The following is a 57671-nucleotide window of genomic DNA, read 5'->3' as shown; positions in this document are numbered from 1 at the left end:
AGAAGCGCCGCACCGACATGGGCGAGCCCTACCGCACGCTGCTCGGCCATTTCCGGCACGAGATCGGCCATTACGTCTGGGACCGTCTGGTGCGCGACGACCCGGCCTTGCTGGAGCGCTTCCGCGCCCTGTTCGGCGACGAGCGCGAGGATTACGGCGAGGCGCTGAAACGCCACTACGCCAACGGTGCGCCGGCCGACTGGCAGGCGAACTTCGTCAGCTCCTACGCCACCGCCCATCCGTGGGAGGATTTCGCCGAGACCTGGGCGCATTATCTCCACATCGTCGACACGCTGGAGACCGCCCGTGCCTTCGGCCTGCGGATCCGCCCTCGCATCAGCGAAGGGGCGGAACTGGAATCAGAGATTGACTTCAACCCGCACAAGGCTCGGCACATCGAGGACCTGATCGAACCCTGGCTGCCCCTGACCTATGCGGTGAACAGCCTGAACCGCAGCATGGGCCAGCCGGACCTCTACCCCTTCATCCTGTCGGCCGCGGTGATCGAGAAGCTGGGGTTCATGAACGGGATGGTGCGGGGGTTGTAGCGTGATGCCCCCTTCCCAACCCTCCCCCACCTTCGGTGGGAGAGGGGGCAAGCGCAGGGCGGCGGCAGTCCCCTCTCCCGCGAAAGCGGGGGAGGGTTAGGGAGGGGGCATCGTCAGCCGAAATCTCCCAACTCTACCCCTCCGCCCCCACTTCGACCCTCGTCCAGCGCACCGCGCGGTTGCGCCCGTCGCGCTTGGCCTTGTAGAGCGCGGCGTCGGCATGGCGCATCACCGTCGCCATGTCGCCGTCATCCTCCGGCCAGGAGGCGATTCCGATGGAGCAGCCGACGCGCACCTTTTCGCCCTCGATCGAAACCGGTTCGTTCACCGCGGCGATGATGCGGGACGCCAGTTCCTCGGTATCGGGGGCGGAACGGCCGGCGCGGCGCGGCAGAACGGCGGCGAATTCGTCGCCGCCCAGCCGGGCGACCACGTCGTCGTCGCGGAAGATGTTGGCGAGCCGGCCGCCGACCTGCCGCAGCACGGCGTCGCCGGCATCGTGGCCCAGCCGGTCGTTCACCGGCTTGAAGCCGTCCAGGTCGATGTACATCACCGTCGTAGATCCGCCGCCGCTGCCAGTCGACGCCTCGACATACTGTTCGAAATAGCGGCGGTTCGGCAGTGCAGTCAGCCGGTCTTCGTAGGCGATGTCCTCCAGCCGCATCAGCGCGGCATCCTTGTTGGTCAGACCATCCACCATGTCCCGCAGCGAAACGGACAGCCGGCGGATCTCCGCGGCACCGCCGACGTCGGGAATGGTGACGCCGCGCTCGCCATCGCCGATCCGTTCGGCGGCGCCGGCGATGGAGCCCAGCGGACGGGCGATCCGCCCGGCGGCGAACCAGCCGATCACGCTGAACAGCAGGGCCAGCAGAATGCCGGATCCGATGATGGACAGCCGAAGCCGGTTGGTTTCGGCGAACACCAGATCGGCCGGCTGCCGGGCGATCACGGTCCAGCCGAGCCCGGCATAGTCATGCAGCCCACGGCCATAGGCCACGCCGGTCACATAAGTGATTCCGTCCGGCCAGCGGTCGGCGCTCCAGCCGTCGCGCAGCTTCGCGGTCAGCGTCGGAACCGGAAGAGGTTTTCCCACCGCCTGATCCGGACCGATCAGGACGCTGCCGTCGGCCGACAGGATATAGAGAGTCAATCCCCGGCGGTCGGACAGCGGCTCCGTCAACTGGCGGATCGAGGCGTAGGCCCACTCCCAGCTGTAATGGGCGGCCAGCACGCCCACCGGGGTGCCGTCGGCCTTCTGCAGCGGGGCGGAGACATCGACGAATTTCGGGGTTTCGCCCTCCAGATACGGCACCTTGCCGCGCAGGGCCACCGCATCGTGCACGTCGCCGACGAACAGGCCCTTCATGCCTTCTTGATGAACCGGCCGGCTGGAGATGTCCGCCCCCAGAAGCAGCCCGCCGGAGGCCGCCATCACCCGCCCGTTGGCATTGGTCATGCCGATCCAGGCGAGGGTCGGGTCGCGGCGCTTCAACTCGTCGATCGTCGATTGCGCCACGGCCGGGTCCTTCAGCGCTTCGATTCGCGACAGCGCGGCGATCTGGTTGGCGCGCGCCCACATGGTCAAATCGAGCTGCCGCGCCAGCGACTGCGCCAGACCGGTCATCGAATCGCCGATCTCGTGCTTCAGGGCGCCGGCGGCGCCGCTGCCGACGACCAGGCCGGTCACCACCGTCGACCCGAGCACGAGAATCGCCACGGTTACGGCGACCGTGGCACGCAAACCAAGCGCCCGGCTGCGGCGTTCGGTTTTGCCGCTTGGCTGTCCAAGGGGCGTCATCGCGGCATCGTCCTCTCGGGAATCACAAGGGGTGGGGCAGAGATCGACCAGTGGAGACACTGTATCATCCCAGCCCTTTATAAAGGGTCAACCAAAACAGTCGTGGAAATCTGCAATGTGAAGGAGTAGAGATTTTTGAGTTCGGCACGTACCGGTCGTGTACCCGCCAAAAAAGTTTGCAAAGCTGACTTTCAGCATATTGCGTAAAAAGAGAAAGGCCGCTAGCTATTGAGCCGCGGCCCGAGTTTAGGGAGGAAACGCCTGAAAGGCGATCGAAACAACAAATAATGCTGCGTCGCCGAAAATCCAGCCCAATGCGGCTGGATTTTTCGTTTCCGGCGCAAGGATCTTCCGCAAATTCCGTGTTGCCCCGGTGGAAGGGGGATTCCCCGAACGGTTGGTTACGCTATCATGTCGACCCAACGAACCATACAGTCGGGAAGATTCGTCATCATGAAACGGCGTGCGTTCCTTTCCAGCGCCGGTGTCGGCCTTGCCGCCGCCGGAACCGCCGGGACCATTGCGGCCCCTGCCATCGCCCAGGGCTCCCAGCCCGAGATCAAGTGGCGCATGGCGTCGAGCTATCCCAAGAGCCTCGACACCATCTATGGCGCGGCGGAGTTCATCGCCAGGCGCGTGTCCGACGCCACCGACGGCAAGTTCCAGATCCGCACCTTCGCCGCCGGCGAGATCGTTCCGGCGCTGCAGGTGCTGGACGCGGTGCAGAACGGCACCGTCGAGTGCGGGCAGTCGGCGGCCTATTTCTATGTCGGCAAGGATCCGACCTTCTGCTTCGACACCGCCATGCCCTTCGGCCTGAACACGCGCCAGCACATCGCCTGGATGATGCATGGCGGCGGGCTGGAGCTGATGCGGGAGGTGTTCAAGGATTACAACATTCACCACATCCCCGCCGGCAACACCAGTGCCCAGATGGGCGGCTGGTTCCGCAAGGAGATCAAGAGCCTGGAGGATCTGAAGGGCCTGAAGATGCGCATTGGCGGTCTGGTCGGCCAGATCCTGACGCCCTTCGGTCTGGTCCCGCAGCAGCTCGGCGGCGGCGACATCTATCCGGCGCTGGAACGCGGCACCATCGACGCGGCGGAGTTCGTCGGTCCCTACGACGACGAGAAGCTCGGCTTCCACAAGGTCGCCAAATACTACTACTACCCCGGCTGGTGGGAGGGCTCGGCCCAAATCCCGCTGATGTTCAACATGCAGGCCTGGGAATCGCTGCCGAAATCCTATCAGACCATCCTGGAACAGGCCTGCTGGGAGGCCAACACCTGGATGATCGCCAAATACGACACGCTGAACGCCGCCGCGCTGAAACGGCTGGTCGCCGGCGGCGCGATCCTGCGGCCCTTCCCGCGCGACATGATGCAGGCCTGCGAGAAGGCGTCGTTCGAGTTTTACGACAAGCTCGCCGCCGGCAATCCGCGCTTCAAGAAGGTCTATGACGGCTGGAAGCCCTTCCTGGAGCAGGAGCGGCTGTGGTTCCGCGTCGCCGAGAACGGCTTCGACAGCTTCGTCTACAGCCAGGCCGCCCAGCAGCGCTGAGCCGACACCGGGGGTGGAACCTGGGGGGCGGATCGCCTGCGGCGATTCGCCCCCTCTCTTCGCGGCCACAGCTGATTTTCATGCTTCCGTCTGTCCGCGATATCGATCATTGGTCTTCTCAATCGCATACGGATGGAGCACACTGCCGGTCGCAGCGTGGGCATTGCCTTCGCATTTGCACAAAAAATCGGCAGACTGTTGAATTGATCAAGTCATAGTCATTCCTCTTGTCTATTTTCTTAAACGCGTGTTACCGTCAGGGCCAGAAAGACGGACCGGGCCGGGGTGGCGTACCCGGTTCCAGGTCGCCTGTGACGGGAGCGGACGGATGGACGGCGGGATGATCGCGACGACAGATACCCTGGTGCGCTTCACCGGGGTGCAGAAGACCTACGATGGCGAGCATCTGGTGGTGAAAAGCCTCGATCTCGACATCCGCAAGGGCGAATTCCTGACGCTTCTCGGGCCTTCGGGGTCGGGCAAGACCACCACGCTGATGATGCTGGCCGGGTTCGAGGTGCCGACCCATGGCGAAATCTTCATCGGCGACCGGCCGATCAAGAACGTGCCGCCGCACAAGCGCGACATCGGCATGGTTTTCCAGAACTACGCCTTGTTTCCTCACCTGACGATCGAGGAAAACGTCGCCTTCCCGCTGTCGGTCCGCGGCGTTTCCAAGGCGGAAACCAAGGAGCGCGTGGCTGCCGCGCTCGACATGATCAAGCTCGGCAACCTGGCATCGCGCCGCCCCGGCCAGCTGTCCGGCGGCCAGCAGCAGCGCGTGGCGCTGGCCCGCGCCCTGGTGTTCAACCCCGCCCTGGTGCTGATGGACGAGCCGCTGGGCGCACTCGACAAGCGCCTGCGCGAGCATATGCAGCTGGAGATCAAGCACCTGCACGAGACGATGGGCCTGACCGTCGTCTACGTCACCCACGACCAGGGGGAGGCGCTGACGATGTCCGACCGCATCGCGGTGTTCAACGACGGCATCGTCCAGCAGATCGACCGCCCGGATGCGCTGTACGAGCGGCCGGTGAACAGCTTCGTCGCCAACTTCATCGGCGAGAACAATGTTCTGAGTGGGGTTGTTGAAAATATCGAACACGGCTGGGCGCGGGTCGCGCTGGATGCCGGCGGTTCGGTGGTGGCGCAGGCGGTCAATGTCGGCGGCGCCGGCAGCCGCACCTCGCTGTCCATCCGTCCGGAGCGCGTGGCGATCGAGACCGGCGACAGCGGCGATGCGACCACAAACCGCCTGCCGGCCACGCTGACCGACCTGATCTATGTCGGCGACCACACGCTGGCGATCCTGTCCACGCCTTCCAACCCGGAATTCATGGTCAAGCTGCCGGCCGGCTCCTATGCCGGTCTGGCGCCGGGCCAGGATGTCTACATCGCTTTCCGCCCGGAGGACTGCCGGGCGCTCGATCCGGTCTGAGGACGTGGTTCCTCAGCACCAGGGTGCCTTACCAGCAACAACAACCACGACGAATAAGGACGGGGATCATGTCGAAGATTAAGGTGGCTCTCGGTTTCGCTGCGACCTTCACCGCCCTCACGGCCCTGTCATCGGCCGCCAGCGCCCGCGACCTGACCGTTGTGTCGTGGGGTGGCGCCTATCAGGAAGTCCAGAAGAAGGTCTATTTCGAGCCGTTCAAGGCCACCGGCACGGCGATGAACGACGAATCCTGGGACGGCGGCGTCGGCGTCCTGCGCGCGAAGGTCCAGGGCGGCGCCTCCACCTGGGACGTGGTGCAGGTCGAAAGCGAGGAGCTGGCTCTGGGTTGCGACGAAGGCCTGTACGAGAAGCTGAACTATTCCAAGATCGGCGGCGAGGACGCCTACCTGCCGTCCACCGTCAACGCCTGCGGCGTCGGCGCCATCGTCTATGACTTCGTGCTGGGCTACGACAAGGACAAGCTGAAGGACGCTCCGAAGAGCTGGGCCGACTTCTTCGACACCAAGAAGTTCCCGGGCAAGCGCGGCCTGCGCCAGGGCGCCAAGACCACGCTGGAAATCGCGCTGATGGCCGACGGCGTGGCCCCGGCCGACGTCTACAAGGTGCTGGGCACCGATGCCGGCATCGAGCGCGCCTTCAAGAAGCTCGACACCATCAAGAACGACATCGTCTGGTGGAAGGCCGGCGCCCAGCCGCCGCAGCTGCTGGCGTCCGGCGAAGTTGCGATGACCTCGGTCTACAACGGCCGAATCGACGCCGCCAACAAGAACGAGAAGAAGAACTTCGGCATGGTGTGGAACGGCGCGCTCTACACCATCGACAGCTGGGTGATCCTGAAGGGCAGCCCCAACGTTGATGCCGCCTACAAGTTCCTGAGCTTCGTCGGCAAGGCGGAGAACCAGGCCAAGCTGTCCGAAGGCATCGCCTACGGCACGTCGAACAAGAAGGCCCCGTCGCTGCTGTCGAAGGCGGTCCTGACCGACCTGCCGACCGCGCCCGACAACATGAAGAACGCGATCGAGATCAACACCGACTTCTGGCTGGAGAATATCGACCGCCTGACCGAACGCTTCAACAAGTGGGCGGCGAAGTAAGCGTTAGCTTATCGTAACAGCACCTCCTCCCCCTCTCCCCCTCCTGGGGAGAGGGTCGGGGTGAGGGGGATGCGCAGCGGCACGCATCGGGCCGAACAGTGCTTCCCACTTCAGTTTTTGGCGGATCACTTCCCGCCCTTCGGTGACTGGACGCCGTGCGTCCCCCTCACCCTAACCCCAACCCTCTCCCCAGGGGGGAGAGGGGATGGTGCGCAAGTCCGCAAGCGCCTTCTGCGTCTTCTCTACAGGACAATGCCGATGACAGCCGCCTTCGTTGCCGGCGCCGACGTGCCGTTGAAGCGTCGATTGAAACGGGCCGAGCGGGCCCGGCAGTTCCGTGCGCTGGGTCTGGTGCTGCCGCTGCTGGCCTTCCTGCTGTTCACCTTCGTCGTGCCGCTCGCCGGCATGATCTGGAAGTCGGTGGACGACTGGGAAGTGCCGCAGGTGATGCCGCAGACCGTGGCCGCGCTGGAGCAGTGGAACGGCCAGGGCCTGCCCGACGAGGCCGCCTATGCCGCGCTCGCCGCCGACATCCGCACAGCGCGAGAGGCCGGAACGCTGGCCGTCGCCGCCAAGCGGCTGAACTATGTCGTCAACGGCTTCCGCACGACGCTGCTGTCGACCGGCCGCAAGCTGAAGGAGCAGCCCGCTCCCGGCACGGCGAAGGCGACGATGATCGAGATCGCCCCGGCCTGGGGCGAGCGCGAGAGCTGGGCGGCGATCAAGAGCGCCAGCGGCCCGGTTACCAGCTACTACCTGCTGGCCGCGGTCGACCTGACGCGCAACCCGGACGGCGATATCGTCCATGCCCCGGCGGACCAGTCGATCTATCGCGACGTCTTCCTGCGCACCTTCGAGATCGGCTTCGGCGTCACCGCGCTCTGCCTGATCCTGGGCTTCCCGGTCGCCTTCATGCTGGCGAACCTGCCGACCGGCCGGTCGAACCTGCTGATGATCTTCGTGCTTCTGCCCTTCTGGACCTCGCTTCTGGTGCGCACCTGCGCCTGGATCGTGATCCTGCAGAGCGAGGGCATCGTCAATGGCTCCCTGCAATGGCTCGGTATCATCGAGGAGCCGCTGCGGCTGATCTACAACCGCTTCGGCGTCTACATGGCGATGACCCATGTGCTGCTGCCCTTCATGATCCTGCCGCTCTACAGCGTGATGCGCGGCATCTCGCCGGCCTACATGCGGGCCGCCGCGTCGCTGGGCGCGCCGCCGGTCACCGCCTTCCTGCGCATCTACCTGCCGCAGACCATTCCGGGCATCGGCGCCGGCTGCCTTCTCGTCTTCATCCTGGCCATCGGCTACTACATCACGCCGGCGCTCGTCGGTGGGGCGGCCGACCAGATGATTTCGTCCTTCATCGCCTTCTACACCACGGAAACGGTCAACTGGGGCCTAGCCTCGGCGCTGGGCGCGGTGCTGCTGCTGTCCACGCTGGTGCTGGCGCTGCTCTACGGCAAGCTGGCGCTCGGCCGCCAGACGACGGGAGGTCTGAAGAATTGAGCGCCAACCACTCTCCCCAGACCGCCAGCCAGCGCATCGCCTGGATCACGACGGTCGTCGTCGGCACGCTGGTGCTGTTCTTCCTGATGGCGCCGATCCTGGCGATCGTGCCCTTGTCCTTCAGCTCCAGCACCTACCTGACCTATCCGCTGCCGGGCTTCTCGTTGCGCTGGTACGAGGATTTCCTCGGATCCGCGCGCTGGATGAACGCGCTGAAGAACAGCGTCATCATCGGCGTTGCCTCGGCCGTCCTGTCGATGGTGCTGGGCACGCTGGCCTCGCTGGGGTTGGCCCAGTGGAAGAGCAAGTGGAAGCCGCTGGTTCTGGCCCTCGTGCTGTCGCCGATGGTGGTCCCGGTCGTCATCACCGCGGTCGGCGTCTATTTCTTCTTCGCGCCGCTCGGCCTGACCGGCAACTATCTGGGCCTGATTCTGGTCCACACCGCGCTGGCGACCCCCTTCGTCGTCATCACCGTGTCGGCGACGCTGCAGAGCTTCGACATGACGCTGGCCCGCGCCGCCGCCTCGCTCGGGGCGCCGCCGCTGCTGACCTTCCGCAAGGTGATCCTGCCGCTGATCCTGCCGGGTCTGGCGTCGGGCGCGCTCTTCGCCTTCGCCACCAGTTTCGACGAGGTGGTGACGGTCCTGTTCCTCGCCGGACCGGAGCAGCGCACCCTGCCGCGTGAGATGTTCAGCGGCATTCGCGAGAACATCAGCCCCACCATCACCGCGGTGGCGGTGGTGCTGACGGTGATCTCGGTCTGCATGCTGTCGACGCTGGAATACCTGCGCCGGCGCAACGAGCGGCTGAAGGGGAATGCGGGGTAGGAGAGTTAGACCCCCACCTAACCTCCCCCGCTGGGCGGGGGAGGGACTACCGCCACTCTCCCGAACAAGCACTTGCCCCCTCCCCCGCCCAGCGGGGGAGGGTTGGGGTGAGGGTCTAGCTTTGCAGTCTAACTCACCCCACTCACAAATACGGCGGCGTGCAGGCGCTGATCAGCTCGCACTCCACCTCGCCGATGTTGCGGAACCGGTGCGGTACGCGGCTGTCGAAGAAATAGGCGTCGCCGGGGCCGAGCAGCTGTTTGCGGTCACCCACCGTCAGCTCGATCTGGCCCTTGATGACGATGCCGCCCTCTTCGGATTCATGCTGCAACATGGTGCGGCCGGTGTCGGCACCGGGGGCGTAACGTTCGTGGAGGATTTGCAGGTTGCGGCTGCGCAGGTCGCCCACCTGCCGGAAGGAGACCTGGCCGACGGTGCCCTTCAGCTCGCCGGCCAGTTCGATCAATTCGTCGCCCTTGAAGAAGATCTGCTCGGGTGGCGGCAAATCGTCGGAGGAGAAGAATTCGGCCAACGTCATCGGGATGCCCTGAAGCACCTTGCGCAGCGACGAAACGGACGGGCTGCTGCGGTTCTGCTCGATCAGGGAAATTGTACCGTTTGTCACTCCGGCTCGCTGGGCGAGCGCCCGCTGGGACAGCCCATGCTGTTCGCGGATCTGCTTCAACCTTGCGCCGACGTCGAATTCCATCACCGGACTCCTGCTCCACACCCGTCTAGGCAATAGCTCATCCGCGCAACCCCGTCATCAGAATATGAACAGTTAAACAGGGGTTGTTTAATTTATTAAACATGGTACGCTTCTTTCCATGGTCCAGGCCCCCGGCAGGAAGCCCTTGATAAACAAGGGGAATTCCGCCGGGCGCGGCCGGACGGTTCCACAATCCTTCATCCAGGGCGGATCGAACATGCTGTCGTTGAACGACCAGGGCCTTCTCCGAACCAAGGGCTACGTGAATGGTGCGTGGCGTGCGGCCGATTCCGGGAAGAGCTTCCCGGTCACCAACCCCGCCACCGGCGCCGTCATCGCCGAAGTGTCCGACATGGGTGCCGCCGAGACGCGGGAGGCGATCGACGCCGCCAACGCCGCCCTGCCGGGTTGGAAGGCCAAGACCGCCAAGGAGCGCGCGGCCATCCTGCGCCGCTGGTATGACCTGATCCTGGCGGCGCAGGAGGATCTGGCCCAGCTGATGACCGCCGAGCAGGGCAAGCCCCTGACCGAATCGCGCGGCGAGGTCGTCTACGGCGCCTCCTTCATCGAGTGGTTCGCGGAGGAGGGCAAGCGCGCCTATGGCGACGTCATCCCCAGCTTCGCCGCCAACAAGCGCATCGTCGTCCTGAAGGAGGCCATCGGCGTCGTCGCGGCGATCACGCCGTGGAACTTCCCGAACGCCATGATCACCCGCAAGGTCGCCCCGGCGCTGGCCGCCGGCTGCACCGTGGTGGTCAAGCCGGCCGAGGACACCCCGCTGTCCGCCCTGGCGCTGGCCGAGCTGGCGGAGCGTGCCGGTTTCCCCGCCGGTGTCTTCAACATCGTGATGGGCCGCGATCCGGTCGCCATCGGTCATGAGCTGACCCACAGCCCGATCGTCCGCAAGGTCAGCTTCACCGGCTCGACCGAGGTCGGCAAGCTGCTGATGCGGCAGGCCGCCAGCACGGTCAAGAAGGTGTCGCTGGAACTGGGCGGCAACGCCCCCTTCATCGTCTTCGACGACGCCGATCTGGACGAGGCGGTCAAGGGCGCCATGGCGTCGAAGTACCGCAATGCCGGCCAGACCTGCGTCTGCGCCAACCGCCTGCTGGTCCAGGCCGGCGTCTATGACGCCTTCGCCGCCAAGCTGGCCGAGTCCGTCAAGGCGCTGAAGGTCGGCAACGGTGCGGAGGCCGGCGTCACCCAGGGCCCGCTGATCAACGCCGACGCCGTCGCCAAGGTGGAAGAGCTGATGGGCGACGCGCTGGAGAAGGGCGCCAAGGTGGCACTCGGCGGCAAGCGCCACGCGCTGGGCGGCACCTTCTTCGAGCCGACGATCCTGACCGGCATCACCACCGAGATGCGCGTCGCCCGCGAGGAGATCTTCGGCCCGGTCGCCCCGCTCTTCAAGTTCGAGACGGAAGAGGACGCCATCCGCATGGCGAACGACACCGAATTCGGGCTTGCCGCCTATTTCTACAGCCGCGACATCGGCCGCGTCTGGCGCGTGGCGGAAAAGCTGGAATACGGCATCGTCGGCATCAACGAAGGCATCATCTCGACCGAGGTGGCTCCCTTCGGCGGCGTCAAGGAGTCCGGCATCGGCCGCGAAGGCTCCAAGTACGGCCTCGATGATTTCATGGAAGTCAAATATCTCTGCGTCGGCCTCGGCGCCTGACCCTTCCCACGGGAAAAGTCAAAGGAAAGAAGACCATGACCACCAACCAGTCCTTCGTCGCCCGTCGCGAGGCCGCCGTCTCCCGTGGCATTTCCGCCGGCATGCCCTTCTACATCGACCGCGCTGAAAACGCCGAGATGTGGGACATCGAAGGCAAGCGCTTCATCGACTTCGCCGGCGGCATCGCCGTGCTGAACACCGGCCACCGCCACCCGAAGGTGATGGAGGCGGTGAAGGGCCAGCTCGACCGCTTCACCCACACCTGCGCGATGGTCACGCCGTACGACAGCTTCGTCGAGCTGGCGGAGAAGCTGAACGCGCTGGTCCCCGGCCCGACCCCGAAGAAGACCGCCTTCTTCACCACCGGTGCCGAGGCTGTCGAGAACGCCGTCAAGATCGCCCGCGCCTCCACCGGCCGTCCCGGCGTCGTCGCCTTCTCCGGCGGCTTCCACGGCCGCACGCTGCTGACCATGGGCCTGACCGGCAAGGTCGTGCCCTACAAGGTCGGCTTCGGTCCCTTCCCGGCGGAAATCTTCCATGTGCCCTTCCCCAACGCCTATCGCGGCATCAGCGAGGCGGAGAGCCTGAAGGCGCTGGACAATCTGTTCAAGTCCGACGTCGACGCCAGCCGCGTCGCCGCCATCATCATCGAACCGGTGCAGGGCGAGGGCGGCTTCAACATCGCTTCTCCGTCCTTCCTGCAGGCGATCCGCGCCGTCTGCGACAAGCACGGCATCGTCATGATCGTCGACGAGATCCAGACCGGCTTCGCCCGCACCGGCAAGATGTTCGCCGTCGAGCATGCCGGGATCGAGCCGGACCTCGTCACCATGGCGAAGAGCTTGGCCGGCGGTTTCCCGCTGTCGGCGGTGACTGGCAAGGCCGCCCTGATGGACGCCCCGATCCCCGGCGGCCTCGGCGGCACCTATGCCGGCAGCCCGCTGGCGACCACCGCCGCGCTCGCCGTCATCAACGTCATCGAGGAGGAGAAGCTGATCGAGCGCGCCGAGAAGCTCGGTGAGCGCATCGCCGGCCGCTTCCGCACCATGGCCCAGCGCAACAGCCTGTCGGTGATCGGCGACGTGCGCAACCTGGGCGCCATGGTCGCCATGGAGCTGGTGACCGACCGCGAGACCAAGGAGCCGGCCGCCGACCTGACCAAGGCGCTGGTCGCCAAGGCTGCCGAGAAGGGCCTGATCCTGCTGTCCTGCGGGACCTACGCCAACGTCGTCCGCATCCTGGTCCCGTTGACCGCGTCGGATGCCCTGGTCGACGAAGGCCTGGACATCATCGAGCGTTCCCTGGAAGAACTGGTGTCGGCGTAAGACTTTCCCTCTCCCGCCTGGATCCCCTCTCCCCCCCGGGGAGAGGGTTAGGGTGAGGGGGACGCATGGCGAGGATCATCAAGAAGCGTGACGTTCCGGCTCTTCAATCGGCGTCACGTAACGCATCCCCCTCACCCCGACCCTCTCCCCAGGGGGAGAGGGGGCACTGCGGGAGAGGGCAATAAGATAGGAGGAAGTAACCTTGGCCGGACCCTTGTCGCACATCCGGGTGCTGGAACTGTCGCGCGTTCTCGCCGGGCCGTGGTCGGCGCAGACGCTGGCCGATCTCGGCGCCGACGTGATCAAGGTGGAACGGCCGGGCGCCGGCGACGACACCCGCGCCTGGGGTCCGCCCTGGGCCGGCGACCAGTCGGCCTATTTCCTGTCGACCAACCGGGGCAAGCGGTCCATCACCATCGACTTCGAGCGGCCGGAAGGCCAGGAGCTTGTCCGCAAGCTCGCCGCCCAGGCCGATGTCGTCATCGAGAATTTCAAAGTCGGCGGGCTGGTCAAATACGGCCTCGACTATGACAGCCTGAAGGCGGTCAACCCGCGGCTGGTCTATTGCTCGATCACCGGCTTCGGCCAGACCGGGCCGTACCGCAACCGTGCCGGCTACGATTTCATGATCCAGGGCATGGGCGGGCTGATGAGCATCACCGGCCAACCCGACGGAGAGCCGGGTGGCGGTCCGGTCAAGGTCGGCGTCGCCGTGACCGACATCTTCACCGGTCTCTACGCCACCATCGGCATCATGGGCGCGCTGGCCCACCGCGACCGCACCGGCGAGGGGCAGCAGGTGGACCTCGCGCTGCTCGACGTGCAGGTGGCGGTGCTGGCGAATCAGGCGATGAACTGTCTGGTCGGCGGCAAGGCGCCGCAGCGGCTCGGCAACGCCCACCCGAACATCGTGCCCTATCAGGCCTTCGCCACCCGCGACGGCTACATCATCCTGGCGGTCGGCAACGACGGCCAGTTCGCCAAGTTCTGCACGGTCGCCGGCCGTCCCGAACTGGCGAAGGACGAGCGCTACGCCACCAATCCGGCCCGCGTCGCTAACCGCAAGGAGCTGGTGGCCCTGCTGGAGGAGCTGATCCGCACCCGCGACAGTCACGACTGGCTGGACGCGCTGGAGCAGGTCGGCGTCCCCTGCGGCCCGATCAACGACCTGACCGCGGTCTTCGAGGATCCGCAAGTGAAGGCCCGCAACATCCATCAGGATCTGCCGCACCCGACCCAGGGCAGCGTGCCGACGGTGGCGAGCCCGATCCGCTACAGCGGCACCCCGTTGGTCCACGACACCGCGCCGCCGACGCTGGGCCAGCACACCGATGCGGTGCTGGCGGATCAGCTGGGCTTGAGCGAGGCCGATATCGCGTCCTTGCGGGACAGGGGTGTGATCTGAGGGTGTGAAAGCGGGGCGGCGCTTCGGCTATGGTGCCGTCCCATCATTTACACTCTCAATCATCTCCGGACCTTTCCATGACCGCGGCCCCCGCGACCGACACCCGCCTCGGCATCCTGATGATGCTGGGCGGGATGACGCTTTTCACGCTGAACGACGCGCTCGGCAAATGGCTGGTGGCCGACCATTCCGTCGCCATGCTGATCGCCGTGCGCAGCCTGTTCGGGCTGGCGGTGCTGGCGCCGATGATCCGGCGCGAGGGTGTGGCCCGGGTCTTCGCCGTCGACCGGCTGCCGCTGCATATCCTGCGCGTCTTCCTGATGACGGTGGACGTCGCCTGCTTCTACTGGGCGGTGGGCTATCTGCCGCTCGCCGACGTGATGACGATCTACATGTCGGCGCCGCTGATCGTCACCGCGCTGTCGGTGGTGATCCTGCGGGAAAGCGTGGGCTGGCGCCGCTGGGCGGCGGTGCTGGTGGGCTTCGTCGGCGTCGTCATCGTGCTGAATCCGACCGGCCGCTTCGATCTGTGGCCGTCGCTGGTGGCGCTGCTGGGCGCCGTCATCTTCTCCGGTGGCGTGATCTCCACCCGCGTCCTGCGCTCGGCGTCCAGCCTGACGCTGGTCGGCAACCAGATGGTCGGCGGCATCCTGATCGGCGGTGCGGCTCTGCCCTGGTCCTGGTCGGCGCCGGGCTGGCTCGGCTTCTTCCTGCTGGGGCTGCTGGGCATCACCGCGCTGGCCGGCCACGCCATGATGAACCGCTCCCTGCAGCTCAGCCCGGCCGCGGTGGTGGTGCCGTTCCAGTATGTGTCGATCCTGTGGGCGGTGATCCTCGACCTCGCCGTATGGGGCACCGCGCCGACCGCCCGCATGGGGGTGGGCGCCGCGCTGATCATCGGCAGCGGCCTGTTCATCGTCTACCGCGAACAACGCCTCAAGCGCGGCGTCGCGGCGGAAGGCGTGGCGGAGGTGCCGTGAGGGGCGCCTCTCCGCCTGAAAATCACTGCCCCCCTTACCCCCCAAAAAACCGCGGCACCAGCCTGATCGTCACCGGCTCCAGCGGGCGCCAGCCATAGTCGCGGATGACGTCGTTGGATTCCACCGCGCGGCGGTTGCGCTCCAGCGACCATGTGATGTGGTAGGTCGATCCGTCGGGCCGGTCGCTGGTGCCGTCGATGGCGACGATGAGCGCCTGCACCCCCTCGCCGTCGTCGGCGCAGCCGATCACCTCCGCTTCGGTGGCGGTCGGCAGCGGCTCATTCCGGCCGGCGCCGAACTTCTGCGTCACATGGTCGGCGACGAGCCGCTCGTAACGCTGCGGGATCAGGGCCAGCAGCCGGCCGCGCTCCTCCGCAGGCAGTTCCCAGCCGGTGTATCCCGCTCCCATCGCCCGATCCTCCAAACCGCCAGACGCCCGTACACTCAACGCCGGCCGCCGTTCATGATCCCGTCCATGATCTTATTCGCTTCGGCGGGGCCGGCAATCAGCTCGATCATGCGGATGGCGGTATAGCCGGTGCGCGCATTGCCGGCGGGGCCGCCCAGTGCCTGCTGCGCCTTTTCCGTCAGCGAGGCGGTGGTCTTCTGCGTCATCTCCCGCAGCTCGCCGCGCAGGCCAAGCGTATCGGCGATGGTCGCGCATTTGCGCAAGGCCCGCGCCTGGTTCTCCGCCTGGGCCAGCTGGGCCCGTCCCTCGCTGCCGCCGTCCAGCGCGCCGATGGCGGCGACGATGCCGGCGTCGGCGTCCTGCAGGACCTGGGTCTTCACCATGGCGTGGACGGAGTTGCGGACCTCCTTCAGCCGCTGGTCGAAGTCCTTGTTGCGGCTGTGCTCCATCGCCGCGCGGGTGGCATCCAGGCTGGCAACGAGGTCGAGCGCCAGGTCGGCCACCGCCATGCGGTCGGTGCCGGGCGCGCTCCGGAAGGCGCGGGAGCGGTCCTCCATCTGGGCGACGACCGTTCCGCTCAGCGCCATGAACAGGGCGGCGCGGTCGGCCGGCTTTTGCCCCAGATCCATGTCCCACAATCCGCTCAGCAGGACCGTCGGGTCGCTGAGGCGCGAGGTGGCGATGAGGACGAAGATCTTCAGCGCCTCCGGACGGGCGCGGGTGACGCGGCGGCCGACCGCCTGGATCGCCTCGACATGGTCGGCGTGCAGCTTCGGCACCGGCTTGGGCGATAGCGCCGCCTTCATCTCCGCCACCTCGGGCGCGATGGACAGGATGGTGGCGATGTCGGTCAGCGCCCGCATCCGCGCCGGATTCATCCGCAGCTCCAGCGCGTCGCTGTAATGGCCAGCCGTCGCACCCTCGGCGATTCGCGCCACCGCGGACCCGCACTCCGCCCAGAAGGCTTCGGTCAGCGCCTTGCGCTGCGGCCCGTCCTGCAGGGCGGGGCGGAAGCTGCGCAGCCGGTCCTTGCCGATCTCGGCCTCCACCAGCGGCCACAGGCTGTTCATCAGCGACCGCTCGATCACGCTCAGCGGCACCGGGTCGGCCTTGCCCAGGGCTTCGAACAGGTCCTCGAACGGGTCGCAGAACAGGCGCTTCAGCGTCGGCCGGCGGTGCAGCCGCAACTCGACCAGCCGGGGACGGATGACGGCGATGGTGCGCTGGATGTCGGGATGCTCGTTCATCTGCTCCAGCAGCTCGACCACCTGACGGAACTTGGCCTCGTCGATGTCCAGAAGCTTGTCGCCCAGCGCGACCAGATCCCTCATCTCCATGGTCAGGCCGCCTTCCCTTTGAGCGTCTCGATCCGCATGACGAGATCGACGTCCAGCTGTCCGCTGCGCCAGTCGACATAGGCGCGCACCGACCGCTTCTGGCTGGTGATCAGCTTGTCGGCCATCAGCGACTGGTCGATCCGCCCCTCGTCCCGGGGCAGCAGCGGAATGACACGGAAGATGTCGTGGACGGCCATGTCCTGGGAGTACCGGTCCTGGGTCAGCGCGTCGCTCCACAGCAGGATCAGGTATTCCCAGCCGTCCAGCAGCCAGGACAGCCGGCTGCACGCCTTGCGGATCTGCGGCCGCTTGGTCTCCCACTGGCGCAGCAGCGTCTCGAAGGAGGCCATCGCCTGATCCAGCTGGCCGATGACGTTGCGGGCGTGGTTCACCGTGTGCTCCGCCACCTCGGCGCAGAATCCGCCGATGGGGGCGGCTTCCGACACGTTGTCGGTCGCCCAGTCGGTCATGCTGTCGCGGAAGCCCTGCAGGTCGCGCATCAGCCGCCGCAGCCGCGCCGGCTTGGGCGAGGTGGCGATCCCGATCGACTCCATCATCACAGCCAGTTCGGCGATGCGGCCATAGAGTTCGGTCGGCTCCAGGGCCAGGCGCTGCGCCGCCTTCATCATCAGGTCGCGGGTCAGCTTCTGCCCCTCGGCGGAGGTCAGGCCGACCCGCAGGATCTCGGTCGATTCCAGGCCGACCGCCTTCAGCGCCTCCACGATCAGCTGGTAGTTGATCAGAAGCCGCTGTTCGTCGTCGTCGTTCAGCGCCGCTTCCGCCGCCGCCACGGCGCCGCCGCCGGCAAGGCCGCAGCGCGCCGCCTCCAGCACCGCCTTGCGGATGTCGTCGGGAGAGCAGCCGTCCGCCTTGGCGATCAGGTCGTGCAGCATGCGGTCGTGCACGGTCATCGGGAAGGCCAGCGGCAGCGACTTCCACGGCACCACATAGACGCCGCGCCCTTCCGACAGGTTGGGCACCAGAACCTCCAGCTGGTCGCGGCTGTCCTTGCGCACCCGCGTCTGCGCCAGGACCGGCGTGGTGAAGGCCACCGCGGCACCGCGTTCCTCGAAAGTGGACGGGGCGAAGTTGGTAAGGGAGCGCATCGTGTCTGCGGCCGTGGCTGTCAGGGAGTGTCGAACCGGATCATTGGATTACGGACCGGGGAAGCTGAATTTTGCGTTAAATCCAATATAAGCGACAACGGAAATATATCACCTTCGAGCTAGAGCCTGGGATCTCTTGCGGTACTCCCGTCCCCGGACCTTCGCCGTTCCGCCCCGCCGGCCGTTGAAAGGAAAGGACCGTTTGCGGAGGGGAGGGGCGGAGTAATGGCAGCGGGAGCGGGATCGGTGTTCAAGTGGATCGGCTACGGCCTGCTGGGGCTGGTCGGCCTAGCCGTGGTCGGCGTCGGCGCGGTGCTGCTGCTGTTCGACTGGAACGACGCCCGCGGCTTCGTCGCCCGCCGCGCCTCGGCCGCGCTGAACCGCGAAGTCGCGATCGACGGCGACCTGCGCGTCCATCTCGGCAACCCGATCCGCATCCATGTCGAAGGCCTCCGCGTCGCCAACGCCCAATGGGCGCAGGAGCAGGGTGGGGACAAGGACATGGTGGCGATCCAGGCGCTGGACGCCACGCTGCGGCTCTGGCCCCTGCTGCGCGGCGACTGGGAATTGCCGGAGCTGAAGTTCCAGGGCCCCAAGCTGATCCTGGAGAAGAACGACAAGGGCGAGGCCAACTGGAATTTCGGCCCGCCCAACGCGGAGAAGGCGGTGGCGAAGGAGGCCGCGACCCCCGACGACCGCGGCGACATCCCGGTGATCGAACGGCTGGTGATCGCCGACGGCCGGATTCGCTACCGCGATCCCACCAGCGACATCGACATCGACAACACCATCAACACCGCCACCGGCGGCAACGACGACGACACGGTGCAGCTGAACGGCAAGGGCAACTTCGCCGGAAAGCCCTTCACCCTGGCGGCGGAAGGCGGATCACTGCTCTACCTGCGCGACGACCCCAAGCCCTATCCGATGAAGATCGAGGCCGCCGTCGGCAAGACCAAGGGCCGCATCGAGGGCTCGATGGCGGAGCCGGTGAAGATGGAAGGCATCGACCTGTCGGTGGCGCTCAGCGGCAACGATCTGGCGGAGATCTTCCCGATCCTCGGCATCCCGACGCCGAAGACGCGCCCCTATTCCATTTCCGGCCACCTGTCTCGCGAAGGGGGGCTATGGGCCTTCCACGGCATGAACGGCAAGGTCGGCGAGAGCGACCTGTCGGGCGACCTGTCGGTCGACACCAACGGCGAGAGGCCGATGGTGAAGGCCGACCTGATCTCCAACCGGCTGGCGGCGCAGGATCTGGCCGGCCTCGTCGGCGCCTCGCCGCGCGGCAGCGACGATTACCCGACTCGCGGCAACAACCGGGTCATCCCCGCCACCCCGATCAACGTGGAGAAGCTGCGCAACACCGACATGGACGTCCGCCTGCGCGGCAAGAGGGTGGAGGCGCCCTTCGCGCCGCTCCAGGACCTGGACATGCGCGTCAAGCTGACCAACGGCGACCTTCATTTCGACCCGCTGTCGCTGGGCATCGGCGGCGGGCGGATTGCCGGCACGGTGCAGGTGGACGGCAGCCGCAAGGTTCCGGCCCTGCGCACCAACCTGGACATCCGCTCCATGAAGCTGTCGTCCTTCTTCAGCGAGACCTCCTTCGCCGGCCAGGTCGGCGGCACGGTGGCCGGCCGCATCCAGCTGGCAGGGACAGGGAAGACGGTGGCCGACCTGCTGGCGACCTCCGACGGCAAGGTCGGCGTTTCGGTCGATGGCGGGCGAATCACCAGCCTCGCGGTCAAGGGGCTGAAGACCAACATCCTGGAGACGCTGGGCGTCGTGCTCTCCGGGTCGGAGCCGCTGCCCTTCAACTGTCTGGTCGGCAACCTGTCGGTGGAGAACGGCATCGCCCGCGCCGAGGCGCTGGTGCTGGACACGCCCGAAACGCTGGTCACCGGCAAGGGGACGATCAGCCTGCGCAACGAGGCGCTCGACCTGCGGATCGTCGGCGATTCCAAGTCGCCGCAGGTGTTCGCCACCCATGTGCCGGTGCTGGTCGGCGGCACGCTGGGCAACCCCGACATCGGCGTGGATCCCACCGAGTCGGCCGCGCGCGGCGCCGCGGCGGTGGCGCTGGGCGTGCTGCTGACCCCGCTGGCCGGCGTGCTGCCCTTCCTTGACCCAGGCAGTGATGAGCAGCCACAGTGTGGCCGGCTGGTGCAGGACGCCCGTTCCCCCAACAAGGGAGCGCCGGCGTCCGGCAAGTCGGGCAACGGCCGCGGGGAGGGGAAGGCGTCGGGTTCGGCGCGCTGACCGACTGTTCCGCGATCTTCCTGTCCGGCCCCCTTTCCACGGGGCAGCCTTGGAAACCGGACAGGAAGGACGCCGCCTTTCCCAATGACCTTCGACCAGATGTTATCGTTCGGCATCATCGGCGCGGTGATCGCGCTGCTGATCTGGGACCGGCTGCGCTACGACCTCGTCGGCATGATTGCCCTGCTCGCCTCGGTGGCGGTCGGGATCGTCCCGACGAAGGAGGCCTTCCAGGGCTTCTCCGACGACATCGTGATCATCGTCGGCTCCGCCCTGGTGATCAGTGCCGCCATCGGCCGGTCCGGCGTGGTCGAGGCGGCGATGCGGCCGCTGGCCGCCCGCATGACGACGGTGTGGATGCAGGTCGCCGTCCTGGCCGGGGCGGTCACATTGCTGTCGGCCATCGTCAAGAACATCGGCGCGCTCGCCATCTTCATGCCCATCGCCCTGCAGGTTGCGCGGCGGACCGGCACGCCGGTGTCGATGCTGCTGATGCCGATGGCCTTCGGCTCGCTGATGGGCGGGCTGATGACCCTGGTCGGCACCTCTCCGAACGTCATCGTGTCGCGCCTGCGCGCCGAGATGACGGGCGAGCCCTTCCATATGTTCGATTTCACGCCGGTCGGGCTGGTGATCGCGGTGTTCGGCGTCGCCTTCCTGACGGTCGGCTACCGGTTGCTGCCCAAGGGGCGGACGGCGTCGGCGGGTCCGGCCTTCAACATCGACGATTACACGGCGGAGGCGCGGCTGCCCGCCGGTTCCCAGTTCGTCGGCCGCACGGTCGCGGAGTTGGAGGCCGTCAGCGAGGGAGAGGTGACGCTCGCCGCCATCGTGCGCGAGAATTACCGCCGCTATGTGCCATCGGGCCATTGGGTGCTGTTCGCCGACGACATCCTGGTGCTGGAGGGCGACACCACGGCGCTGGCGGATCTGGTCAAGCGCGCCGGATTGAAGATGGTGCACGACAAGGATCTGGAGGGGGTCGAGAAGGAGGACGACATCGTCCTGGTCGAGGCGGTGGTCGAGCAGCGCTCCACCATGATCGGCCACAGCATCGAGGAGGTGAACCTGCGCGAGCGCTTCGGCGCCAACCTGCTGGCGATCAGCCGGCGCGGGCGGCCGATTCGCCAGCGGCTGCGCCGCGTCCGCCTGCAATCGGGCGATCTGGTGGTCCTGCAGGGGCGGGAGGCGGCCATGGCGGACACGTTGGCCGAACTGGGCTGCCTGCCGCTGGCCGAGCGCGATCTCGCCATCGGCCGCACGCCCAAGCGCGCAGCAGCGGTCGCGGTACTGGGGCTGACCGTGGTGCTGGTCGCCACCGGGCTGGTTCCGGTCGCCATCGCCTTCTTCGGGGCGGCGGTGGCGATGATGGCGCTGAAGGTGGTCAGCCTGCGCGAGGCCTACGAGTCGGTGGAATGGCCGATCCTGGTCCTGCTCGGCTCCCTGATCCCGGTCAGCGAGACCCTGCGCACCACCGGCGGCAGCGAGCTGATCGCCAGTTTCCTGTCGGACATTTCTCAGGGACTGCCGCCCGTCGGTGCGCTCGCCATGATCATGGTGGCGGCGATGGCGGTGACGCCCTTCCTGAACAATGCCGCCACCGTGCTGGTGATGGCGCCGATCGGCGCCAGCCTCGCCACCCATCTCGGGCTGCGGCCGGACGCTTTCCTGATGGCGGTGGCGATTGGGGCGGGCTGCGACTTCCTCACCCCCATCGGCCACCAGTGCAACACGCTGGTGATGGGGCCGGGCGGCTACCGCTTCGGCGACTACTGGCGGCTGGGGCTGCCGCTGTCGATCATGGTCGTGATCCTGGGCACGACGGCCATCGCGGTGTTCTGGCCGCTGGCACCGCGCTGAGAAACGCGTCCGTTCACGGATTCGTGTCTCGCGGACCGGTTCCGTTCTCCTTCCGTCTGGTGTAGGCTTCTCCCTGGGGCTGAAGCCTGACGGGAGGCCGATATGTCGGTGTGGCGCCGCTATCTGGTGAAGGACGTGACCGGCCGGCTGGTCGACCTGCCGAGCAGCCTGCTCGACCGGGCCGACGACGGCACGGCCCCGCTGCCGCATTTCGCCGGGCGCTGCGTGGAACTCGTGGCCGCGGTGATCGTCGGCGACCGCAAGACCCACGCCCGCGTCACCGAACTGGCCTTCACCAAGCTGTATTTCGACCAGATGGGCTATGTCGACGCCGCCAAGCGTGAGCGGATGATCCGCCTGATGCTGGAAAGCTGCGCCGACCGCCGCGTCGCGTTGCCCCGGCGGGACGCCCGTCACGAGGAGTCCGTCCGCCTGTCCCGCCGCGCGGATGCCGCCCGCGACCAGCTGATCCGCGAATTCGGCTGGGAACCCAAGCCCGCCGAGCGCGACGCCGCCCTCAGCCGCCTCGACCCCGCCCGCCTGCGCGGCGCCCGTCCGGAGCCGGCACGGACGCTGCATTGAGGGGGTGAGCCGCAAAATCCCCCTCTCCCCCCCGGGGAGAGGGTCGGGGTGAGGGGGATGCACAGCGTGACGCAAATTGAAGTGCCGGTACGTCACGTTTCTTGAACATCCTCGCCTCGCGTCCCCCTCACCCTAACCCTCTCCCCGGGGGGGAGAGGGGATCCTTTCGAGGTCGAGGACCTTTGCATCCCGTAGCCCGCAAGGGGAGGGGGGCTTTTCGCCTGCCACCGTCCGGCCCATATGCAGGGCAACGGAAGCATGGAGCCTAGCGAACCACAGATGAGTCCTCCCGATACCGCCCAGACGCTGTCTTTCGCGCGTGTGCGCCAGCTGGCACTGATCGGCGCCGGATGCACCATCATCCTGTTCGGCCTGCTGCTGGCGCCTCTGCCCGGTCCCGGCGGGCTGCCGGTGATGCTGCTCGGCGGCATTCTCGTGCTGCGCAACTCCGCCGACGCCCGCCGCCTTTTCGTGCGCAGCAAGCGCCGCTATCCCCGCGTGTTCAGCCCAGTGGAACGCATCCGTGTGAAGCTTCGCGAGCGCCGCCTGCGCAAGATGGCCCGCGGCTGAACGGCCGGTTGAACAGTGGAACACCGGCGGAAAACCGTTCCACACCGTTTCAAACGTTCCATTCGCCCCATTGGCCGCCCGCGGTCTGCCCTGCGGAAGCGGGCACTGGACAGCCGCGCCCCGCAGCCTCCATCTTGTGCGTCCGTTCGCATCAGGAGGGTTTGCGGTGAAGTCGGGCAACGCGCTGCTGTCCAGCTATGGCACCACCATTTTCGAGGTCATGTCCCGCCTGTCGGAAGAGCATGGCGCGATGAACCTGGGCCAGGGATTCCCCGACGACCGTGGGCCGGCCGACGTGCTGCAGACCGCGGCCGACGCGCTGCTCCAGGGCTGGAACCAATATCCGTCGATGATGGGCACGCCCGACCTGCGGCAGGCGCTTGCCGCCCATGCCCAGCGCTTCTACGGCCTGGACGTCGATTGGAAGACCGAGACGATGGTCACCTCCGGCGCCACCGAGGCGCTGACCGCCTGCCTGCTCGGCCTGATCAATCCGGGCGATGAGGTGGTGCTGTTCCAGCCGATGTACGACAGCTATCTGCCCATTGTCCGGCTGGCCGGCGGCGTGCCGCGCTTCGTCTCGCTGAAGGCGCCGGACTGGAGCTTCAGCCGCGCCGACCTGGAGGCCGCCTTCTCGCCGCGGACCAAGCTGGTGCTGATCAACGACCCGCTGAACCCGGCGGCCAAGGTCTTCGACCGGGCGGAGCTGGAGCTGATCGCCGAGTTCGTCCAGCGCCATGACGCCTTCGCCGTCTGCGACGAGGTGTACGAGCACATCGTCTTCGACGGACGCCGCCATATCCCGCTGATGACCCTGCCGGGCATGCGCGACCGCTGCCTGAAGATCGGCTCGGCCGGCAAGACCTTCTCGCTGACCGGATGGAAGGTCGGCTACGTCACCGCCGCCCCGCATCTGCTGCAGCCGGTGGCGAAGGCCCACCAGTTCCTGACCTTCACCACCCCGCCGAACCTCCAGGCCGCCGTCGCCTATGGGCTGGGCAAGGAGGAGGGCTATTTCACCGGGCTGGCCGCCGGGCTGCAGGCCAAGCGCGACCGGCTGGCCGCCGGGCTCGCCTCCGTCGGATTCGAGGTGCTGCCCAGCGCCGGCACCTATTTCGTCGCCGCCGACATCGGCCGCTTCGGCTTCGACGGCGACGATCAGGCCTTCTGCCGCTGGCTGGTGGCGGAGGCGAAGGTCGCCGCCATCCCGGTCAGCGCCTTCTTCGTGGAGAATGCGCCGACCAGCGTCGTGCGCTTCTGCTTCTCCAAGCGGGACGAGGTGCTGGACGAGGCCATCGCCCGCCTGCGGAACCGCTTCGCGGGCAGCTAGGCGTTGCCGCGGCGGGAGCGATCTGCACGCCCCTGCCGCAAAGCCATGGCGAAACCCCAGCCGCTTGGGCATACTCCCGCCGGTTTTGTCCAGGTCCGAGCCGACGCCAGGGCTGTCCCCGGTCTTGCGGTTTCGGACCCACCCGCGGAATTGGGGCCTGTCTCGAATGTTGCGTGCGCTGGCGCGTGTCTGTGCCGTCCTCGTCGCGTGCTCCGGCACGTACACCGTTTCCCGGACCTTCGCCGCCGATCCTCCGGCCGAGCCGGTGCCCTTCGGCGTGTCGGGCGTGGAGGTGGTGGCGGAGCGTGATACGCCCCAGGCCTGCTTCACCTTCACCGACCGGCTGGAGCGCTCGCGCGCCGTCAACTACCGCGACTATGTGGCGGTGGAGCCGGCGGTCGACGGTGCCGCCATCGCCCGCGACCGCACCCTGTGCGTGGAGGGGTTGCGCCATGGCGAGGCCTACCGCGTCACGCTGAAGGACGGGCTGCCGGGCATCGACGGCAAGCGGCTGCCGGCCGCCGACACCCGCGAGGTGCAGGTGCCCAACCGCAAGCCCTCGCTGGCTTTCCGCGGAGCCGGCTACATCCTGCCGCGCGTCGGGTCGGACGGGCTGCCGCTGCGCTCGATCAACCTGGACCGGGCGAAGCTGCAGGTGCTGCGCATCGCCGACCGGGCGCTGGTCGAGAAGATCTATTTCGGCCGCATCACCCAGCAGATGACCGACTACGACATCGGCGAGATTCTCGACAAGTCGGGGCAGGAGGTCTGGCGCGGCGAGATGGGCATCGGCAACCAGCCGAACCGCAGCGTCACCACCGCCTTCCCGATCGACGCCGTGCTGGGCAAGCTGGAGCCCGGCGTCTATGTCGCCGTCGCCGGCGCCGACGAGATCAAGCCGGGCGGCTGGGACCGCAAGGCGACCCAGTGGTTCGTGGTGTCCGACCTCGGCCTCAATACCATCCTCGGCGACGATTCGCTGGTGGTCTTCGCCCGCTCCGTCCAGAGCGCCAGCCCCGCCGCGGGTGTGGAGCTGCGTCTGGTCGCCCGCAATGGGTCCGAACTGGGCCGCGTCCAGACCGGGGAGGACGGGCTCGGCCGCTTCGACCTCGCCGCCTTGCGCGCCGCCGGGACAGAGCCGGTGCAGGCCCTGTTCGCAGCGCGCGGCGACGGCGACTTCGCCGTTCTGGACCTGACCGCCGGCGGCGCTCCTTCGGCCGAGACGCCGGACAAGCCGGCCCCAATCGCCCGTCCGATGACCGGCGGGTTCGACGCCTATCTCTATACCGAGCGCGGAATCTACCGGCCGGGCGAGACGGTGCAATTGACCGCCCTGCTGCGCGACACCGACCTGAATCCGCCCGCCGGCAAGGCGTTGACCATCCGGGTCCTGCGCCCCGACGGGTTCGAGGTTGAACGGCGCACCCTGACCGACAGCGGAGCCGGCGGCTACGCCACCCGCATCGACCTGCCGATGAACGCCTTCCCCGGCAGCTGGATGGTCACCGCCCATGCCGAGCCCGACGGTCCGGCCATCGGCAGGGCCGAGTTCCTGCTGGAGGATTTCGTGCCCCCGCGGCTGGACCTGTCGCTGTCCTCCCGGACGACGGAACTGGCGGCCGATGGCGAGGCCGATGTCGCTCTCGACAGCCACTATCTGTACGGCGCGCCGGCCTCGGGCCTGCCGGGAGAGCTGACGGTCGCCCTGCGCGCCGCGGTCAACCCCTATCCCAACCTGCCGGGCTACCATTTCGGTCTGGCGCAGGAGGACGTGAAGCCGGCCCGCGCCGATCTGCCGGGCTTCATCACCGACTCCAACGGCTCGGCCCGCCTGAAGGTCAAGCTGCCGCGTCCGCCCGAAAGCACCCGCCCGCTGGAAGCGGTGGTGCGCGCCACCCTGTTCGACATCGGCGGCCGTCCGGTCGGACGCGACTTCGTCCTGCCGGTGCGCCATCAGCCCTTCGCCATCGGCATCAAGCCGCGCTTCGAGGGCGACGGCGTGCCGGAAGGCGCCACCGCCGGGTTCGAGGTGATCGCCGTCGGCCCGGACGGCAAGCCGACCGACCATGCCGACCTCTCCTACGAGCTCTTCGAGGAGGAGTACGACTACGCCTGGTACGAGGCCAACGGCCGCTGGGACTACAAGGTCACGGTGAAGGACCAGCGCGTGACCGGCGGCACCCTGTCGGCCCAGACCGGCAGCCCGACCGCGGTGGAGGCTCCGGTCGCCGCCGGACGCTACCGGTTGGAGGTGTTCGATCCCAAGACCGGCGTCGCCACCAGCGTGCGCTTTGCCGCCGGCTGGTGGATGACCCCGACAGCCGGGGAGCGGCCGGACGCCGTCGACGTCTCGGTGATGATGCCGGGCTACCGCGCCGGGGAAAGCGCCTGGGTCTTCGTCAAGCCGCCCTATGACAGCCAAGTCCTGGTGGCGGTGGCCGACCGCGGCGTGACCTATGCCGTCACCCGCGCCATCGGCACGCAGGGCGCCTTCCTGGAAATCCCGGTCGGGCAGGGCTGGACCAGCGGCGCCCATGTGCTGGCGACCGCCTTCGCCACCTCCGATCCCCAATCGAAGAAGCCGCCGCGCCGCGCGGTCGGCCTCGCCTGGCTGGCGATGGACAAGGCGCCGCGCACGCTGGACATCCGCCTGTCCGCCCCGGCGGAGATGGAGCCGCGCCGCGCCCTGACTGCCGACATCACGGTGGACGGCATCGCCGAGGGCAAGCAGGCCTTCGTGACGCTGGCCGCCGTCGACGAATCGGTGATGCAGCTGACCGACCAGCCGTCTCCCGATCCGGCCCGCCACTATCTGGGCAAGCGGCCGCTGACCGTGGAGATGCGCGATTCCTATGGCCGCCTGATCGATCCGGCCAGCCTGGATGCCACCCGGCCGCCGGCCGCGCCGGCTCCGCGCCTGCGTCAGGTCGCCGGGCTGGTGCCGCCCAAGTCGGAACGGGTGGTCTCGCTCTATTCCGGCATCCTGACCGTGGGAGCCGACGGCAAGGTCTCGGTTCCCTTCGATCTGCCCGATTTCCAGGGCCGCCTGCGCCTGATGGCCGTCGCCTGGAGCGAGGGCCGGATCGGCCATGCCGAAAGCCAGATGCTGGTCCGCGATCCGGTCGTCGCCGACGCAGTGCTGCCGCGCTTCCTCGCCCCGGGCGACACGGCGCAGGTGATGCTGTCGCTCGACAACCTGAACGGCCCGTCCGGCGATTACCGCATGACCCTGACCGCCGAGGGTGCCGTCTCCATCCTCCAGGGTGAGGGCGGCACCGAGCTGGAGGTTCCGAAGCTGGCGCGCGGCAAGCGGGCGACCGCTGGCCGGGTGCTGACCGCCACCGCCGTGGGCGCCGGCCATGTCACCCTGGACGTCACCGGTCCGGACGGCGTCCGCGTCACCCGGCGCTGGGACGTCACCGTGCGCCCGGCCTCGCCGCTGGTGTCGCGCCGCACCGTCGCCGCCCTGCCCACCGACAAGAGCCTGACCCTCCCGCCCGATTTCACCGCCGGATTGCGGCCGGAAACCCTGTCCGTCGGTGCCGTGGTGGCTCCGCTGCCGGATCTCGACGTGCCGGGCCTGCTCTTCGCGCTCGACCGGGCGGCACCGGGCGGGGCGGAGCAGACCGCCAGCCGCATCCTGCCGCTGCTGTCGATGCCCGATGTCGCCGCCGGCCTGGGCATCGCGCCGGAGGACCGGATCAAGGCACGTGTCCAGCGCGGTATCGACCGTCTGCTGACCTTCCAGCGTGCGGACGGCGCCTTCGCAGCATGGTCGCCGAAGGGCGATCTCGACCCGTGGCTGACCGCCTACGCGGTCGACGTGCTGGGCCGCGCCAAGGCTGCGGGCTATCGCATCCCCGACCAGCCCTACCGCAAGGGGCTGGACTGGATGAAGCAGGCGGTCGACAACGCCTGGGTCGAGACCGCCGACCTGCCGGGCCGCGCCTATGCCCTGTATGTGCTGGCGCGGGCGAAGCTGATCGATGCCGGCGCGCTACGTTATTTCCGTGAGAACTACTGGGACCGGCTGCCGACCGACTTCGGCCGGGCGCAGATCGCCGCCGCCGCCGCCGTGCTGGGCGATCAGCCGGCTGCCGCCGACGCCTTCGCCAAGCTGACCGGTGCCCGGATGGTGTCGGCCAGCCTGCGCGACCATGGTTCCTCCCTGCGGGACGAGGCCGGCGTGGTCGCGCTGCTGGCGGAAAGCGGGGCGGTCGACCGCGACCGCATCTTCCAGGCGGCCGAGCGCGTGGCGAAGACTTTTGCCGCGGTCCGCACCACCAACCCGCAGGAACAGGCTTGGCTGCTGCTGGCGTCCAAGGCTCTGATCGACCGTGCCGCCCCGATGAAGCTCGCCATCGGCGACCAGACGGTGGAGAACGCCAAGCCCCAGATCCTGCGGATCGACCCGGCCGCACCGCCGGCGATCCGCAACCTGGGCGGCGAAGTCCGGCAGACCGTCTCGGTGGCCGGCGTACCCGACCAGCCGGCCGGAGCGGAAGAACAGGGGATGACCATCCGCCGCCGCCTGTTCGACATGGCAGGCCGTCCGGTCGACCCGGCCGGCGTCCGCCACAACGACCTGCTGGTGGTGATCCTGGAGGGTGAGGTCGGTGACCCGCTCGATCATTCGGTGCTGGTCAGCGACCCGCTGCCTGCCGGCTTCGAGATCGAGAATGTCCGGCTCGCCAACAGCGGCCAGCTCGGCAAGCTGTCCTGGCTCGGCGAGTTGTCGTCGGTCCGCAATGTGGAGTTCCGCGACGACCGTTTCCTGGCCGCCGTCGATTTGCCGAAGGCGGCCCCCCGCTTCCGGCTGGTCTATCTGGTCCGCGCCGTCACCCCTGGCGACTTCGCGGTCCCTGGCGCGCAGGTTCAGGACCTGCAGCGGCCCCACCTGTCCGCCCGCACCGCGGTGTCCCGCCTGCGCGTGCTGCCGGAGTGAAGTGAACAAAGCTCAAGGGGCGCCGACCGGCGCCCCTTGATTGCAATACCGTGCCTAAAGATAGCTCTGCTCGCCCCGATGGCTTTCCCGCCGCCGGACGAGCAGGGTCAGGCCTGCGACCACCACTGCGAAGCACAGGGTCAGCAGCACGTAGAAGGCCAGCGCAAGGCCGACCGTCATGGTGCCGAGCAGCACCATGGCCAATATCCAGACGCCTAGCGATACGATGGCGCGCGCCGACATGGGTTGTCTCCTATCCCCTGTCCTGATCCGCCGAAAACCGTCGACCCACCCTGAACCCGCCGCGGCCTTCTGACCGTCTGTCCGGCGCCGTATCCGCTTCCCATATGAAATCGGGGAACCGGCGGGGCTCGTCGTGTCCTGGGCAAAGCCTGCCACAGCCGCAATGCTGAACGGGGCGTGGCATCCTGTCACTGCGCGGGGGCGCCGCACCCGTCAGTGGCTGAACAGTTGCCTGCCCAAGGGTATGGAAGGGTGGCTCGCCAAACTGGTTGGCTTGGTCAACAAGTCTGTTGACAGCATGCGGCATCGACCTTACCTTTACGTAAACGTCAAGGAAGGGAGCGAACGGAGTGGATCGGCTTTCGGTCGGCTACGGTATGGCGGAGACCGGGGAGGGCGCGGAGAACAGCCGCATGTCCAGCCCTCGGCTTGCCATCGGCGAATTGGCCGGGGAGTTCGGTCTGACCCACCGCACCATCCGCCATTACGAGGACGAAGGGCTGCTGACGCCGGAGCGGGTCGGCAGCGCCCCCGGAGGCGCCCGTGTCTACGGCCACCGCGACCGCGCCCGGCTGGCGCTGATCTGCCGGGGCAAGCGGCTGGGCTTCAGCCTGGCCGAAATCAAGGATTTCCTGAACCTCTACGACACCGACGACGCTCAGATCGAACAGATGCGCTACATGCGCAACATCGCGCGCCGCCGGATTTCCGCGCTTGAACAGCAGCTCGCCGACGTCCAGCAGACGCTGGCGGAGCTTTGCACCATCGACACCCAGATCTCCGAGCATCTTCGCCGCAACGGCATCACGGAGACGCAGGACATGGAGGAGAAGCACTCATGAAGTCGGTCGTCATCGCCGGTTATGCCCGTTCGCCCTTCGCCTTCGCCCACAAGGGCGAGTTGACCAAGGTCCGCCCCGACGAACTGCTGGCCCGCGTCATCGCGGCGCTGGTGGAGCGCACCGGCCTGAAGACCGAGGATGTCGAGGACGTCATCGTCGGCTGCTCCTTCCCCGAGGGCGAGCAGGGGCTGAACGTCGCCCGCACCATCTCCTTCCTGGCCAAGCTGCCGCAGACGGCGGCGGCCACCACGGTGAACCGCTATTGCGGCTCGTCGATGCAGTCGATCCATCAGGCGGCTGGCGCCATCCAGATGGGTGCCGGCGAGGTGTTCGTCTGCGGCGGCGTCGAATCGATGACCCGCGTGCCGATCATGGGCTTCAACCCGATGCCGAACCCGGCGCTGAAGGCCTCCTATCCGGAAGCCTACTGCTCGATGGGCATCACCGCGGAGAACGTCGCCCGCCAATACGCCATCTCCCGCGCCGAGCAGGAGGCGCTGGCCGTCGCCTCCCACGCCAAGGCCGCCGCGGCGCAGGCTTCCGGCCGCATGGCCGATGAGATCGTCGGCATCCAGACCCCAAGTGGGCTGGTCGACAAGGACGGCTGCATCCGTCCCGGCACCAACGCCGACAGCCTGTCGGGCCTGAAGCCGGCCTTCACCGCCGACGGCACCGTGACCGCCGGCACCTCCTCGCCGCTGACCGACGGCGCCGCCGCCGTGCTGGTGACGACGGAGGAGTATGCCAAGGCCAACGGCCTGCCGATCCTGGCGAAGATCCGCTCGGTCGCCGTCGCCGGCTGCGCGCCGGAACTGATGGGGCTGGGTCCGGTCCCGGCAACCCGCAAGGCGCTGGCCCGCGCCGGCCTGTCGATCAACGACATCGACATCATCGAGATCAACGAGGCTTTCTCGTCCCAGGCCATCGCCTGCATGCGCGATCTCGACATCGACCCGTCCCGCATCAACCCGGACGGCGGCGCGCTGGCGCTCGGCCATCCGCTGGGAGCCACCGGCGCCCGCATCACCGGCAAGGCCGCGGCCCTGCTGAAGCGCGAAGGCAAGCAGTTCGCGCTGGCCACCCAGTGCATCGGCGGCGGCCAGGGCATCGCCACCATCCTGGAAGCGGTCTGACGAACGGGATCGGGGAGGAAAAACCATGAAGATCGAACGCGCCGCCGTGATCGGTGCGGGCGTGATGGGCGCCGGCATCGCCGCCCATTTCGCCAACGCCGGCATCCCCTGCGTCCTGCTCGACATCCCGGCGAAGGAAGGTGCGGACCGCAGCGCCATCGCCAAGGGTGCCGTGGCCAAGATGCTGAAGACCGATCCGGCCCCCTTCATGCATTCCAAGAATGCCAAGCTGATCACTCCCGGCAATTTTGAGGATGACCTGAACCTGCTGGCCGACGTCGACTGGATCGTCGAGGCCATCGTCGAGAACCCGGCGATCAAGGCCGACCTCTACAAGCGCATCGACCCGGTGCGCAAGGCGGGGTCGGTGGTGTCGTCCAACACCTCCACCATCCCGCTGGCGGTGTTGACGGAGGGGCAGAGCGAACAGTTCCGTAAGGACTTCCTGATCACCCACTTCTTCAACCCGCCGCGCTACATGCGGCTGCTGGAGATCGTCGGCGGCGCCGATACGCGGGCCGATGCGCTGGCGGCCATCGCCGACGTCTGCGACCGCCGCCTGGGCAAGGGCGTCGTCCACTGCAAGGACACGCCGGGCTTCATCGCCAACCGCATCGGCGTCTTCTGGATCCAGGCGGCGGTCAACGCCGCAGTGGACCTGGGCCTGACGGTGGAGGAGGCGGACGCCGTCGGCGGCCGGCCGATGGGCATCCCCAAGACCGGCGTGTTCGGCCTGATGGACCTCGTCGGGCTGGACCTGATGCCGCACATCGCCAAGAGCATGTCGGCCACCCTGCCGGCCAATGACGCCTATCGCGGCCAGATGCGCGACCACCCGGTCATCACCCGGATGATTGCCGAGGGCTATACCGGCCGCAAGGGCAAGGGCGGCTTCTACCGCATCAACAAGGCCGGCGGCGGCAAGGTGAAGGAGTCGGTCGATCTCCAGACCGGCGAGTATGCCCCGTCGGAAAAGGCCCGGTTGGACAGCGTCTCCGCCGCCGGCCGCGACCTGCGCAAGCTGTGCGAGCACCCGGACAAGGGGGGCCGCTTCGCCCGCCGCGTGCTGGCGCAGACGCTCGCCTACGCCGCAAGCCTGGTGCCGGAGATCGCCGATAGCATCGTCGCCGTCGATGAGGGCATGCGCCTCGGCTACAACTGGAAGCAGGGGCCGTTCGAGCTGATCGACCGGCTGGGCACCGAGTGGTTCGCCGAGCTGTGCCGCTCCGAAGGCATCCCGGTTCCGGCGCTGGTTGAGACCGCCGCCGGGCGTCCCTTCTACCGGGTGGAGGGCGGCAAGCTCCAGCACCTGACCACGGCCGGCGTCTATGACACGGTGGTGCGTCCGGACGGTGTGCTGCTGCTGTCGGACATCAAGCGCGCCGCCGGCAAGCCGGTGTGGAAGAACGCCTCCGCCAGCCTGTGGGACATCGGCGACGGCGTGCTGTGCGTCGAGTTCACCAGCAAGATGAACGCCGTCGACGCCGATTTCATGGCCGCCTACGAGAAGGCGATGCGCCTGATCGGCGATGGGAAAGGCGACTGGAAGGCGCTGGTCATCCACAACGAGGCCGACAATTTCTCGGTCGGCGCCAATCTGGGCCTCGCCCTGTTCGCGCTGAACATCGGCCTGTGGCCGCAGATCGAGGAAATGGTGGAGGGCGGTCAGCGCACCTACCGCGCGCTGAAATACGCGCCCTTTCCGGTGGTGGCGGCGCCCAGCGGCATGGCGCTCGGCGGCGGCTGCGAGATCCTGCTGCATTCCGACCATGTCCAGGCCCATGCCGAGACCTATGTCGGTCTGGTCGAGGTCGGCGTCGGGCTGATCCCGGCCTGGGGCGGCTGCACCGAGATGCTGGCCCGCCATCAGGCCAACCCGAAGGCGCCGCGCGGTCCGATGCCCGGCATCGCCAAGGCCTTCGAGATCATCAGCACCGCCACCGTCGCCAAGTCGGCGGCCGAGGCCAAGGAGCTGCTGTATCTCCGCGCCACCGACGGCATCACCATGAACCGCGACCGCCTGCTGGCCGACGCCAAGGCCAAGGCGCTGGAACTGGCGGCGGACTACACCCCGCCGGAGAAGACCACCAGCTACATCCTGCCCGGCCCCAGCGCCAAGGCGGCGATGGAGCTCGCGGTGGAAGGCTTCGCCCTGCAGGGTAAGGTCACGCCGCACGACAAGGTAGTCTGCGCCGCGCTGGCCGAGGTGCTGAGCGGCGGCGAGGAGGCCGACGTCTCCAAGCCGGTCGGCGAGGACCATGTCCTGCGGCTGGAGCGCGAGGCGTTCATGGATCTGGTGCGCACCGGCGGCACCATCGACCGGATCGAGCACATGCTGCTCACCGGCAAGCCGCTGCGGAACTGAGGGGGAGGAACGAGAGATGCCGATCTACAAGGCTCCGCTTGAGGATGTGCGCTTCGTCCTGGACGAGATCGTCGGTCTGGACAAGCTGTCGGCCCTGCCGGGTTACGAGGACGCCACGCCGGAACTCGTCGGCCAGGTGCTGGAGGAAGGCGCCAAGCTGTGCGAGGAGGTGCTGTTCCCGCTGAACCAGTCGGGCGACGGCGAGGGCTGCCATTTCGAGAATGGCGAGGTCCGCACGCCGAAGGGCTTCAAGGAGGCTTACGACACCTACATCGCCGCCGGCTGGCAGGGGCTGGCCTGCGACCCGGCCTATGGCGGGCAGGGGCTGCCGAAGCTGGTCAACATCATGCTGGAGGAGTTCATCTGCTCCGCCAACCTCAGCTTCGGCATGTATCCCGGCTTGTCGCTCGGCGCCTACAACGCGCTGGCGATGTACGGCTCGGACGAGCTGAAGCAGCGCTTCCTGCCCAAGCTGGTCGATGGCACCTGGTCCGGCACCATGTGCCTGACCGAGCCGCATTGCGGCACCGACCTCGGCATCATCCGCACCAAGGCGGTTCCCGACGAGCAGGGCGCCTACAAGATCACCGGCACCAAGATCTTCATCTCGGCCGGCGAGCATGACCTGACCGAGAACATCCTGCATCTGGTGCTGGCCCGCCTGCCGGACGCGCCGGCCGGGACCCGCGGCATCAGCCTGTTCCTGGTGCCGAAGTTCATGCCGAACGCCGACGGCACGCCGGGTGCGCGCAACGGCGTCGCCTGCGGCTCCATCGAGCACAAGATGGGCATCAAGGCGTCGTCGACCTGCGTCATGAACTTCGAGGACGCCACCGGCTGGCTGGTGGGCGAGCCGCACAAGGGCATGCGCGCCATGTTCGTGATGATGAACGCGGCACGTCTGGCCGTGGGCATCCAGGGGCTGGGGCTGGCCGAGGTGTCGTACCAGAACGCCGTCAATTACGCCCGCGAACGGCTCCAGGGCCGGTCGCTGTCGGGGGTGAAGGCGCCGGACAAGCCTGCCGACCCGATCATCGTCCACCCGGACGTGCGCCGGAACCTGCTGACCGCCCGCGCCTTTGCCGAAGGGGCGCGTGCGCTCGGCGCACTGACAGCCTACAAGCTCGACGTGGCGGAAAAGCACCCGGACCCCCGCACCCGCCGCGATGCCGACGAGTTCGTCCAGCTGATGACGCCGATCATCAAGGCGCTGTTCACCGACATCGGCTTCGACGCGGCGAACATCGCCGTGCAGGTCCATGGCGGCCATGGCTTCATCTGGGAGACCGGCGTCGAGCAGTATGTCCGCGACGCCCGCATCTGCCAGATCTATGAGGGTACCAACGGCATCCAGGCGCTCGACCTCGTCGGCCGCAAGCTGCCGCAGGACATCGGCCGCCTGCTCCGTCACTTCTTCCACCCCGTCGGCCGCGACATCGAGGCGGCGATGGAGAAGGACGAGCTGGGTGAGTTCGTGATGCCGCTGGCCAAGGCCTTCGCCAAGCTGCAGCAGGCCACCGCCCTGATCGCCCAGAAGGGCCTGAAGGATCCGGAGGAGGCCGGCGCCGCCGCCAGCGACTATCTGCGCCTGTTCGGTCTGGTGGCGCTGGGCTGGAGCTGGCTGACGATGGTGGAGAGGGCGCAGGCCAAGCTCGAAGCCGGGGAGGGCAATGCCGCCTTCTATGAAGCCAAGATCAAGACCGCCCGCTTCTACATGACCAAACTGCTGCCGCAGACAAACAGCCTGTTCATCACCATAGCCGCCGGCGCCAAGCCGCTGATGGAACTGGAAGAGGCCGCTTTCTGACACGCGCCGGCCCGCCCACAGGGCGCACGACTTCAGGCCGGATCGGCGCCCGCATGGCGCCGGTCCGGCCTTTTCTTTCGCCCATCGGGAGGGCCGCGAAATGCGCTTCGGAGTAATGACCTAAAATTGTCATACACCCTTGGCAATATCACTCTTGGGGAGCATCTGCCTCAGACGATCGGCATTCGCAGCCGTGACAAAAGTTAATTTCAGGTTGTTCCCTCTCGTCCCTGCGTGTTACATCTCAATTGAGATTACGTTCGGCCGGTGCCTGCTATATCCTTTGGATTTTAGGGAATATGCGGGTGGCGACAGCCCCCTCCTTTTCTCAAGCCTCTGGGGCGACTTTCGGAGGGGCAGGCATGGTTCGGGAGTTTGAGCGATGAAGATCCTGATCGGTGATGATCACGTCCTGTTCCGGGAAGGTCTTCGCCGTCTGCTTGAGCAGCTGCGCGAAAATGCTACCTTCGCGGAGGCCAGCAATTTCGACGAGCTTCTGGACATGGCGGCTGTCAAGGATGAGGCTTATGACCTGATCCTGACCGACCTGCGCATGCCGGGCTGGCCCGGCTTTTCCGGAATCGGCATGCTGCGCGACCGGCAGCCGAATTCGAAGGTCGTTGTCGTGTCCGCGTCCGAGGCGCATTCCGACGTGCGGGAGGCGCTGGAGAACGGCGCCGCCGGCTATATCCCGAAATCGTCCAGCGTGAAGATCATGTTGAGCGCGCTCGATCTGATCTTCTCCGGCGGCGTCTATGTGCCGGCGACGGTTCTGCGCGAGGGGATCGAACCCGACCAGCGCGGCGGTTCGGTGATGCCGCCGAGCGACCCGCAGCTGGAGCAGCTGCTGACCCAACGTCAGCGCGAGGTGCTCGACCGCCTGCGCGAAGGCAAGTCGAACAAGCAGATCGCCCATGAGCTGGGCCTGTCCGAAGGCACGGTGAAGATCCACATGACCGCGATCTTCAAGTCTCTGGGAGTGCGCAACCGTACCCAGGCGGCCATGGCCTTCCCGCAGTCGCATTCGGCGTAAAGCCGCATTCCGGACATCGATGCGAAAAGACCCGCCGGGCTGCCCCGGCGGGTCTTTTCGCATTTGGGATGGATTGTTTGCCTCAGCCCATTCCGGCCACATAGCCGCGCAGCGATTCGACCTCCAACTCGGCATCGTCGATGCGGGCCTTCACCACGTCGCCGATGCTGATGACACCGACGACGCGGCCGGCGTCGACGATCGGCACATGGCGGATGCGCCGTTCGGTCATCACCGCCATCATGTCGGCGACGGTGTCGGTCGGGGTGGCGGTGATCAGGTCACGCGTCATCAGGTCCGCCGCCGGGCGGTCGAGTGCCGCGGCGCTGTCGCGGGCGATGGCCCGCACGATGTCGCGTTCCGACAGGATGCCGACCGGCTGGCCATCGTCGTCCATCACCAGCACGGCGCCGATCCGGTGCTCGGTCAGCAGGCGGGTGACGGCGGCCACGGAATCGTCCGGTGCGGCGGAAACGATCCGGTTGCCCTTGCGCTTCAAGACGGCTGCAACATGCATGGCTGTACGGCCTCCCTTCCGATGACCCTGATACTGGAATCATGGGGATGCGCGTACAATCTGCAAGACAGATTGTTCAAAGAAAAAGGCGGCCTCTCCGGATGGGAGAGGCCGCCTTCCGGATGTCCGGGACTGGTCCCGAAACCCGTTCTTAGAAGCGGTAGCCGATGCCGACGCCGACCAGCCACGGGTCCAGCGTGACCTTCGAGGTGACCGGCAGCGCGCCGTTAACGGTCGCGGTGACGTCGGTCTTCAGGAAGATCTTCTTGACGTCGACGTTCAGCGACCAGTTGCCGGTCAGGGCGACGTCGACACCGGCCTGCAGGGCCCAGCCGAAGCGGTTCTTGTACTCGACGTCGGTGACGCGCAGGCCGCCGGCATTCGGGTTGTTGGCCGCATCCTCGTTGTAGAACAGGGTGTAGTTGATGCCGGCGCCGACGTAGGGGCTGATGCGCTCCTTCGGCATGAAGTGGTACTGCACCGTCAGGGTCGGCGGCAGCAGGGAGACCTTGCCGACATCGATGCCGTTGCCCAGCGCCGGCAGCAGGTTGCCGCGGACCTTGTGGCGGCTGGTGCCGGCGATCAGCTCGGCGGCGATGTTGTCGGTGAAGAAGTAGGAGAAGTCGACTTCGGGGATGTAGTCGTTGCCGACCTTGGCCGACCCGATGTCGCCCAGCGGGCTGTTCAGCGTGCCCTTTTCCTGCGGCAGCACGGCCAGGCCGCGCGCACGGACGACGATGTCGCCGGCCGACTTGCCCTTGAAGTCCTGAGCGAGCGACGGGGAAGCGATGGCGACAAGGGCCGAGGTCGCCAGCAGGGCGGCGGCGGCGCGCGACAGGATGGTCATGGGGTCTGCTCCAGGCAATGCGTTGTTGCTGTTCTGTGGCATCAGCCGATGGAGCTATTACCAGACACTGTGTACGGGTACTAGGGGGCTACAACCCTTCCTCTCCTTGTGCAGCAGCTATGCAACAGTGACGAGTTGTCGCATGGACAGGGAAATCAAGGGCTTGGTTTGATCGTTCGCTGCGGAACCAGCGCCATGCAGTTCTGGACGATGGCATAGCATTGGCCAAGTCGTGCCGATCCGCCCGATGCGCCACCATACACCACGCGCTCGACGACACCGTTTCTCAAACTGAAGGTTGCTTCACAGTCGAAGCTGTTGACTTCATAACCATATGCCGGCCAGCCATAGCCGTAACCGTAATGGGGCCATCCCCAGCCGCCGTAATAACCCAGCGGCGGCGGGCTGGGGTAGGACACCAGGCGGGAACTGCGGTAGGTGAAGAAGTCGCGATTGTCGACCGTGGCTTGACGTTCCGGCACGCCGGCGCAGGACAGCAAGGTTTCCTTCGGCAGGCCGATCAGCGCGGTCTGCGCCACCAGCGCCTCGTCCGCTGCCGGGTTGGCGCAGCCGGCCAAAGCCCCGGCGACGGCGAGCGACGCCACCGTCAGAAGCGGGTGGGCCGGCCCGCTCTCCGCCATCCGACGCCCCATCATCCGACGCACAGCCATCGCACGCCTCCCCATATCCCGCAGTCGTTTACCGCAGCCGGGCCGGCGACAGGTCGGACTCGGCGACACCGAGCGCCCGGACATCCTCCGGCAGGCCTCGTCCGGTGGCGAGCCCGGCCGCCACCCGTCCCATGGCCGGCGCGGTCTGGATGCCGTAGCCGCCCTGGCCGGCCAGCCAGAAGAACCCTTCCGCATCGGACGCGAACCCCACAACCGGCACCTTGTCCGCCACGAAGCTGCGCAGCCCGGCCCAGCGGTGGGCCAATCTCCGAACGGAGAATCGCGACGCTTGTTCCAGCCGGTCCACCGTCAGGGCGACGTCCATGTCCTCGGGCTGCACGTCGCAGGGCTCGACCGGCGTCTGGTCGGCCGGGGAGGCCAGCAGGCGGCCGGCATCAGGCTTGACGTAGAAGGTTTCAGCCACGTCTGACACCATCGGCCAGCCGTCCAGCCCCGCCTTGTCGGCCGGGTGCTCGAAAACGGGGTCGAAGGTGATGGCCGTGCGCCGCTTCGGCACCAGCCCGACCGTGGCGACTCCGGCCAGCTTCGCCAACTCGTCGGCCCAGGCCCCGGCGGCGTTCACCACCACCGGTGCCGCGAAGCTGCCGGCGCTGGTCTCCACCACCCAAAGGCCGTCTCGGCGAGCGAGCGCTCGCACTTCGGCATCGGTCACCACCCGGCCGCCGCGCGCCTTCAGTCCGCGCAGATAACCCTGATGCAGGGCATGGACGTCGATGTCGCGGGCATCCGGTTCCCACACGCCGCCGGCCACATAATCCGGACGCAGAAAGGGTGCCCGGGCCAGGACCTGTTCGCGGTCGTAACGCTCGACCGACGGCGTCAGGCGGCGGCCCTGCTCATATTCTGCATCCAACCGGTCGATCTCGTGGTCGCGGCCGATGATCAGCACGCCACGGGGCGTCAGCAGTTCGTGTTCGGCGAAGCCGGCGGGCGGGTTGGTGTAGAAATCCCAGCTCGCCACAGTCAGGGCGCGGATCGGCGCCGGGCCGTAGGTCTGGGTGTAGAGCGCCGCGGACCGGCCGGTGGAGTGATAGCCCGGCTGCGATTCGCGCTCCAACACCAGCACTCGGCCTTGCGCGGCCAGCTCATAGGCCGCCGACGCGCCGGCGATGCCGGCCCCGACCACCAGGAAATCGACGCTTTCCAACTGTCCCGCTCCTCAGAGTCTTATCGGCCGCCTATGGGATGGCGGCGCTTTGGCTTGGCATGTGATCGGGCAGGGCGACCATTTCAAGGATCAGCTTCTGCCGCAGGGCTGCGACGAAACTGTCCTTGTCCATGGCGCTTTTCACGAAGCTTCCCGGACCGCCGATCACGCTCTCCTCGAAATACTCCTCCAGCCAGGAGAATTCGTCGAGGATGGCGAGGCCGTTGACGATGATTCCGCGCTTCGTCACCCGGTCGCGGGCCTCGGCCGGGTCGATCCCGCCGTTGGAAAACCCGTTGGAGACCAGATCGATCACCTGCCGTGGCGCCTTGCCGCCGCGGTCGAACAGCTTCGCCGCCTCCAGAATGGCGCTGCCGATGGCCGTCGAGTCGCCCTGGAAGCCGCGGGGCAGGGCGTCGATACGGTCGGCGAAGCGCCCGGCATCCTCCGGCTTGGCCAGAGCCGTCCAGGGGATCAGAACCTTCAGGCTGTTCGGCCCCGAATAGGCGGCCAGCGTCACCCGCGTCCGTGCCGAAGCGAGCGCTTCGGCCACCGCCGGATCGCGGAAGGCGGCGGCATGTCCCTGCAGCTGAAATTCCAGATCACCGGTCGTGATGGAGGCCGATCCGTCGAGCGCCAGAACCAGCGCCACTCCCGCCTGTCCCTCCTTCTCGGGCGGGTCCGCCTGCGCAAACCCGGTCAAGGCCAGGAGGACGAACAGGACGGTCGTCACGGCACGCGGCATTCCCATCGGCACTCCATCACTCATCCGGCCGGTTACGCATTGGCGAGTGCGTGGCGCACCACCTTCACCATCACCGACGGCAACGCCTGATCGCCCAGTCGGTCCACCGGCACCCAGTTTCCAGCGGCCCGCTGCCAGTCCGGACCGGCCTGGGCGGCGACCACCTCAAGCTCAAGGTGAAAATGGGTGAATGTATGGCGGACCAGTCCCGGCAGCCGGCGCCAGCGCGCGGGCAGGGGTTGTTGGGCCGCGACCGCCGCCTCGTCGGGCAGTTCCGGTCCCCAGGCGGTCGACGGCACCTCCGCCATGCCGCCCAGCAGACCTTCCTCCGCCCGGCGGCGCAGCAGGACGGAGCCCTCCGGGTTCAGCAGCCAATAGGCGACGCCGCGCCGGGTCGGCTTTTCGGCCTTGGCCGCCTTGCGCGGCAGGCTTTCGGCGATGCCGGAGGCGCGCGCCTCGCAATACTCCGCCCAGGGGCACAGCATGCATTTCGGCTTGCGCGGGGTGCAGATGGTGGCGCCCAGATCCATCATCGCCTGGGCATAGTCGCCGGGGCGGAAATCCGGCGTCAGCGTGGCGGCCAGCCGCCGCAGAGTCGGCTTGGCGTTGGGCAGCGGGTCCTCCACCGCGAAGATGCGGGCGATCACCCGCTCCACATTGCCGTCCACCACGGTGGCCTTGCGGTCGAACGCAATGGAGGTGATGGCGGCAGCCGTGTAGGCGCCGATGCCCGGCAATTCCAGCAATGCCGCCTCGTCGCCCGGAAACCGCCCGCCATGCTCAATCGCCACCACGCGGGCGCATTTGTGCAGGTTGCGGGCGCGCGCGTAGTAGCCGAGCCCGGCCCAGGCCACCAGCACGTCGTCCAGCGGCGCGTCGGCCAGATCGCGCACGGTCGGCCAGCGTTCGGTGAAGCTGCGGAAATAAGGGGCGGCGGCGGGCACGGTGGTCTGCTGCAGCATGATCTCGGACAGCCAGACCCGGTAGGGATCGGCGGTCTCCCCCGGTTTGGCGCGCCAGGGCAGGTCGCGGCGGTGGCGGTCGTACCAGGACAACAGCCGCCGGGCGGCCTCGATCGAATTTGAAATCATGATGGGAAGAAATAGAGGGCCGGGAGCGTCTGGGGAAGGGAGCTGGCGATATCCCCGGCCGGAAGCTGGGCATCGGCCCACGCTTGCGCTAGGGTGCCGCCATCCCACATGACCCGGAACCGGTTCCCGGACCGGAGCCGCACAGGAGTGATCGCAGAGCATGAGCGGACCGCGTCGCATCGGCCAATCCGTTCCGGAGGTCGCCGGCAAGGTGCTGGGCAAGCGCGGACTTGCCTTCGGCGCGCTGATCACCGACTGGCCGTCCATCGTCGGCCATCAGCTTTCGCTGCGCACCGCACCCGACAAGCTCAGCTTTCCCCGCGGCAAGCGGGAGGAGGCGACGCTGCACATCCGCGCCATGGGCGCCATCGCGCTGGAACTGCAGCATCTGGAACCGCAGATCATCGAGCGCATCAACAGTTTCTTCGGCTATCGCGCCGTGGCGAAGATCAAGCTGATCCATGCGGCGCTGCCCTCCACGCCATCGCCGGTGGTGCGCCCCCGCGCCCTGACCATGGACGAGGAGATCGGCATCACCACCACCACCGCCGCGATCGAGGACGAGGAACTGCGCGCCACGCTGGAACGCTTCGGCCGCTCGCTGATGGCCCGGCCGAAACGCGCCGCGCGATAGCCGGCTTGCTGGACGCAACGGTGCGTCATTGTCTATACGTCAACATCTGGTAGGAACGAGGGCAAAGTGAACCGCAAAATTTTGGGAATCGCCGGTCTTCTGGCCATCGGCTTCACCGCCGCGTTCGGCACCGCCATGACCGCGGCGTCCACGGCCGCACAGGCCGCGGCCACCCTGCCGCCGGTTTCGGAGATGATGGCCGAGCGCGTGATGGGCGACCCGAAGGCGCCGGTGACGATCCTCGACTATTCGTCGATGACCTGCTCGCACTGCGCCAATTTCCACGTCAACGTGCTGCCGAAGATCAAGGAAGCCTACATCGACACCGGCAAGGCCAAGCTGGTCTTCCGCGACTTCCCCTTCGATCAGGCCGCGCTCAGCGCCAGCATGCTGGCCCACTGCGCCCCGCCCGAGCGGTATTTCCCGCTGACCGACGTCCTGTTCAAAAGCCAGCCGAACTGGAGCCGTTCCTCCGATCCGGCCAAGGCGCTGGCGCAGTACGGCAAGCTGGCCGGCATGACCCAGGAGACCATTGACGCCTGCCTCGCCAACAAGGAGCTGGCCGACGCCATCCTGAACACCCGCCTGACCGGCCAGAACCAATATAAGATCGAAGCCACCCCCACCTTCATCCTCAACGACGGCAAGGCCCGCATCGAAGGCGCCCAGTCGTTCGAGGAGTTCTCGAAGGAAATCGACAAGCTGCTGAAGTAAGCGCTTCATTGAAGCTCCAACGGTTGCAAGAGGGGTGATGCCCCCTCCCTAACCCTCCCCCGCTTTCGCGGGAGAGGGGACTGCCGCCGCTCTAGCACTCAACTCCCTCTCCCGCGAAGCGGGGGAGGGTCGGGGAGGGGGCAACAGTTTTCCAATGCCCATGCTGTCTTAAGCCCGGTACACCAAAGGTTCGTCCCCAGTGCAGTTCACGCGTCTCCGCCTGTCAGGTTTCAAGTCTTTCGTCGATGCCACGGAACTGGTCATCGAACCCGGCATGACCGGGATCGTCGGCCCCAACGGCTGCGGCAAGTCCAATCTGGTGGAGGCGCTGCGCTGGGTGATGGGCGAGACCTCGGCCAAGCGCATGCGCGGCGGCGACATGGACGACGTCATCTTCGGCGGCACCTCCAGCCGTCCGGCGCGGAATCTCGGAGAGGTCACGCTGGCGGTGGACAACCGGTCGCGCACCGCGCCCGCCGGCTTCAACGAGCATGACGAACTGGAGATCACCCGCCGGATCGAGCGCGGCTCCGGCTCCGACTACCGCATCAACGGCAAGCTGGTGCGGGCGCGCGATGTCCAGCTGCTGTTCGCCGACAACGCGTCGGGTGCCGCTTCGCCGGCCCTGGTCAGCCAGGGCAAGGTCGCGCAGATCATCTCCGCCAAGCCGCAGGACCGCCGCGCCCTGCTGGAGGAGGCCGCCGGCATCACCGGCCTGCATTCCCGCCGGCACGAGGCAGAGTTGCGGCTGAAGGCGGCGGAGGGCAACCTGACCCGCCTCGACGATGTCATCGGAGCGATGGACACCCAGCTGCAAAGCCTGAAGAAGCAGGCGCGGCAGGCATCCCGCTACCGCAACCTGTCCGACCAGATCCGCAAGGCGGAAGCCGTGCTGTGGCACCTGCGCTGGATCGCCGCCCAGGAGGAGCGCGCCCGCGCCCATGCCGCCTTCGCAGCAGCCGAGGCCGCGGTGCGCGACCGGATGCTCTCCGTCAACCAGCTGACCGCCCGCCGGACGGAAGCCGCCGCCGGCCTGCCGGAGAAGCGCCAGGACGAGGCGCGCGCGGCATCCGCCCTGCAACGGCTGGTGATCGCCCGCGAGCAGCTGGACGCCGAGGAGAAGCGCGTCGCCGACCAGCAGCGCGCCTTGGAGGCCCGGCTGCGCCAGATCGCCGGCGACCTCGGCCGTGAGGAAGCGCTGGCCGCCGATGCCGGGGAGGCGCTGGCCCGGCTGATGGCCGAGCGCGACCGCCTGATCGCCGCACAGGCCGACGAGGAGATGCTTGAGGAAGCCGCGTCGGAGGCGCTGGCCGAGGCGCGCGAGCAGGTCGATGCCCTTGACCGCGAACTGACCCGCCTGACCGAAGCGGTTGCCACCGACGAGGCCCGCCGCGCCGCCACCCAGCGTCAGGCCGCCGAACTGGAATCCCGCGCCGCCGGCCTCGCCAAGCGGCTGGCGGAGCAGCAGGCCCAGCGCGCTGCCCTGGAGGCGGAAATCGCCGCGCGCGCCGACCTGTCGGACGCCGAACTTGCGGTGGAACTCGCCGAACAGCGGCTGGAGCAGGCGCGCGAGGCGGCCGAGGCCGCTGAACAGGCGAAGGCGGAGGCCGAACCGGCCCAATCCCGCGCCCGCGAGGCGCTGTCCGCCGCCGAGTCCGCCCGTGCCAAGCTGCATGCCGAGGAGCGCGCGCTAGCGGAATTGCTGGAGGCCGGAGCCGGCGGGCCGTTCCCGCCGCTGGTCGACGCGGTGGCGGTGTCGCCCGGCTATGAGGGGGCACTGGCCGCCGCGCTCGGCGATGCGCTGACCGCTCCGCTGGACGAGGAAGCGCCGGTGCATTGGCGCACGCTGCCGGCCTATCGCGCGGTGGCGCCGCTGCCGGATGGGGTGGAGCCGTTGTCGAGCCGTGTGGAGGGGCCGCGGGCTGCCGCCCGAGCGCTCGCCCATATCGGGGTGGTCGACGATGCCGCCGCTGCCGGAGCATTGGCCGCGACGCTGGCGCCGGGGCAGGTGCTGGTCAGCCGGGACGGCGGCGCGTGGCGTTGGGACGGGCTGACCGTTCAGGCCGGTGCCCCCACCGCCGCTGCCGTTCGCCTGAAACAGCGCAACCGGTTGGCCGAACTGCGCGGCGAACTGGAGCTTGCCGAGGAACGGGTCGATCTGGCGCGCGAGACTCTGGAAGCCACGAAACTGGCGGTCGAAGAGGCGGCTCAGGCCGACCGCCGTGCCCGCGATGCCGTGCGCGAGGGCTTCGTCACGCTGAACGCTGCCCGCGACCGCCACGCCAAGCTGGCGCGCGAGGCCGATGCCGCATCCTCGCGCCTTGCGGCGTTGGCGGAGGCCGTCGAACGGCTCGCCGCCGATGAGCGCGATGCGGCCGCCCGCCGTGACGAAGCGCTGGAATTGCTGGAGTCGCTGCCGGACCCGCGCGAAGGGCGGGAGCGGGTGAACGACCAGCGCGCCGCACTGGCCGAACGCCGCGCCGTGCTGGCCGAGAGGCAGAATGCGGTCGACCGCCTGACGCGCGAGGCACAGGCCCGGCGCCAGCGCTTGGGCGCCATCCAGGCCGAAACCACGTCGTGGGACACCCGCTCCGCCGGGGCCGGGGGACGGGTGGCGGAGCTGCGTCAACGCGCAGACGAGGCCGAAGGGGAACTCGCCCAGCTTTCCGGACGACCGGCCGAGATCGCGGCGGAGCGTCAGGATTTGCTCGACCGGATCGCCCTAGCGGAGCGCGACCGCAAGCGCGCCGCCGATGGGCTGGCCGAGGCCGAGTCCCGGCTGGCGGAGACCGAACAGGCGCTACACGATGCGGAAGCGGCGCTGGCTGACGGCCGCGAGGCCCGCGCCCGTGCCGAGGCTGCGGTGTCCGCCGCCCTCCAGCAGGAACGCACCCTGACGGAGCGCATCGCCGAACGGCTGGACTGCCGGCCGGAGGACACCCGCGCCGCCGCCGACCTCGACCCCGCCGAACCGGTGCCCGATGCGGCGGCGGTGGAAGCCCGGCTCGACAAGCTGACGCGCGAACGCGAGAACATGGGGCCGGTGAACCTGCGCGCCGAGATCGAGGCGGAGGAGTTGGAAACCCAGATCACCGGCCTGCATGGCGAACGCGAGGACCTGACCGCCGCCATCGCCCGCCTGCGCCAGGGCATCGCCAGCCTGAACCGCGAGGCGCGCGAACGGCTGGTCGCCAGCTTCGACGTGGTCAACCGCGACTTCCAGGAGCTGTTCACCCGTCTGTTCGGCGGCGGCAAGGCCTATCTGGAGCTGGTCAATGCCGAGGACCCGCTGAACGCCGGCCTTGAGATTTACGCCAGTCCGCCGGGCAAGAAGCTGCAGGTGCTCTCATTGCTGTCGGGCGGCGAGCAGGCCTTGACCGCACTGTCCCTGCTGTTCGCCGTCTTCCGGTCGAACCCGGCGCCGATCTGCGTTCTGGACGAGGTCGACGCCCCGCTGGACGAGGCGAATGTCGGCCGCTTCTGCGATCTGGTGGAGGACATCGCGCGCGAAGGCGACACCCGCTTCCTCATCATCACCCACCACCGCCTGACCATGGCGCGCGTCGACCGTCTGTTCGGCGTGACCATGGTGGAGCGAGGGGTGTCGCAACTGGTCAGCGTGGATCTTAGCCGGGCGGAGGAATTGCGGGGGGTGGCTTGAGGGGGTGAGTGCGGAGTTAGACCCCCACCTATCCTCCCCCGCTGGGCGGGGGAGGGACTGCCGCGGCCTTTCCGAACAAGCACTTGTCTCCTCCCCCGCCCAGCGGGGGAGGATTAAGGTGGGGGTCTAACTCCGCACCCCCGACACCTCACAACCCTCATCCCCCCCGCTTCCACACCGTCGTCTCGATGTAGCGGCTTGCCAGGAACCGGTAGGTCTGCTTCTGCAACGCCTCCACCTTCGGCGAGCGTTCCATCGTGACCTCGTCCCAGCCCTGCAGCAGTTCCTCCCATTCCAGCAGCTTGGCGCGCAGATCGTCGCGGATCTTGCGGATGAACTGGATGGTGGGGTGGAAGTTGCGCAGCGCGCCGACGATGTCGCCGGTCTGGGCGTCGGCCTGATCGAAGATCAGGTCGTACTCGCGCAAGGGCTTGCGGATCAGCCCCTGCATCCGGTTCAACTCGCTGCAGAAGGTGCGGTCGGTGCGGTAGATGGTGGCGAGCTTCGCGATCGCCTGATCGATTCGGCGGATGTGCTTGAAGCGATCGCGCAACGCCTCGATGTAGGACAGCTCCTGCGCCAGATCGTCGACACGGTCGGTCAGATACTGTTCGGCATTGTTGGTCAGCTTCAGCCGCTCCGCGATCTTGGCGAAGGCGGCCTTCATCCGCTCCTTCGTCTGCGGATCCTCGACCAGCTGTTCCAGCTCGTCGATGTCCGACACGATCATTTCGTTGCCGGTGGAGGACGACACGATCTGCACGGTCAGCCGCCCTTTGGCGATGATGCGGTGCTTGTCCTCCACCGACCAGGAGGCGCGGCCGTCCAGCAGTTCCCCCGGGATTTCCTCGCCCGGCCGGATCTGCTTCACGAAGGCCAGCCCCTGTTCGATGACCTCCAGCAGCCGGGCGTCGTGGGTGCCGTCCTCGATCTGGAAGGATTCCATCAGGGTGGGGAAAGCCAGCGTCGCCTTCAGGTCGCCCAGCAGGATGTTCAGCACCGGCTCCTTGCTGTTCGGCTCCTGGCAGAAGAAGGCGCCGGGCAGGCTGAACACCTTGTGCTGGAAGTCGAAATGCGTGTCCCGCATCGGCTGGACCAGCACATTCTCCTGCGCGGCCTTTTCGGCGACCGCAGCGTCCGGGGCGGCATCCGCGGCCAGGGCGGTCTCCGAAGAGGGGGTGGTCTCGTCGCTGCTGGAGGTGTCGGTCATGGGCGGGGGCGGTACTCGGCGTGGGAAGGGCGGGGCGGGAGAAAATGTGGATTGCCCCCGCAGACTACAGCAGATCGCGCAGGCGGAACCACATCATTGCGAGGACCAGCGCCGGGGTGCGGAACCGCCGTCCGCCGGGGAAGGGCGTGTGGGGAATGCGGGCGAACACGTCGAATCGGGCGGCGCTGCCGCCGACCGCCTCCGCCATCACCCGGCCGGCCATGCCGGCCAGCGCCACGCCATGGCCGGAATAACCATGGGCGTACAGCGTGGTGGGCGACAGCCGGCCCAGATGCGGCATGCGGTTCATGGTGATGGCGACCCGCCCGCCCCAGAAGTAATCGATGCGGGCGTCCTTCAGCTCCGGATAGATCGCCAGCATCTTCAGCCGCATCGCCTGCTTCAGCCCCGGCGCGTCCACCCCGGAATAGCTGACGCCGCCGCCGAACAGCAGCCGGTGGTCGGCGGAACGACGGAAGTAATCGAGCGAGAACTTCATGTCCGAAACCGCGATGTTGGTCGGCAATAGAGCGAGCGCTCGCTCCTCGCCCAGCGGTTCGGTGGCGATCATGTAGGTCGCCACCGGCATGATGGTCCGCTCCAGCGCCGGGGCCAGCCCGCCGAGATAGGCGTTGCCGGCCAGAATAAGGTGCTTCGCCGTCACCCGCCCGCGTCCGGTGCGGATCCAGGGCGCCACCCCGCTGTCCATGGCAATGGCGCGGCTGTGCTCGAAGATGCGCACCCCGGCGGCATCGGCGGCGCGGGCGAGGCCGAGCGCGTAGTTCAGTGGGTGCAGATGGCCGCTGCCCTCGTCCAGAAGGCCGCCGATATAGGCCTCGCTGCCGACATGCTCGCGGATGCCGGCGCCGTCCAGCCGCCGCACCCGGTCATAGCCATAGCCGTCGCGCATCTCGCGCTCCAGTGCGGCCACGTCCTGCATGTGGCGGGGCTTCAGCGCGGCATAGGCGAAGCCCCAGGTCAGGTCGCAGGCGATGGCGTGGCGCTCCACCCGCTGGGCCAGCTGGGTCTTCGCCTCCTCCCCGAACTCCCACAGGCGGCGCGCATCCTCCCGGCCGACCCAGCTTTCGATGGTTGCCATCGGCTTGTTGTAACCGGTGATGATCTGCCCGCCGTTGCGGCCCGAAGCGCCCCAGCCGCAGCGCTCCGCCTCCAGCAGCACGACGTCGAAGCCGCGCTCCGCCAGTTCCAGCGCCGCGGTCAGGCCGGTATAGCCGCCGCCGACGATGCAGACGTCGCAGGCGACGTCCCCCTCCAGGATCGGGCGGTCGGCACGGGGGGCGGCGGAGGCCGCGTACCAGCTGTTCAGGTATGAGGCTTTCGGCATGGCCGCAGTTAAGTCCCAGCCGATGGGGGAGGTCAACGGAAAGGCGGATGTTTCACCGAACGGTCATGCGGAACCCTCTGGCGCGGCCCGCTGGAACGGCGTCATAGTGTCGCTGTCGTCCACAGCACGGAGGGGGCTGCCCATCGCCCGGAGCGGTCCGCCATACCCATGGGTTTTATGGAAGACTTCATCAAGAAGAACCGCATTACCGAAGTCGAATGCCTGGTGCCCGACATGTCGGGCATCGCGCGGGGAAAGATCGTCCCCGCCGAGAAGTTCCTCCGCATCCTGCGCGACCGCGGCCTGCGCCTGCCAGAGGCGATCTTCGTCCAGACCGTGACCGGTGAATTTCCCGACGACGAGGACATCACGTCGGACGAGAATTCCGACATCTACATGATCCCGGACGAACGCACGATCCGCTTCGTCCCCTGGTACAACGAACCGACGGCGCAGGTCATCACCGACTGCGTCTATGCCGACGGCCGCCCGGTCGACGTCTCGCCCCGCCATGTGCTGAAGCGCGTCCTGTCGCTGTACGAGGAGCGCGGCTGGAAGCCGATGGTGGCGCCGGAACTGGAATTCTTCCTAGTCCAGGTCAACAAGGACCCCGATTACCCGCTGGTGCCGCCGGTGGGTCGCAACGGCCGGATGGAAAGCGGTCGGCAGGCCTTCGGCATCGACGCGGTCAACGAATTCGACCCGATCTTCGAAGCGGTCTATGATTTCTGCGAAAAGCAGGACATCGACATCGACACGCTGACCCACGAGGCCGGCGCCGCCCAGATCGAGATCAACTTCAACCACGGCGACGCGCTGGAACTGGCCGACCAGGCTTTCCTGTTCAAGCGCACGGCGCGCGAGGCGGCGATCCGCCACCAGATCTACGCCACCTTCATGGCCAAGCCGATGCAGGGCGAACCCGGCAGCGCCATGCACATCCACCAGTCGGTGGTGGATACCGACAGCGGCCGCAACCTGTTCTCCAACCCCGACGGTACCGACAGCGACCTGTTCATGTCGCATGTCGCCGGCCTGCAGAAATACCTGCCCTACGCGATGCCGCTGCTGGCGCCCAACGTCAACAGCTACCGGCGGCTGGTTCCGAACTCCGATGCGCCGATCAACGTGCACTGGGGCCGCGACAACCGCACCACCGGCCTGCGCGTGCCGGTGTCGCAGCCCGACGCCCGCCGGGTGGAGAACCGGGTGGCAGGCGCCGACGCCAACCCCTATCTCGCCATCGCCGCGTCGCTTGCCTGCGGCTATATCGGCATGACCCAGGGGCTGGAGCCGAACGACCCGATCAAGGGGTCCGCCTATCGCCTCGCCTTCACCCTGCCGCGCCACCAGTCGGAGGCGCTGACCAAGTTCAACGCCTGCAAGCCGCTGAAGGAAATCCTCGGCGAACGCTTCATCGATGCCGTCACCTGCGTGAAGCAGGCGGAGTACGAGGCCTACAACCGCGTCATCAGCTCGTGGGAACGCGAGAACCTGCTGCTGAACGTCTGATCCGAACCTATCGGTAGACAACAGGGGCCCGGTAGACGACAGGGGCGGCCGGCGGGGGTTCCCGCAGACCGCCCCTCTACGTATCCGAAAACCGCTTCCTGCGCATCTCCGCGTTGGCCGAGGGCGACCGCCGTCTGCCGCTTCGCGCCGGCCAATTCTCCTTCCGTGAGTCCATCCACCCGGATTTTCCCGACATCCGGCGGAACGCTCCACCCTGCGGGCGCATCCCGGCCCATCCCGGCCCAAGTCTTAACCCGGTGGGGAGGCATTCCCACCCCGTCCAGGCGCCCGGTGCCGCGGCTTTCCACGTCCGCGCTGCCCGGTCGTGGGCAGAAAGCAGAAAAACGCGAGGTTGCCGATATCTCGATTATGGGCGACCGCACACGAAATCGAAGACTTTCAAAATAAAACAGTGATGTATTTTTCAGCCATACAGTTGGTCTGAAAAAGGAAGCGCCAGCGCCACCCGGTGATGCCGCAGTGGCCAATTTGTTATCTACCTTGAGAACAGTCAAGCCTTTCGACCGCATTTGCCGTGGGCATTGCGCGCCGCGTCGCCGTGGTGTGCGCCCTCTTTGCTCTGCCGGCTTGTCGAACCGGCGGAAACGCATCGTCTCGACGCAACCGATGGATGGCCAAGTATGAGCATGCAGCCCGCGATCACATCCCTTCCAACAGGTGTCCATCGAGCCGGGCGGATCCAGCGCGTCGTCGTCCTGGCGCTGCTGTTCGTCGTGCTGACCACCGGCCTGCTCGGGCTGGCGCTTCACCGTGGCGGCCATGCCAGCAACCTGACCGACATCCAGAATCTGTTCGTGTTGGAAAACCAGGATCTGGTTCCGGTCGATTCGTGGGATCCGATGATCGCGGCGCTGAACTGGCTGCACGACCGCCCCGGCGAAAATGTCTATGAAGGCGTGTTCTTCCAGCAGCGCATCAAGTTCCAGTATCCCGTGACCTCGCTTCTGCCGCTGGAGGCGATGCAGGCGGCCGGTATCCTGACTCTCGCGGCGTTCTCACGCATCAACCTGATGTTCGTGCTGGCGACGGCGGCCGGCATGGCGATCCTGATGCTGGAGATGGCGGCATGGCTGCGGCTGCCTGGCGTGCGGGACGACCGGCTGACCCAGGTGCTGCTGGGTGGGTTCGGCTTCGCCGCGACCCTGTGCTTCTATCCGGTGCTGAAGGCCTTTTCGCTGGGGCAGGTGCAGGTCTGGCTGAATGCCGCCTTCGTCTTCGCCTGCATCGCCCTGCTGCGCGACCGCCGGGCGCTGTGCGGCGCGCTGCTCGGCGCATCGACGCTGATGAAGCCGCAGATGTCGCTGTTCCTGGCCTGGGCGGTCCTGCGGGGGGACTGGCGCATGGCGGCCGGCTGGGCGGCCGTGGTGGTCCCCGGCGTGGCGGTGGCGACCCTGCTCTACGGCTTCGCGCCGATGATCGATTACCTCGACGTGCTGCTGTTCATCGGCCGTCACGGCGAGAGCTATCACGTCAACCAAACCGTCAACGGGCTGGTCAACCGCCTGCTGCACAACGGCAACAATCTGGACTGGTCGGCGGAGGCCTTCGCCCCCTACCACCCCGTGGTGCATATCGCGACGCAGCTTTCCGGCATCGCCTTCTTCGCCTTCGGCCTGCTGTGGCGCCGCCGCGACCGCGGCACGGACCGGATCGCCGCCTTCGCCGTCGCCGGCGTCTGCTTCACCACCGGGTCTCCGGTCGCCTGGGTGCATCATTACGGGATCCTGCTGCCGGCCTTCGCGCTGGCCTTTCTCATCCTGCTGGAGCCCGGCGTGAGGCGTCCTGCGGGAGCCTTCGTGTTGCTGGCGACCGCCTATTTCCTGGCCGGCAATCTGCTGTTCTGGCCGGTCAATGCGCTGGCCGCGACGCCGCTGAACATCCTGCAGTCCTACCTGTTCTTCGCCACGCTGATGCTGCTGGGGCTGGTGTGCGTGCTGACCGGCCGGCATGACCGCACCGCAATGCCCGGACCGGGCCGGGGAGGGACTGCCGAAAGAGGTGTGGACGCGGTTGCCGGTGCTGTCGCTCCCGCTCCCGCTCCCGCTACCGACGTCGCGGCCTTTGCTCCGGCTGCCGCGGTCGAACTGCCGGCATCACCGGTCGCGGCGGAGCCCCCGCTGTTCGTCGACCTCGACGGCACGCTGCTGCGGACCGACCTGCTCTATGAATCGCTGTTCGGGTTGATTAAGGCGCGGCCCTGGACCGCGCTGCTGGTGCCGGTCTGGCTGGCCGGGGGCAAAGCGCGGCTGAAGGCGGAATTGGCCCGGCGGGTGGACATCGATCCGGCCGGTCTGGTCTACAACCAAGCCGTTCTGGAGCGGCTGCAGGCGGAGCGCGAACGCGGCCGCCGGCTGGTGCTGGCCACCGCGGCACACCACCGCTACGCCGATGCCATCGCCCGCCATCTGGGCCTGTTCGATCAGGTCCTCGCCAGCAGCGACACCGTCAACCTGAAGAGCGAGCGCAAACTGGAGGCAATCCGGGCGCAGGTGCCGTTCGGGGCCTTCGACTACATCGGCAATGACGAGGCCGACTATGCCGTCTGGCGCGCCGCCCGCCGCGGCATCGCGGTGGATGCGTCCGCCGCGGTGGTGCGCCATGCCGCGACCCTGTGCCCGATCGAGACCATCGCAACCCCGCGCCGGCCGCGCCTGCTGCTGATCCTGAAGGCGTTGCGCCTGCACCAGTGGCTGAAGAACCTTCTGGTCTTCGTGCCCCTGTTGGCTGGCCAGAAGCTGGGCGAGATCGGGCCGGCCCTGCAGGCGGTGGCGGCCTTCCTCGCCTTCGGGCTGTGCGCGTCGAGCATCTATGTGCTGAACGACCTGCTCGACCTGCCCGCCGACCGGCGCCACCCGCGCAAGTGCCGGAGGCCCTTCGCCGCGGGTGACCTGCCGCTCGACCTCGGCCTGTCGCTGATCCCCGGCCTGCTGCTGGCGAGCCTCGTCCTGTCGGTGCTGACCCTGCCGCCGCTGTTCCTGGCCGCGCTGGCGACCTATGCCGCCTCGTCGCTGTTCTACAACCTGTTCGCCAAGAACCGGGTGATCTGGGACGTGATGCTGCTGGCCGGGCTCTATTCGCTGCGTGTGCTGGGTGGCGCCACGGCGACGGCCATCGTCCCGTCCTTCTGGCTGCTGGCCTTTTCCATGTTCCTCTTCCTCAGCCTCGCGATGGTGAAGCGCTATTCGGAGATGGACAGCATGGTGAAACTCGGGCTCGGGCAGGCGGAGGGGCGCGGCTACCTGACCGCCGACATGCCGGTCCTGCAATCCATCGGCGTTTCCGCCGGCTTCCTCTCGGTGCTGGTGATGGCCCTCTACATCAACAGCCCGGAGGTCGGGCGCGTCTACGACCAGCCGCAGGTGCTGTGGATCATCTGCCCGCTTCTGCTCTTCTGGATCGGGCGGGTGTGGCTGCAGACCCACCGCGGGCTGATGCACGACGATCCGGTGGTGTTCGCCGCCCGCGACAAGTGGAGCCTCGCCATAGGTCTGGTCTGCGCCGTCGTGCTCGTCTTCGGCCGGACCTGAACAGCCGCTCCCCCGTCTTCCGCCATCCTGCCGGAGTTCCCATGCCTATCGCTGTCGTCGGATTGATCCTGCTGAGCGTCACGCTGTCCGCCATCGCTCAGATTTCCCTGAAGATCGGCATGTCCAGCCCGGCGGTATCGACCGCCCTGGCGCAGGGGGAGGCCGGGCGGATCGCCCTGTCGGTCGTCGCCACGCCGCATATCCTGACCGGCCTCGCCTGCTATGGGCTGGGCATGGTGGTGTGGCTGGCCGTTCTGGCGAAGGTCGAGGTCACAATGGCCTATCCGTTCGTCGGGCTGGGCTTCCTGGTCACGCTGGCGCTCGGAGTCCTGCTGCTGGGCGAAAGCATGAGCCTGACCCGCCTGATCGGCACGCTGCTGGTCGTGCTTGGCGTGGTGCTGACGGCGCAGAGTTGAGGGAGGTGGCAGGGAGGCTGTCGGTTCCATCCGCACCCGTCGAAATACATGCGATCGTCTGGAAACACCTTGTGCCGTCTCGTCTTTCAGTTCGGAAACAAAACGCGACAATTGTGGCATTGACCCAAAAGTTGCTGGGGATATAACTGACCGCATATTCGCGAGCGAAAATACTGGCGTATGCAATTTAAGCGTGGGCGACCCGGTCGCCGGCCGTCAGGCCGTCGTTCGGGGAGAGGCTTTGCCTTGCCGGCCGCGATACCTGCAACATGGGCTTTCCGGCCCTTGGGCAGCGCGGCCGGCCGCCACCTTCTTTTCGGCACGCCCCAGCTCCGCAGGGCACCTGCAAACTCGACCCAAACCGTTGACAACACACCCACGCCTGGGTGCAATAGCGCCCGCGAGCCGGGTGTGCCGTTGGGATGTGGCGGCGCCCGCAACACAGACGAACAGGTCGGGGCAAACCATGAAAAAATTCGCTCTCAGCCTCATCGGCGCGGTCGCGGCGATTGCCATCGCCGGCCCGGCGATGGCCCAGGCCAAGAAGCCGGTCAACATCTACATCTGGAACGACTATCTGGGTGAAACGACCCTCGCCGACTTCACCAAGGCCACGGGCGCTGAGACGAAGGTCGACCTGTACGACAGCCTGGAACTGCTGGAGCAGAAGGTGCTGGTCGGCAAGTCCGGCTACGACGTGATCGTGCCGACCGCAGAGCCGACCCTGTCGCGCCTGATCCAGGCGAAGGTGGTGGGGCCGCTCGACAAGTCGAAGATCCCCAACTACAAGAACATCGACCCGAAGGTCCTGAAGCTGCTGGAGAATTCCGATCCCGGCAACAAGTTCGCCGTGCCCTATCTCGGCGGGACCGTCGGCATCGCCATCATTCCGGAAAAGATCAAGGCCGTCGCCCCCGACGTTGCGCTGGACAGCTGGGACCTGATCTTCAAGCCGGAAGTGGCGAAGAAGGTCTCGGCCTGCGGCATCACCGTGATGGATTCGGCCATCGACGTCATCCCGTCGGTGCTGAACTATCTCGGCCTCGACCCGAACTCCGAGAAGAAGGAGGATCTGGAGAAGGTCGAAAAGACGCTGATGGCGGTCCGCCCCTACATCAAGCGTTTCGTCACGGGTGAGAACATCAACATTCTTGCCGGCGGCGATGCCTGCGTCGTGATGGCCTACAACGGCGACGCCATCCAGGGTGCCGCCCGCGCCGCCGAGGCCAAGAGCGCCAAGGTGGAGTACATCACGCCGAAGGAAGGCGTGCAGGTCTGGTGGGACACGCTGGCGGTTCCGGCCGATGCGCCGAACAAGGACGGCGCGCACGAGTTCATCAACTTCGTGCTCGACCCGGCCAACATGGCGAACATCTCCAACAAGGTCAGCTACGCCAACGCGGTGCCGGGGTCGCTGGCGACGGTCGCCGACGACATCAAGTCGAACCCCGGCATCTTCCTGCCGGCCGACAGCACTCTGAAGCTGTTCTCGCTGAAGCAGATCAAGCAGGCCACCGACCGCGCCCGCACCCGCGTGTGGACCAAGGTCAAGACCGGCAAGTAAGCCGGACCCCCTGAGGCGCCGACCCGTGGCGCCGGCCCGCCCCGGCCGATCCCCAGCGATGGGGAACTGCCGGGGCGTTGTCATGAAAGAGGATACCGGATGGCCGGTCAGCCGATTCGCAAGCCCACCCGCCTGGAACCGTGGCAGGACGCGGGCCAGACGCCTTATGTCCGCATCGAAAAGGTGACGAAGACGTTCGGCGACTTCGTCGCGGTGGACGAGGTCAGCCTGTCGATCTACCGAAACGAGTTCTTCGCCCTGCTCGGCGGCTCTGGCTCCGGCAAGACGACGCTGCTGCGCATGCTGGCGGGGTTCGAACAGCCGACCGAGGGCAAGATCTTCATCGACGGCGTCGATATGGCCGGCATCCCGCCCTATGAGCGGCCGGTCAACATGATGTTCCAGTCCTATGCCCTGTTCCCGCATATGACGGTGGAGCAGAACGTCGCCTTCGGCCTGAAACAGGACGGGGTGGCGAAGGCGGAGATCCGCGACCGGGTGGCGGAGATGCTGGGGATGGTCCAGCTGTCGGCCTTCGGCAAGCGCCGCCCGCACCAGCTGTCCGGCGGCCAGCGCCAGCGCGTGGCGCTCGCCCGCTCCCTGGTCAAGCGGCCGAAGCTGCTGCTGCTGGACGAACCGCTGGGGGCGCTCGACAAGAAGCTGCGCGAGCGCACGCAGTTCGAACTGGTCAACATCCAGGAAAAGCTGGGCGTCACCTTCATCGTCGTGACCCACGACCAGGAAGAGGCGATGACCATGTCTTCGCGCATTGCCGTGATGAACCACGGCGTCATCGCCCAGGTGGGCACGCCGACCGAGATCTACGAATATCCGCACAACCGCTTCGTGGCGGAGTTCATCGGCTCCATCAACATGTTCGACGGCCGGGTGGTCTCGACCGACGGCGATCAGGTGATCGTCGCGTCGGAAGAGGCTGGCTGCGAACTGCTGATCGCCCATGCCACCCCGGCCCCCGCCGGCTCGCCCGTCTCCGTCGCCATCCGCCCGGAGAAGATCGCCCTGTCGAAGGACCCGGTCGCAGAGGGTGCCCCCAGCGGTGATGGCCGCAACCGCACCACCGGCATCGTCCGGGAAATCGCCTATCTCGGCGACGTGTCGATCTATCTGGTGCAGCTGCCGACCGGCAAGACGGTGCGCGTCACCGCCCCCAACGTCACCCGCCGCACCGAAATGCCGATCACCTGGGAGGACGAGGTGACCCTGACCTGGCGCCCCTTCGCCGGCGTGGTGCTGACCCAATGAGGACGGTCGTCTCCATCCTCGTTTCCGGGCTCAGCCGGATCGGGCT

At 67.4% G+C, this 57671-nt stretch carries 44 protein-coding genes (2 of these 44 running past the window's edge); 30 read left to right on the top strand and 14 right to left on the bottom strand.

Going from position 1 to position 57671, the window contains the following annotated elements; genetic code table 11:
- Positions 1-548, top strand: partial view of a putative zinc-binding peptidase gene (locus FZ983_RS22445; protein ID WP_149225705.1) — the 3' portion only. Its footprint begins 523 nt before the window's first position; only the last 548 of its 1071 coding nucleotides appear in the window; its start codon lies off the left edge, out of view; its stop codon occupies positions 546-548.
- Positions 549-681: 133 nt separating this feature from the next.
- On the opposite strand, the gene FZ983_RS22440 is transcribed toward FZ983_RS22445, so the two are convergent.
- Positions 682-2349, bottom strand: coding sequence for a GGDEF domain-containing protein (locus tag FZ983_RS22440; protein WP_149225704.1), 1668 nt, complete (start codon positions 2347-2349; stop codon positions 682-684).
- Between the two features lie 453 nt (positions 2350-2802).
- On the opposite strand from FZ983_RS22440, the gene FZ983_RS22435 reads away from it, so the two are divergent.
- The 5 genes from FZ983_RS22435 (at position 2803) to FZ983_RS22415 (ending at position 8798) form a co-directional block, all read left to right on the top strand.
- Positions 2803-3909 (top strand): TRAP transporter substrate-binding protein, encoded by a 1107-nt coding sequence (locus tag FZ983_RS22435; protein WP_149225703.1) that lies wholly within the window; start codon positions 2803-2805, stop codon positions 3907-3909.
- A gap of 328 nt (positions 3910-4237) precedes the next feature.
- Positions 4238-5347 (top strand): ABC transporter ATP-binding protein, encoded by a 1110-nt coding sequence (locus FZ983_RS22430; protein WP_149225702.1) that lies wholly within the window; start codon positions 4238-4240, stop codon positions 5345-5347.
- A 68-nt stretch (positions 5348-5415) separates the two neighbouring features.
- Complete coding sequence (locus FZ983_RS22425; RefSeq protein WP_149225701.1) at positions 5416-6462, top strand: ABC transporter substrate-binding protein; 1047 nt, start codon at positions 5416-5418, stop codon at positions 6460-6462.
- A gap of 258 nt (positions 6463-6720) precedes the next feature.
- The gene (locus tag FZ983_RS22420; RefSeq protein WP_149225700.1) at positions 6721-7971 is read left to right on the top strand and encodes an ABC transporter permease; all 1251 of its coding nucleotides are present in this window, start codon (positions 6721-6723) and stop codon (positions 7969-7971) included.
- Positions 7968-8798, top strand: a complete 831-nt coding sequence (locus FZ983_RS22415) for an ABC transporter permease (protein WP_188092452.1) — start codon at positions 7968-7970, stop codon at positions 8796-8798. The genes FZ983_RS22420 and FZ983_RS22415 overlap by 4 nt, the downstream gene beginning before the upstream one ends.
- Positions 8799-8940: 142 nt before the next feature.
- On the opposite strand, the gene FZ983_RS22405 is transcribed toward FZ983_RS22415, so the two are convergent.
- Positions 8941-9507: a cupin domain-containing protein gene (locus FZ983_RS22405; RefSeq protein ID WP_014249644.1), complete on the bottom strand. Its 567-nt coding sequence runs from the start codon at positions 9505-9507 to the stop codon at positions 8941-8943.
- A 217-nt stretch (positions 9508-9724) separates the two neighbouring features.
- Here FZ983_RS22405 and FZ983_RS22400 point away from each other — a divergent pair, with 217 nt between their 5' ends.
- The 4 genes from FZ983_RS22400 to FZ983_RS22385 all read left to right on the top strand — a co-directional run bounded on the left by FZ983_RS22400 (position 9725) and on the right by FZ983_RS22385 (position 14895).
- On the top strand, positions 9725-11185 hold the full coding sequence (locus FZ983_RS22400) for an NAD-dependent succinate-semialdehyde dehydrogenase (RefSeq protein WP_188092451.1): 1461 nt from the start codon (positions 9725-9727) through the stop codon (positions 11183-11185).
- A gap of 35 nt (positions 11186-11220) precedes the next feature.
- Positions 11221-12510 carry a 4-aminobutyrate--2-oxoglutarate transaminase gene (gabT, locus tag FZ983_RS22395; protein WP_149225699.1) on the top strand — a complete coding sequence of 430 codons (1290 nt, stop codon included), beginning with the start codon at positions 11221-11223 and terminating at the stop codon, positions 12508-12510.
- Positions 12511-12712: 202 nt separating this feature from the next.
- On the top strand, positions 12713-13915 hold the full coding sequence (locus FZ983_RS22390) for a CaiB/BaiF CoA-transferase family protein (RefSeq protein WP_149225698.1): 1203 nt from the start codon (positions 12713-12715) through the stop codon (positions 13913-13915).
- 77 nt (positions 13916-13992) lie between these two features.
- The gene (locus FZ983_RS22385) at positions 13993-14895 is read left to right on the top strand and encodes a DMT family transporter (protein WP_149225697.1); all 903 of its coding nucleotides are present in this window, start codon (positions 13993-13995) and stop codon (positions 14893-14895) included.
- Positions 14896-14929: 34 nt separating this feature from the next.
- Here the strand turns inward: FZ983_RS22385 and FZ983_RS22380 are convergent, their stop codons facing one another.
- Genes FZ983_RS22380 through FZ983_RS22370 form a run of 3 tightly spaced genes read right to left on the bottom strand, consistent with a single transcriptional unit; the run spans position 14930 to position 17747 of the window.
- A complete protein-coding gene (locus FZ983_RS22380; protein WP_149225696.1) occupies positions 14930-15304 on the bottom strand; it encodes a hypothetical protein in 375 nt (124 codons plus the stop codon).
- Between the two features lie 35 nt (positions 15305-15339).
- Positions 15340-16641: a hypothetical protein gene (locus tag FZ983_RS22375; RefSeq protein WP_149225695.1), complete on the bottom strand. Its 1302-nt coding sequence runs from the start codon at positions 16639-16641 to the stop codon at positions 15340-15342.
- Positions 16642-16643: 2 nt separating this feature from the next.
- Complete coding sequence (locus FZ983_RS22370; protein ID WP_149225694.1) at positions 16644-17747, bottom strand: hypothetical protein; 1104 nt, start codon at positions 17745-17747, stop codon at positions 16644-16646.
- Positions 17748-17993: 246 nt separating this feature from the next.
- On the opposite strand from FZ983_RS22370, the gene FZ983_RS22365 reads away from it, so the two are divergent.
- The 6 genes from FZ983_RS22365 (at position 17994) to FZ983_RS22340 (ending at position 29296) form a co-directional block, all read left to right on the top strand.
- On the top strand, positions 17994-20009 hold the full coding sequence (locus FZ983_RS22365; protein WP_247883915.1) for an AsmA family protein: 2016 nt from the start codon (positions 17994-17996) through the stop codon (positions 20007-20009).
- A gap of 84 nt (positions 20010-20093) precedes the next feature.
- Positions 20094-21869, top strand: coding sequence for an SLC13 family permease (locus FZ983_RS22360; RefSeq protein ID WP_149225692.1), 1776 nt, complete (start codon positions 20094-20096; stop codon positions 21867-21869).
- Positions 21870-21971: 102 nt separating this feature from the next.
- Complete coding sequence (locus FZ983_RS22355) at positions 21972-22451, top strand: hypothetical protein (protein WP_149225691.1); 480 nt, start codon at positions 21972-21974, stop codon at positions 22449-22451.
- 279 nt (positions 22452-22730) lie between these two features.
- Positions 22731-23021, top strand: a complete 291-nt coding sequence (locus tag FZ983_RS22350) for a hypothetical protein (protein WP_149225690.1) — start codon at positions 22731-22733, stop codon at positions 23019-23021.
- A 166-nt stretch (positions 23022-23187) separates the two neighbouring features.
- On the top strand, positions 23188-24351 hold the full coding sequence (locus FZ983_RS22345; RefSeq protein ID WP_149225689.1) for an aminotransferase: 1164 nt from the start codon (positions 23188-23190) through the stop codon (positions 24349-24351).
- Positions 24352-24517: 166 nt separating this feature from the next.
- Positions 24518-29296, top strand: coding sequence for an alpha-2-macroglobulin (locus FZ983_RS22340; protein WP_149225688.1), 4779 nt, complete (start codon positions 24518-24520; stop codon positions 29294-29296).
- A gap of 54 nt (positions 29297-29350) precedes the next feature.
- Here the strand turns inward: FZ983_RS22340 and FZ983_RS22335 are convergent, their stop codons facing one another.
- Positions 29351-29539, bottom strand: a complete 189-nt coding sequence (locus tag FZ983_RS22335; RefSeq protein ID WP_149225687.1) for a hypothetical protein — start codon at positions 29537-29539, stop codon at positions 29351-29353.
- A 350-nt stretch (positions 29540-29889) separates the two neighbouring features.
- Here FZ983_RS22335 and FZ983_RS22330 point away from each other — a divergent pair, with 350 nt between their 5' ends.
- From FZ983_RS22330 to FZ983_RS22310, 5 genes are all read left to right on the top strand, one after another.
- Positions 29890-30381 (top strand): MerR family DNA-binding transcriptional regulator, encoded by a 492-nt coding sequence (locus FZ983_RS22330; RefSeq protein WP_149225686.1) that lies wholly within the window; start codon positions 29890-29892, stop codon positions 30379-30381.
- Positions 30378-31514, top strand: a complete 1137-nt coding sequence (locus FZ983_RS22325; protein WP_149225685.1) for a thiolase family protein — start codon at positions 30378-30380, stop codon at positions 31512-31514. The genes FZ983_RS22330 and FZ983_RS22325 overlap by 4 nt, the downstream gene beginning before the upstream one ends.
- Positions 31515-31539: 25 nt before the next feature.
- Positions 31540-33879 carry a 3-hydroxyacyl-CoA dehydrogenase/enoyl-CoA hydratase family protein gene (locus FZ983_RS22320; protein ID WP_149225684.1) on the top strand — a complete coding sequence of 780 codons (2340 nt, stop codon included), beginning with the start codon at positions 31540-31542 and terminating at the stop codon, positions 33877-33879.
- 16 nt (positions 33880-33895) lie between these two features.
- Positions 33896-35686 carry an acyl-CoA dehydrogenase C-terminal domain-containing protein gene (locus FZ983_RS22315; RefSeq protein ID WP_149225683.1) on the top strand — a complete coding sequence of 597 codons (1791 nt, stop codon included), beginning with the start codon at positions 33896-33898 and terminating at the stop codon, positions 35684-35686.
- Positions 35687-36068: 382 nt separating this feature from the next.
- Complete coding sequence (locus FZ983_RS22310) at positions 36069-36719, top strand: response regulator transcription factor (protein ID WP_149225682.1); 651 nt, start codon at positions 36069-36071, stop codon at positions 36717-36719.
- A gap of 82 nt (positions 36720-36801) precedes the next feature.
- Here the strand turns inward: FZ983_RS22310 and FZ983_RS22305 are convergent, their stop codons facing one another.
- The 6 genes from FZ983_RS22305 to mutY form a co-directional block, all read right to left on the bottom strand.
- Positions 36802-37236 carry a CBS domain-containing protein gene (locus tag FZ983_RS22305; protein ID WP_149225681.1) on the bottom strand — a complete coding sequence of 145 codons (435 nt, stop codon included), beginning with the start codon at positions 37234-37236 and terminating at the stop codon, positions 36802-36804.
- Positions 37237-37387: 151 nt separating this feature from the next.
- Entirely contained in the window at positions 37388-38083 is a 696-nt protein-coding gene (locus FZ983_RS22300; RefSeq protein WP_247883914.1) for an OmpW family outer membrane protein, read from the bottom strand.
- 155 nt (positions 38084-38238) lie between these two features.
- On the bottom strand, positions 38239-38754 hold the full coding sequence (locus FZ983_RS22295; RefSeq protein WP_149225679.1) for a hypothetical protein: 516 nt from the start codon (positions 38752-38754) through the stop codon (positions 38239-38241).
- Between the two features lie 28 nt (positions 38755-38782).
- Positions 38783-39922 (bottom strand): FAD-dependent oxidoreductase, encoded by a 1140-nt coding sequence (locus FZ983_RS22290; protein ID WP_149225678.1) that lies wholly within the window; start codon positions 39920-39922, stop codon positions 38783-38785.
- 31 nt (positions 39923-39953) lie between these two features.
- Positions 39954-40673, bottom strand: a complete 720-nt coding sequence (locus FZ983_RS22285) for a DUF1194 domain-containing protein (protein ID WP_247883913.1) — start codon at positions 40671-40673, stop codon at positions 39954-39956.
- A gap of 26 nt (positions 40674-40699) precedes the next feature.
- Positions 40700-41758 (bottom strand): A/G-specific adenine glycosylase, encoded by a 1059-nt coding sequence (mutY, locus tag FZ983_RS22280; RefSeq protein WP_149225676.1) that lies wholly within the window; start codon positions 41756-41758, stop codon positions 40700-40702.
- Positions 41759-41918: 160 nt separating this feature from the next.
- Here mutY and FZ983_RS22275 point away from each other — a divergent pair, with 160 nt between their 5' ends.
- The 3 genes from FZ983_RS22275 to smc all read left to right on the top strand — a co-directional run bounded on the left by FZ983_RS22275 (position 41919) and on the right by smc (position 46767).
- On the top strand, positions 41919-42392 hold the full coding sequence (locus tag FZ983_RS22275; RefSeq protein ID WP_109151856.1) for a DciA family protein: 474 nt from the start codon (positions 41919-41921) through the stop codon (positions 42390-42392).
- A gap of 66 nt (positions 42393-42458) precedes the next feature.
- Positions 42459-43106, top strand: a complete 648-nt coding sequence (locus FZ983_RS22270; RefSeq protein WP_247883912.1) for a DsbA family protein — start codon at positions 42459-42461, stop codon at positions 43104-43106.
- Between the two features lie 199 nt (positions 43107-43305).
- The gene (smc, locus tag FZ983_RS22265) at positions 43306-46767 is read left to right on the top strand and encodes a chromosome segregation protein SMC (protein ID WP_149225675.1); all 3462 of its coding nucleotides are present in this window, start codon (positions 43306-43308) and stop codon (positions 46765-46767) included.
- A gap of 157 nt (positions 46768-46924) precedes the next feature.
- Here smc and FZ983_RS22255 read toward each other — a convergent pair whose 3' ends face one another.
- Entirely contained in the window at positions 46925-47977 is a 1053-nt protein-coding gene (locus tag FZ983_RS22255) for a hypothetical protein (RefSeq protein ID WP_149225674.1), read from the bottom strand.
- A 64-nt stretch (positions 47978-48041) separates the two neighbouring features.
- On the bottom strand, positions 48042-49322 hold the full coding sequence (locus tag FZ983_RS22250) for an FAD-binding oxidoreductase (protein ID WP_149225673.1): 1281 nt from the start codon (positions 49320-49322) through the stop codon (positions 48042-48044).
- Positions 49323-49490: 168 nt separating this feature from the next.
- Here FZ983_RS22250 and FZ983_RS22245 point away from each other — a divergent pair, with 168 nt between their 5' ends.
- From FZ983_RS22245 to FZ983_RS22220, 6 genes are all read left to right on the top strand, one after another.
- A complete protein-coding gene (locus FZ983_RS22245; protein WP_149225672.1) occupies positions 49491-50834 on the top strand; it encodes a glutamine synthetase family protein in 1344 nt (447 codons plus the stop codon).
- A gap of 641 nt (positions 50835-51475) precedes the next feature.
- Positions 51476-54382, top strand: coding sequence for a UbiA family prenyltransferase (locus tag FZ983_RS22240; protein WP_149225671.1), 2907 nt, complete (start codon positions 51476-51478; stop codon positions 54380-54382).
- A gap of 41 nt (positions 54383-54423) precedes the next feature.
- Positions 54424-54798 (top strand): EamA family transporter, encoded by a 375-nt coding sequence (locus FZ983_RS22235; protein WP_149225670.1) that lies wholly within the window; start codon positions 54424-54426, stop codon positions 54796-54798.
- 466 nt (positions 54799-55264) lie between these two features.
- Positions 55265-56362, top strand: a complete 1098-nt coding sequence (locus FZ983_RS22230; protein ID WP_149225669.1) for an extracellular solute-binding protein — start codon at positions 55265-55267, stop codon at positions 56360-56362.
- Between the two features lie 99 nt (positions 56363-56461).
- Positions 56462-57625 (top strand): polyamine ABC transporter ATP-binding protein, encoded by a 1164-nt coding sequence (gene potA, locus FZ983_RS22225; protein ID WP_149225668.1) that lies wholly within the window; start codon positions 56462-56464, stop codon positions 57623-57625.
- On the top strand, positions 57622-57671 hold the start of the coding sequence (locus FZ983_RS22220; protein WP_149225667.1) for an ABC transporter permease subunit. The gene runs 895 nt beyond the window's last position; only the first 50 of its 945 coding nucleotides appear in the window; the start codon lies at positions 57622-57624; its stop codon lies beyond the right edge, outside the window. The genes potA and FZ983_RS22220 overlap by 4 nt, the downstream gene beginning before the upstream one ends.

The organism is Azospirillum sp. B21, from assembly GCF_008364825.1.
In the GTDB taxonomy this organism is placed as follows: Bacteria; Pseudomonadota; Alphaproteobacteria; order Azospirillales; family Azospirillaceae; genus Azospirillum.
Note: the sequence above shows the minus strand (reverse complement) of the source record. Positions and strands in the feature narration are given on the sequence as shown.

Coding starts and splice junctions, on each gene's coding strand:
- FZ983_RS22440 (WP_149225704.1), bottom strand. CDS start 2,349: ATGACGCCCCTTGGACAGCCAAGCGGCAAAACCGAACGCCGCAGCCGG.
- FZ983_RS22435 (WP_149225703.1), top strand. CDS start 2,803: ATGAAACGGCGTGCGTTCCTTTCCAGCGCCGGTGTCGGCCTTGCCGCC.
- FZ983_RS22430 (WP_149225702.1), top strand. CDS start 4,238: ATGGACGGCGGGATGATCGCGACGACAGATACCCTGGTGCGCTTCACC.
- FZ983_RS22425 (WP_149225701.1), top strand. CDS start 5,416: ATGTCGAAGATTAAGGTGGCTCTCGGTTTCGCTGCGACCTTCACCGCC.
- FZ983_RS22420 (WP_149225700.1), top strand. CDS start 6,721: ATGACAGCCGCCTTCGTTGCCGGCGCCGACGTGCCGTTGAAGCGTCGA.
- FZ983_RS22405 (WP_014249644.1), bottom strand. CDS start 9,507: ATGGAATTCGACGTCGGCGCAAGGTTGAAGCAGATCCGCGAACAGCAT.
- FZ983_RS22400 (WP_188092451.1), top strand. CDS start 9,725: ATGCTGTCGTTGAACGACCAGGGCCTTCTCCGAACCAAGGGCTACGTG.
- gabT (WP_149225699.1), top strand. CDS start 11,221: ATGACCACCAACCAGTCCTTCGTCGCCCGTCGCGAGGCCGCCGTCTCC.
- FZ983_RS22385 (WP_149225697.1), top strand. CDS start 13,993: ATGACCGCGGCCCCCGCGACCGACACCCGCCTCGGCATCCTGATGATG.
- FZ983_RS22380 (WP_149225696.1), bottom strand. CDS start 15,304: ATGGGAGCGGGATACACCGGCTGGGAACTGCCTGCGGAGGAGCGCGGC.
- FZ983_RS22375 (WP_149225695.1), bottom strand. CDS start 16,641: ATGGAGATGAGGGATCTGGTCGCGCTGGGCGACAAGCTTCTGGACATC.
- FZ983_RS22370 (WP_149225694.1), bottom strand. CDS start 17,747: ATGCGCTCCCTTACCAACTTCGCCCCGTCCACTTTCGAGGAACGCGGT.
- FZ983_RS22360 (WP_149225692.1), top strand. CDS start 20,094: ATGACCTTCGACCAGATGTTATCGTTCGGCATCATCGGCGCGGTGATC.
- FZ983_RS22355 (WP_149225691.1), top strand. CDS start 21,972: ATGTCGGTGTGGCGCCGCTATCTGGTGAAGGACGTGACCGGCCGGCTG.
- FZ983_RS22350 (WP_149225690.1), top strand. CDS start 22,731: ATGAGTCCTCCCGATACCGCCCAGACGCTGTCTTTCGCGCGTGTGCGC.
- FZ983_RS22340 (WP_149225688.1), top strand. CDS start 24,518: ATGTTGCGTGCGCTGGCGCGTGTCTGTGCCGTCCTCGTCGCGTGCTCC.
- FZ983_RS22335 (WP_149225687.1), bottom strand. CDS start 29,539: ATGTCGGCGCGCGCCATCGTATCGCTAGGCGTCTGGATATTGGCCATG.
- FZ983_RS22325 (WP_149225685.1), top strand. CDS start 30,378: ATGAAGTCGGTCGTCATCGCCGGTTATGCCCGTTCGCCCTTCGCCTTC.
- FZ983_RS22320 (WP_149225684.1), top strand. CDS start 31,540: ATGAAGATCGAACGCGCCGCCGTGATCGGTGCGGGCGTGATGGGCGCC.
- FZ983_RS22315 (WP_149225683.1), top strand. CDS start 33,896: ATGCCGATCTACAAGGCTCCGCTTGAGGATGTGCGCTTCGTCCTGGAC.
- FZ983_RS22310 (WP_149225682.1), top strand. CDS start 36,069: ATGAAGATCCTGATCGGTGATGATCACGTCCTGTTCCGGGAAGGTCTT.
- FZ983_RS22305 (WP_149225681.1), bottom strand. CDS start 37,236: ATGCATGTTGCAGCCGTCTTGAAGCGCAAGGGCAACCGGATCGTTTCC.
- FZ983_RS22300 (WP_247883914.1), bottom strand. CDS start 38,083: ATGACCATCCTGTCGCGCGCCGCCGCCGCCCTGCTGGCGACCTCGGCC.
- FZ983_RS22295 (WP_149225679.1), bottom strand. CDS start 38,754: ATGGCTGTGCGTCGGATGATGGGGCGTCGGATGGCGGAGAGCGGGCCG.
- FZ983_RS22285 (WP_247883913.1), bottom strand. CDS start 40,673: ATGGGAATGCCGCGTGCCGTGACGACCGTCCTGTTCGTCCTCCTGGCC.
- mutY (WP_149225676.1), bottom strand. CDS start 41,758: ATGATTTCAAATTCGATCGAGGCCGCCCGGCGGCTGTTGTCCTGGTAC.
- FZ983_RS22275 (WP_109151856.1), top strand. CDS start 41,919: ATGAGCGGACCGCGTCGCATCGGCCAATCCGTTCCGGAGGTCGCCGGC.
- FZ983_RS22255 (WP_149225674.1), bottom strand. CDS start 47,977: ATGACCGACACCTCCAGCAGCGACGAGACCACCCCCTCTTCGGAGACC.
- FZ983_RS22250 (WP_149225673.1), bottom strand. CDS start 49,322: ATGCCGAAAGCCTCATACCTGAACAGCTGGTACGCGGCCTCCGCCGCC.
- FZ983_RS22245 (WP_149225672.1), top strand. CDS start 49,491: ATGGGTTTTATGGAAGACTTCATCAAGAAGAACCGCATTACCGAAGTC.
- FZ983_RS22240 (WP_149225671.1), top strand. CDS start 51,476: ATGAGCATGCAGCCCGCGATCACATCCCTTCCAACAGGTGTCCATCGA.
- FZ983_RS22235 (WP_149225670.1), top strand. CDS start 54,424: ATGCCTATCGCTGTCGTCGGATTGATCCTGCTGAGCGTCACGCTGTCC.
- FZ983_RS22230 (WP_149225669.1), top strand. CDS start 55,265: ATGAAAAAATTCGCTCTCAGCCTCATCGGCGCGGTCGCGGCGATTGCC.
- potA (WP_149225668.1), top strand. CDS start 56,462: ATGGCCGGTCAGCCGATTCGCAAGCCCACCCGCCTGGAACCGTGGCAG.